Annotated in this window: 45 protein-coding genes, 2 tRNA genes and 2 pseudogenes; 14 read left to right on the top strand and 35 right to left on the bottom strand. The window is 71.4% G+C overall.

Features of this window, described 5'->3' with window-relative positions:
• Positions 1-224 precede the first annotated feature (224 nt).
• The gene (locus tag ACH4S8_RS32250) at positions 225-1508 is read right to left on the bottom strand and encodes an adenylosuccinate synthase (RefSeq protein WP_385408908.1); all 1284 of its coding nucleotides are present in this window, start codon (positions 1506-1508) and stop codon (positions 225-227) included.
• A gap of 200 nt (positions 1509-1708) precedes the next feature.
• On the opposite strand from ACH4S8_RS32250, the gene ACH4S8_RS32245 reads away from it, so the two are divergent.
• Positions 1709-2569, top strand: coding sequence for a diacylglycerol kinase family protein (locus ACH4S8_RS32245; RefSeq protein WP_398400367.1), 861 nt, complete (start codon positions 1709-1711; stop codon positions 2567-2569).
• Positions 2570-2830: 261 nt separating this feature from the next.
• Here ACH4S8_RS32245 and ACH4S8_RS32240 read toward each other — a convergent pair whose 3' ends face one another.
• Positions 2831-3331, bottom strand: a complete 501-nt coding sequence (locus ACH4S8_RS32240) for a GbsR/MarR family transcriptional regulator (protein ID WP_398400365.1) — start codon at positions 3329-3331, stop codon at positions 2831-2833.
• 103 nt (positions 3332-3434) lie between these two features.
• Between ACH4S8_RS32240 and ACH4S8_RS32235 the strand changes: the two genes are divergently transcribed.
• Entirely contained in the window at positions 3435-4487 is a 1053-nt protein-coding gene (locus tag ACH4S8_RS32235) for an ATP-binding cassette domain-containing protein (protein ID WP_398400363.1), read from the top strand.
• On the top strand, positions 4484-6106 hold the full coding sequence (locus ACH4S8_RS32230) for an ABC transporter permease (RefSeq protein ID WP_398400361.1): 1623 nt from the start codon (positions 4484-4486) through the stop codon (positions 6104-6106). The genes ACH4S8_RS32235 and ACH4S8_RS32230 overlap by 4 nt, the downstream gene beginning before the upstream one ends.
• A 129-nt stretch (positions 6107-6235) precedes the next feature.
• Here the strand turns inward: ACH4S8_RS32230 and ACH4S8_RS32225 are convergent, their stop codons facing one another.
• The 11 genes from ACH4S8_RS32225 to ACH4S8_RS32175 all read right to left on the bottom strand — a co-directional run bounded on the left by ACH4S8_RS32225 (position 6236) and on the right by ACH4S8_RS32175 (position 18431).
• Positions 6236-7456: a cytochrome P450 gene (locus tag ACH4S8_RS32225; RefSeq protein ID WP_398400359.1), complete on the bottom strand. Its 1221-nt coding sequence runs from the start codon at positions 7454-7456 to the stop codon at positions 6236-6238.
• Positions 7457-7524: 68 nt separating this feature from the next.
• Entirely contained in the window at positions 7525-8208 is a 684-nt protein-coding gene (locus ACH4S8_RS32220) for a response regulator (protein WP_398400356.1), read from the bottom strand.
• Complete coding sequence (locus tag ACH4S8_RS32215; protein WP_398400354.1) at positions 8205-9566, bottom strand: sensor histidine kinase; 1362 nt, start codon at positions 9564-9566, stop codon at positions 8205-8207. The genes ACH4S8_RS32220 and ACH4S8_RS32215 overlap by 4 nt, the downstream gene beginning before the upstream one ends.
• Positions 9567-9665: 99 nt before the next feature.
• A complete protein-coding gene (locus tag ACH4S8_RS32210; protein ID WP_398400352.1) occupies positions 9666-10346 on the bottom strand; it encodes a response regulator in 681 nt (226 codons plus the stop codon).
• Positions 10343-11944, bottom strand: a complete 1602-nt coding sequence (locus ACH4S8_RS32205) for a sensor histidine kinase (protein ID WP_398400350.1) — start codon at positions 11942-11944, stop codon at positions 10343-10345. The genes ACH4S8_RS32210 and ACH4S8_RS32205 overlap by 4 nt, the downstream gene beginning before the upstream one ends.
• 10 nt (positions 11945-11954) lie before the next feature.
• A complete protein-coding gene (locus tag ACH4S8_RS32200; protein WP_398400707.1) occupies positions 11955-13178 on the bottom strand; it encodes an acyltransferase in 1224 nt (407 codons plus the stop codon).
• Between the two features lie 19 nt (positions 13179-13197).
• Positions 13198-14166: an alpha/beta hydrolase gene (locus ACH4S8_RS32195; RefSeq protein ID WP_398400347.1), complete on the bottom strand. Its 969-nt coding sequence runs from the start codon at positions 14164-14166 to the stop codon at positions 13198-13200.
• 290 nt (positions 14167-14456) lie between these two features.
• Entirely contained in the window at positions 14457-15446 is a 990-nt protein-coding gene (locus ACH4S8_RS32190) for an alpha/beta hydrolase (protein WP_398400344.1), read from the bottom strand.
• A gap of 335 nt (positions 15447-15781) precedes the next feature.
• Positions 15782-16999 carry a kynureninase gene (kynU, locus tag ACH4S8_RS32185; protein ID WP_398400342.1) on the bottom strand — a complete coding sequence of 406 codons (1218 nt, stop codon included), beginning with the start codon at positions 16997-16999 and terminating at the stop codon, positions 15782-15784.
• Entirely contained in the window at positions 16992-17837 is an 846-nt protein-coding gene (locus tag ACH4S8_RS32180) for a tryptophan 2,3-dioxygenase family protein (RefSeq protein WP_398400340.1), read from the bottom strand. Before ACH4S8_RS32180 ends, kynU begins: the two co-directional genes overlap by 8 nt.
• A gap of 180 nt (positions 17838-18017) precedes the next feature.
• Entirely contained in the window at positions 18018-18431 is a 414-nt protein-coding gene (locus ACH4S8_RS32175) for a DUF3151 domain-containing protein (protein ID WP_398400338.1), read from the bottom strand.
• 128 nt (positions 18432-18559) lie between these two features.
• Between ACH4S8_RS32175 and ACH4S8_RS32170 the strand changes: the two genes are divergently transcribed.
• A complete protein-coding gene (locus tag ACH4S8_RS32170) occupies positions 18560-19159 on the top strand; it encodes a hypothetical protein (RefSeq protein WP_398400336.1) in 600 nt (199 codons plus the stop codon).
• On the opposite strand, the gene ACH4S8_RS32165 is transcribed toward ACH4S8_RS32170, so the two are convergent.
• The 7 genes from ACH4S8_RS32165 to ACH4S8_RS32135 all read right to left on the bottom strand — a co-directional run bounded on the left by ACH4S8_RS32165 (position 19128) and on the right by ACH4S8_RS32135 (position 27329).
• The gene (locus ACH4S8_RS32165; RefSeq protein WP_398400334.1) at positions 19128-20795 is read right to left on the bottom strand and encodes an MFS transporter; all 1668 of its coding nucleotides are present in this window, start codon (positions 20793-20795) and stop codon (positions 19128-19130) included. The two genes, ACH4S8_RS32170 and ACH4S8_RS32165, sit on opposite strands and share 32 nt — an antisense overlap.
• 106 nt (positions 20796-20901) lie before the next feature.
• Complete coding sequence (fbaA, locus tag ACH4S8_RS32160) at positions 20902-21924, bottom strand: class II fructose-bisphosphate aldolase (RefSeq protein WP_398400332.1); 1023 nt, start codon at positions 21922-21924, stop codon at positions 20902-20904.
• Positions 21925-22110: 186 nt separating this feature from the next.
• On the bottom strand, positions 22111-22659 hold the full coding sequence (pyrE, locus tag ACH4S8_RS32155; RefSeq protein WP_398400330.1) for an orotate phosphoribosyltransferase: 549 nt from the start codon (positions 22657-22659) through the stop codon (positions 22111-22113).
• Between the two features lie 10 nt (positions 22660-22669).
• Positions 22670-23464, bottom strand: a complete 795-nt coding sequence (locus tag ACH4S8_RS32150; RefSeq protein WP_398400328.1) for an aldose 1-epimerase — start codon at positions 23462-23464, stop codon at positions 22670-22672.
• A gap of 56 nt (positions 23465-23520) precedes the next feature.
• Positions 23521-24822, bottom strand: coding sequence for a hypothetical protein (locus ACH4S8_RS32145; protein ID WP_398400325.1), 1302 nt, complete (start codon positions 24820-24822; stop codon positions 23521-23523).
• A 67-nt stretch (positions 24823-24889) separates the two neighbouring features.
• Positions 24890-26593, bottom strand: a complete 1704-nt coding sequence (locus tag ACH4S8_RS32140; RefSeq protein WP_398400323.1) for a polyamine aminopropyltransferase — start codon at positions 26591-26593, stop codon at positions 24890-24892.
• Positions 26594-26798: 205 nt separating this feature from the next.
• Positions 26799-27329 carry a DUF2617 family protein gene (locus ACH4S8_RS32135; protein WP_398400321.1) on the bottom strand — a complete coding sequence of 177 codons (531 nt, stop codon included), beginning with the start codon at positions 27327-27329 and terminating at the stop codon, positions 26799-26801.
• A 1114-nt stretch (positions 27330-28443) separates the two neighbouring features.
• Between ACH4S8_RS32135 and ACH4S8_RS32130 the strand changes: the two genes are divergently transcribed.
• Both ACH4S8_RS32130 and ACH4S8_RS32125 read left to right on the top strand, forming a co-directional pair.
• Positions 28444-29655 carry a pyridoxal phosphate-dependent aminotransferase gene (locus tag ACH4S8_RS32130; RefSeq protein WP_398400319.1) on the top strand — a complete coding sequence of 404 codons (1212 nt, stop codon included), beginning with the start codon at positions 28444-28446 and terminating at the stop codon, positions 29653-29655.
• 568 nt (positions 29656-30223) lie between these two features.
• Complete coding sequence (locus ACH4S8_RS32125) at positions 30224-31423, top strand: hypothetical protein (RefSeq protein WP_398400317.1); 1200 nt, start codon at positions 30224-30226, stop codon at positions 31421-31423.
• A gap of 51 nt (positions 31424-31474) precedes the next feature.
• On the opposite strand, the gene ACH4S8_RS32120 is transcribed toward ACH4S8_RS32125, so the two are convergent.
• Positions 31475-32011 carry a YbjN domain-containing protein gene (locus ACH4S8_RS32120; RefSeq protein ID WP_398400315.1) on the bottom strand — a complete coding sequence of 179 codons (537 nt, stop codon included), beginning with the start codon at positions 32009-32011 and terminating at the stop codon, positions 31475-31477.
• 346 nt (positions 32012-32357) lie between these two features.
• On the bottom strand, positions 32358-34970 hold the full coding sequence (gene clpB, locus ACH4S8_RS32115; protein ID WP_398400312.1) for an ATP-dependent chaperone ClpB: 2613 nt from the start codon (positions 34968-34970) through the stop codon (positions 32358-32360).
• Between the two features lie 130 nt (positions 34971-35100).
• On the opposite strand from clpB, the gene ACH4S8_RS32110 reads away from it, so the two are divergent.
• On the top strand, positions 35101-35514 hold the full coding sequence (locus tag ACH4S8_RS32110) for a pyridoxamine 5'-phosphate oxidase family protein (protein WP_398400310.1): 414 nt from the start codon (positions 35101-35103) through the stop codon (positions 35512-35514).
• A gap of 161 nt (positions 35515-35675) precedes the next feature.
• On the opposite strand, the gene ACH4S8_RS32105 is transcribed toward ACH4S8_RS32110, so the two are convergent.
• Positions 35676-36011: a hypothetical protein gene (locus ACH4S8_RS32105; RefSeq protein ID WP_398400308.1), complete on the bottom strand. Its 336-nt coding sequence runs from the start codon at positions 36009-36011 to the stop codon at positions 35676-35678.
• Between the two features lie 375 nt (positions 36012-36386).
• Here ACH4S8_RS32105 and ACH4S8_RS32100 point away from each other — a divergent pair, with 375 nt between their 5' ends.
• Entirely contained in the window at positions 36387-37340 is a 954-nt protein-coding gene (locus ACH4S8_RS32100) for a helix-turn-helix transcriptional regulator (protein ID WP_398400305.1), read from the top strand.
• A gap of 92 nt (positions 37341-37432) precedes the next feature.
• On the opposite strand, the gene ACH4S8_RS32095 is transcribed toward ACH4S8_RS32100, so the two are convergent.
• From ACH4S8_RS32095 to ACH4S8_RS32065, 7 genes are all read right to left on the bottom strand, one after another.
• Positions 37433-38521, bottom strand: coding sequence for a LuxR C-terminal-related transcriptional regulator (locus ACH4S8_RS32095; protein WP_398400303.1), 1089 nt, complete (start codon positions 38519-38521; stop codon positions 37433-37435).
• 932 nt (positions 38522-39453) lie between these two features.
• The gene (locus tag ACH4S8_RS32090) at positions 39454-40575 is read right to left on the bottom strand and encodes a sugar ABC transporter substrate-binding protein (protein ID WP_398400301.1); all 1122 of its coding nucleotides are present in this window, start codon (positions 40573-40575) and stop codon (positions 39454-39456) included.
• Positions 40576-41455: 880 nt separating this feature from the next.
• On the bottom strand, positions 41456-41908 hold the full coding sequence (locus tag ACH4S8_RS32085) for a heat shock protein transcriptional repressor HspR (RefSeq protein WP_398400299.1): 453 nt from the start codon (positions 41906-41908) through the stop codon (positions 41456-41458).
• A 7-nt stretch (positions 41909-41915) separates the two neighbouring features.
• Positions 41916-43100, bottom strand: coding sequence for a molecular chaperone DnaJ (dnaJ, locus tag ACH4S8_RS32080; protein WP_398400297.1), 1185 nt, complete (start codon positions 43098-43100; stop codon positions 41916-41918).
• Positions 43101-43133: 33 nt separating this feature from the next.
• Positions 43134-43793 (bottom strand): nucleotide exchange factor GrpE, encoded by a 660-nt coding sequence (gene grpE, locus ACH4S8_RS32075; RefSeq protein WP_398400295.1) that lies wholly within the window; start codon positions 43791-43793, stop codon positions 43134-43136.
• Positions 43790-45634: a molecular chaperone DnaK gene (dnaK, locus tag ACH4S8_RS32070; protein WP_355762794.1), complete on the bottom strand. Its 1845-nt coding sequence runs from the start codon at positions 45632-45634 to the stop codon at positions 43790-43792. The genes grpE and dnaK overlap by 4 nt, the downstream gene beginning before the upstream one ends.
• 147 nt (positions 45635-45781) lie before the next feature.
• Positions 45782-46909, bottom strand: coding sequence for an MraY family glycosyltransferase (locus ACH4S8_RS32065; RefSeq protein WP_398400292.1), 1128 nt, complete (start codon positions 46907-46909; stop codon positions 45782-45784).
• 265 nt (positions 46910-47174) lie between these two features.
• On the opposite strand from ACH4S8_RS32065, the gene ACH4S8_RS32060 reads away from it, so the two are divergent.
• From ACH4S8_RS32060 to ACH4S8_RS32050, 3 genes are all read left to right on the top strand, one after another.
• Positions 47175-49451 (top strand): (Fe-S)-binding protein, encoded by a 2277-nt coding sequence (locus ACH4S8_RS32060; protein WP_398400290.1) that lies wholly within the window; start codon positions 47175-47177, stop codon positions 49449-49451.
• A 337-nt stretch (positions 49452-49788) separates the two neighbouring features.
• Complete coding sequence (locus ACH4S8_RS32055; RefSeq protein WP_398400288.1) at positions 49789-51282, top strand: FG-GAP and VCBS repeat-containing protein; 1494 nt, start codon at positions 49789-49791, stop codon at positions 51280-51282.
• A 131-nt stretch (positions 51283-51413) separates the two neighbouring features.
• A complete protein-coding gene (locus ACH4S8_RS32050) occupies positions 51414-52466 on the top strand; it encodes a Yip1 family protein (protein ID WP_398400286.1) in 1053 nt (350 codons plus the stop codon).
• A 213-nt stretch (positions 52467-52679) separates the two neighbouring features.
• On the opposite strand, the gene ACH4S8_RS32045 is transcribed toward ACH4S8_RS32050, so the two are convergent.
• Complete coding sequence (locus ACH4S8_RS32045; protein WP_398400705.1) at positions 52680-53189, bottom strand: phosphoribosyltransferase; 510 nt, start codon at positions 53187-53189, stop codon at positions 52680-52682.
• 10 nt (positions 53190-53199) lie between these two features.
• A complete protein-coding gene (gene dcd / locus ACH4S8_RS32040) occupies positions 53200-53775 on the bottom strand; it encodes a dCTP deaminase (protein WP_398400283.1) in 576 nt (191 codons plus the stop codon).
• 693 nt (positions 53776-54468) lie between these two features.
• On the opposite strand from dcd, the gene ACH4S8_RS32035 reads away from it, so the two are divergent.
• Positions 54469-54542, top strand: a tRNA-Gly gene (locus tag ACH4S8_RS32035).
• Positions 54543-54591: 49 nt separating this feature from the next.
• On the opposite strand, the pseudogene ACH4S8_RS32030 reads toward ACH4S8_RS32035, so the two are convergent.
• A pseudogene (locus ACH4S8_RS32030) lies at positions 54592-55229 on the bottom strand (tyrosine-type recombinase/integrase); the annotation flags it as partial.
• A 369-nt stretch (positions 55230-55598) separates the two neighbouring features.
• Here ACH4S8_RS32030 and ACH4S8_RS32025 point away from each other — a divergent pair.
• Positions 55599-55928 carry a hypothetical protein gene (locus ACH4S8_RS32025; protein WP_398400280.1) on the top strand — a complete coding sequence of 110 codons (330 nt, stop codon included), beginning with the start codon at positions 55599-55601 and terminating at the stop codon, positions 55926-55928.
• Between the two features lie 499 nt (positions 55929-56427).
• Here the strand turns inward: ACH4S8_RS32025 and ACH4S8_RS32020 are convergent.
• A tRNA-Ser gene (locus ACH4S8_RS32020) sits at positions 56428-56512 on the bottom strand.
• Positions 56513-56554: 42 nt separating this feature from the next.
• On the opposite strand from ACH4S8_RS32020, the pseudogene ACH4S8_RS32015 reads away from it, so the two are divergent.
• Positions 56555-56802: pseudogene (locus ACH4S8_RS32015) on the top strand (IS630 family transposase); the annotation flags it as partial.
• Positions 56803-56845: 43 nt separating this feature from the next.
• Here ACH4S8_RS32015 and ACH4S8_RS32010 read toward each other — a convergent pair.
• Positions 56846-57487, bottom strand: coding sequence for a hypothetical protein (locus tag ACH4S8_RS32010; RefSeq protein ID WP_398400278.1), 642 nt, complete (start codon positions 57485-57487; stop codon positions 56846-56848).
• Positions 57488-57671 lie beyond the last annotated feature (184 nt).

Here is a 57671-nt window from a genome sequence, read left to right as displayed (position 1 = left end):
GGACACCGGGGACCGGGGTTTCGAACCGTGTTCACCTCGATTCACCTCGATTCACCTCGATTCACCCCGTCGTCCCACGTCGTTGCGCCGCCACGCCCGCCACCGGTCGCGCGGCACCCAACTCCCCTGAAGCACACCCGGCTTCCCCGGGCCGGCGCTCCCCGCACACGCGTGTGCCCCCGGCCGTCGGCCGGGGGCACACGCGCGGAACTGCCGGACAGGCCCTAGATGAACGAGTTGATCTCGATCGTCTCGGTGCGGCCCGGGCCGACGCCGATCGCGGAGATCGGGGCGCCCGACATCTCCTCCAGCGCCTTCACGTAGGCCTGCGCGTTCTTCGGCAGGTCACCGAAGGTCTTCGCCTTGGTGATGTCCTCCGACCAGCCGGGGAGGGTCTCGTAGATCGGCTTCGCGTGGTGGAAGTCGGTCTGGGAGTACGGGAGTTCCTCGACGCGCTTGCCGTCGATCTCGTACGCCACGCAGACCGGGATCTCCTCCCAGCCGGTCAGGACGTCCAGCTTGGTGAGGAAGAAGTCGGTCAGGCCGTTCACGCGGGTCGCGTAGCGGGCGATGACCGCGTCGAACCAGCCGCAGCGCCGGTCACGGCCGGTCGTCACACCGCGCTCGTGGCCGATGCGCCGCAGCGCCTCGCCGTCCGCGTCGAACAGCTCGGTCGGGAACGGACCCGAGCCGACCCGGGTCGTGTACGCCTTGAGGATGCCGATGACCCGGCTGATCTTGGTCGGACCGACGCCGGCGCCCGTGCAGGCGCCGCCCGCGGTCGGGTTCGACGACGTCACGAACGGATACGTGCCGTGGTCGATGTCCAGCAGCGTGCCCTGGCCGCCCTCGAAGAGCACGACCTTGTCCTGCTCCAGCGCCTGGTTGAGGATCAGGACGGTGTCAGCGACGTACGGCTTCAGCCGGTCGGCGTAGCTCAGCAGCTCCTCGACGACCTGGCCCGCCTCGATGGCGCGGCGGTTGTAGAGCTTGGTGAGCAGCTGGTTCTTGACCTCCAGGGCCGCCTCGACCTTCTGGGTGAGGATCGACTCGTCGTAGAGGTCCTGGATGCGGATGCCCACGCGGTTGATCTTGTCCGCGTATGTCGGACCGATCCCGCGCCCGGTGGTGCCGATCTTCCGCTTTCCGAGGAAGCGTTCCGTCACCTTGTCGACAGTGACGTTGTAAGGCGTGATGATGTGAGCGTTTCCGCTGATCAGCAGCTTGGAGGTGTCGACGCCGCGCTCGTTGAGCCCGTTCAGCTCGGAGAACAGGACGGACGGGTCGACGACGACTCCGTTGCCGATCACCGGAGTGCACTCCGGCGTGAGGATTCCGGAAGGGAGGAGGTGGAGGGCGTATTTCTGGTCGCCCACGACTACCGTATGACCGGCGTTGTTGCCGCCCTGGTAGCGCACCACGTAGTCCACGGATCCACCGAGCAGATCGGTGGCCTTTCCCTTGCCTTCGTCACCCCACTGAGCACCGAGCAGCACAAGTGCGGGCACAGGCGTACACCCCTTCCGGGTGGGGCATGTCCAAGGTCGGGGACGTACGCGGCCGCTTGTTGCCACGGCTGCGCACACCGGCGACCATCATTGGCCGCGACCGTCGAACCGGATGCCCCGGAATAGACGAAGCCCCTGGCGCAAAGGCGCAAGGGGCTCTTGCAGAAAGATGCTACCCGAGGAAGCGAGGCAGGACCGAGGTGGCGGCTTCCGACCAGCTTCTGGTGGTCATCGACCCGGTCGCCCGGCGGACGGACGGCGAGTCCGTACGGATCGCGAAAGACGTGCTCAGCGCGGGTGCGGTGACCAAGGTGTGCCTTCCGGAGGGGCCCGAGGAATTTGCCCGGGCGCTGATCCGCCGGGGTGCGCGCCGACCCGTCGTCATCGGGGACGACGGCGCCCTGCTGCGGGCGGTGTCCCTGCTGCACCGGCGGCGGGAGCTCGCCGCGTGCGCGTTGTCCTTCGTGCCCGTGGGCGGTGTGTCGTCGCTGTCCGGTTCGCTCGGCGTGCCGGTGGGTGCCGTCGCGGCGGCCAGGGCGGTCCTCGACGGGGCCGAACGCCGGCTCGACCTGCTGGTGGACGACAGCGACGGCGTGGTGCTCGGCGCGCTGCGCATCCCCTCGCTGCCCTCCCGGCCGTCGTCCGCTCCGGTGCCCGCGGGAGCGCCCGGGGAGGAGGACGGCGGGCGTCCGTGGCTGCGCACCTGCCAGTCGCTGGTCCGGACCCTCGCCTCACGGCCGTCCCGGCTCGCCGCCGCGCCCGCGACGGGGCCCTCCCGGCTGCGGATCGAGGTCGACGGAGTGTGTGTGGTGGATCTGGACCAGCCCGTGGAGGCCGTGTCCGTGACCCCGGGCGCGTCGGGAACCGGCGCCGAGATCGAGGTCCGCGCGGTCTCCGCGACGGCCGGGTCCTCGCCCCTGCGGCTGCTGGGCCACAAGGTCACCGTCTCCGGCCCCGACTTCCGCTACCGCGCGGACTCCGTGGTGAGCGGCCCGGTCCGGACCCGAACCTGGACGGTACGGGAGGCGGCCTGGAGCCTGACCCTGCCCGCGACGCCCTGACGCCACCGGGGCCGGTGACGGCCCCGGGCACGGCCGGCAACGCGGTCCCGCCGCGGCGGGACGGGAACGGGGTGCTCCGGCGGAGCCGGGCACGGCACGCCGGCCGGACGGGCCCGGGCGCTCCGGCGGAGCGGGGCAGGTGCGGACCCGTGGCGGGACAGGTGCGGGACCCGTGGCAGGACAGGCGCGGACCCGTGGCGGGCGCGAGCACGGGACCCGTGGCGGGACAGGCGCGGACCCGTGGCGGGCGCGAGCGTGGCGTCAGGCGTTGTCGCCGAACAACGTCTCGCGGTGGGCGCGCCAGCGTTCCATCATCGCGGCGACCTCGCCGTCGATGAACTCGAAGAACGCGAGGGTCTCGGAGAGCCGCCGGCCCGCCGGGGTCGTGGAACCGAGGGAGTCGACACCGGCGCGCAGGGACAGTTCCCAGCGCTTGAGCACGGCGTCACGGTTGGTCAGCGCCTCGTACCACTGGTTGCTGTGCACGCGGTACCGCTCGCGCCGTGAGCCGGGTTCCCGCTCGCGCGCGACCATGTGCTGCTGCGCGAGGTAGCGCACGGCGCCGGAGACGGCGGCGGGGCTGACCTGGAGCTGCTCGCCGAGTTCGGCGGAGGTCATGGCACCGGAGTCGGAGGCCAGCAGGGCGGCGAAGACACGGGCGGGCATCCGCTGCATCCCGGCCTCGACGAGCTGGGCGGCGAAGCCCTCGACGAACTGCGAGACCGCCTCCGGGTCCCGCTCCTGCGCACTCGCTTCCGCCATCTGCCGATCATCTCCCCTGCTCACGCATCGTCGTCGAGTGTATCCAGGGTTTATACGTTTCCTTAACTTCACAAATTTCTGAAAGAAGCGTACGTTCAGGGCCATGACGAAGGCAATCAGCGTCGCCGGGCTGCACAAGTCGTTCGGCAGGACGCACGCGCTGGACGGCCTGGACCTGGAGGTCGAGGCCGGTGAGGTGCACGGCTTCCTCGGCCCCAACGGCTCCGGGAAGTCCACCACCATCCGGGTCCTGCTGGGCCTGCTGCGCGCCGACTCGGGGACGGCCCGGATGCTGGACATGGACCCCTGGGCGGACGCGGTCGAACTGCACCGCCGGGTCGCCTACGTCCCCGGCGACGTCACCCTGTGGCGCAACCTCTCCGGCGGCGAGGTCATCGATCTCTACGGGCGGCTGCACGACGGAGGCCGCGCCCGGCGCGGCGGACAGGGCGGCGGACGGACCGGCGGCCTCGACCCGGCGCGGCGCGCCGACCTGATCGAGCGCTTCGAGCTGGACCCCACCAAGAAGGGGCGCACCTACTCGAAGGGCAACCGCCAGAAGGTCGCCCTCGTCGCCGCCTTCGCCTCGGACGTCGACGTGCTCATCCTCGACGAGCCGACCTCGGGCCTCGACCCGCTGATGGAAGAGGTCTTCCAGAAGTGTGTCCGCGAGGAGCGCGACCGGGGCCGCACGATCCTGCTGTCCTCGCACATCCTGAGCGAGGTCGAGGAACTCTGCGACCGCGTCAGCATCATCCGCGCGGGCCGGACCGTCGAGAGCGGCACCCTCGCCGACCTGCGCCACCTCACCCGCACCAGCGTCACCGCCGAACTCGCCGGCCCGCCGAACGGGCTGGCGTCCCTGCCGGGGGTCCACGAACTCGACGTCCAGGACGCCGGGGTCCGGCACGACGGGGTCCGCTGCAAGGTCCGGTTCCAGGCCGACAGCGACCAGCTGAACGCCGTCCTGCGGTCACTGACCGACTCCGGCGTACGGTCGCTGACCTCGACCCCGCCGACCCTGGAGGAGCTGTTCCTGCGCCACTACCAGGAGGACGACCGGCCGGGTCCCCGGGCGGACGGCCGGACGGACGACCCGGCCGACGACCCGGCCGACGACCGGGCGGACGGATCCGAAGAGACGGTGGCCCGATGACCGCCACGACCACCCCGGCCGCCGGCACGTTCACCGCACGCGTCGGCGGCTCCCGCCCGCTGGCCGGCACCGGAACCCTGCTGCGCTTCGCGCTGCGCCGCGACCGCGTGATGATGCCGCTGTGGATCGGCGTCATCGCGCTGATGACGCTCTCCCTGCCGGCCTCGCTGAAGACCGTCTACAGCACCCCGGCCGAACGCGCCGCCCTGGCACAGCAGATGCTCGCCAACAACTCCCTGCGCGCCACCTACGGACCCGTGTTCAGCGACTCGCTCGGCGGACTCACCGCCTGGCGCATCGGCGCCTACGCCGGAGTCCTCGCCGCCGTCATGAGCCTGATCGTCGTCGTCCGGCACACCCGGGACGAGGAGGAGAGCGGGCGCCAGGAACTCGTCAGTGCCGCGATGGTCGGACGGCGGGCCCCGCTGACCGCCGCCCTGCTCGCGGCGCTCGTCGCCAACGGCGTCCTCGCCCTGCTCGTCACGGTCGGTCTCGCCGGACAGGGCGGTGCGGGGGCCCTGGCGCTGGGGCTCGCGATCGGCGCGACCGGGATGGTCTTCGCGACCATGGCCGCGATCGTCGCCCAGCTCACGGAGAGCGCGCGGCTCGCCAAGGGACTGACGGGCGCCCTGGTCGGCGCCGCCTTCGTCCTCAGGGCGGCGGGCGACTCCGCGACCGACGACGGCTCGTCGGTGCTGACCTGGATCTCACCGGTGGGCTGGCTGGAGAACGTCCGCGCCTTCGCGGACGAACGCTGGTGGGTCCTGCCGCTGTTCGCCGCGGCCGTCGCCGCGCAGGGCACCGCCGCCTACGTGCTGGCCGGGCGGCGCGACGTGGGCATGAGCTTCCTGCCCACCCGGCCGGGACCCGCGACCGGCCGCCTCGGCACGGCCGGGGCGCTGGCCTGGCGGCTGCAGCGCGGCGCGGTCCTCGGCTGGAGCCTCGGGTTCCTCGCGGCCGGCGCCGCGTTCGGCGGCATCACGAAGGGGGCCGCGGACCTGGTCGGCAGCAACGCCAAGACCCGGGAGATCATCGAGCGGATGGGCGGCCAGGCCGGGATCACCGACGCGTTCCTGGCCGCCATGGTGAGCATGCTGGGCATGGTCGCCGCCCTCTACATCGTCTCGTCCGTCCTGCGGCTGCACGGCGAGGAGACCTCGCAGCGCGCCGAGCCCCTGCTCGCCGCCGCCGTCGGCCGGCTGCGCTGGGCGGGCGGGCATCTCGTCCTCGCCTTCGGCGGCGCGGTGCTCATCATGCTGCTCGGCGGCCTCGGCCTCGCGCTCGGCTACGGCTCCGAACTCGGCGCCGTCCTCGGCGCGTGCCTGGTCCAGGTCCCGGCGGTCTGGACGCTGGGCGGGCTCGCCGTCCTGCTGTACGGCCTCTCGCCCCGCCTCGCCCCCGGCGCCTGGGCCGCGGCGGGCCTCGCCCTCCTCCTCGGCTGGATCGGCCCCGCCCTGAAGATCCCGCAGGCGGTCATGGACCTCTCCCCCTTCGGCCACCTCCCGAAGCTGCCGGGCGGCACGATGACCTGGACACCGGTCCTCGTCCTCACCGCGATCGCGGTGGCCCTGACGGCAGCGGGACTGGCCTGCCTGCGCCGCCGCGACCTGGCGACGTGAGCGTCGGCACTCCCCGGCGGGGCGAGCGGTCGCGCCGCCGGGTGCGGTGCCGGGCCCTGCGCCGAGCGCACCACCGGGCCTGGTACCCGGGCCCGGGGTGAGGTGGGGGCCCGGGCTCGCCGAGAGCGCTCAGACCTCCACCGACAGCCCCTCCAGTCCGCGGATCACGAAGTTCGGCTTGCGGACCGGTTCCCCGGCGAGCCGGAGGCCGGGCGCCTTGGTCAGCAGCGCGCTCATGGACGCGGCCAGTTCGATCCGGGCCAGCGGAGCGCCGATGCAGTAGTGGATGCCCGCGCTGAAGGAGATGTGCGGGTTCTCCGACCGGGACAGGTCCAGCGTGTCCGGGTCCGCGAACACCTCGGCGTCACGGTTCGCGGACCCGAAGAGCAGCGCGATCTCCGCACCCCGCGGAACCGTCGTCCCGTCGATCTCGATGTCGTCCAGCACCCAGCGCTCGAACAGCTGGAGCGGGGTGTCGTAGCGCATCAGCTCCTCCACCGCCGTGGGGATGAGCGCGTGATCCGCCCGCAGCCGCTCCAGCTGCGCCGGATTCCGGAACAGGGTCCACCAGCCCGTCACCGTGGCGTTGACCGTCGCCTCGTGCCCCGCGTTCAGCAGCAGCACGCAGGTGGAGACCATCTCCTGCTCGGTGAGCCGGTCGCCCTCGTCGTGCGCCGCAATGAGCCCCGAGATCAGATCGTCCCCCGGCTCCTTGCGGCGGGACTCGATCAGCCCGCGCAGATACTCGGTGAACTCGACCGACGCCCGCACCGCCCTACGGGCCACCTCCTCGGACGGGTTCAGCTCGTACATTCCGCAGATGTCCGCCGACCAGGGCCGCAGCGGCGCCCGCTCGGACTCCGGGACACCCAGCATCTCCGCGATCACCGACACCGGCAGCGGCTCCGCCACATCGGTCAGCAGATCCCCGCCGCCCGCCTCCACCAGCCGGTCGACCAGCTCCCCCGCCAGCCCCTCCACGTACGGCCTCAGCCGCTCCACCGTGCGGGGTGTGAACGCCTTCGACACCAGCCGCCGGATCCGTGTGTGGTCCGGAGGCTCCAGATCGAGCATCCCGTGATCGTTGAGCACGTGGAACGGCTCGTGCTCCGGCGGTGGCGCGGTCCGCCCGAAGTCCTCGTGCGTGAACCGGTGCTGGTACGTCCGGCCCAGCCGGCGATCCCGCAGCAGGGCCGACACATCCGCGTGGTGCGGCACCAGCCACTGGTTCGTCGGCTCGTAGTGGTGCACCCGGCCCCGCGCACGCAGTTCCTCGTACGCCGGGTACGGGTCCGCCACGAAGGCCGGATCCCACGGGTCGAACGCCCGAGCACTCTCCATAGCTGCCATGAACGGACGCTAGCCCGGTCCACCCCCCACTGACCAGGGCCGCCCCGCACCGCGAGCGCCGGGTGCCGTCATCTGGGGGTGACCAGCCGCGCCTCGTACGCGAACACCGCGGCCTGGGTCCGGTCCCGGAGTCCCAGCTTCACCAGGATGCGGCTCACATGGGTCTTGATCGTCGACTCGGCGACGACGAGCCGCCCGGCGATCTCCGCGTTCGACAGACCCTGCGCGATCAGCACCAGCACCTCCGTCTCCCGCTCGGTCAGCTCCCCGTACGCCGCGTGCGCCGTCGCCGACACCCGGGGCTCCTCCGCGAGCTTGGAGAACTCCGTGATCAGCCGTCTGGTGACCGAGGGGGCGAGCAGCGCCTCCCCGGCCGACACCACCCTCACCCCGTCGGCGAGCTGGCGGGCCGAGGCGTCCTTGAGCAGGAAGCCGGAGGCCCCCGCACGCAGCGCCTGGTACACGTACTCGTCGAGATCGAACGTCGTCAGCACCAGCACCTTCGCGGCACCGTCCGCGGCGACGATCTCCCGGGTCGCGTCGATGCCGTTCATCTCCGGCATGCGGATGTCCATCAGGACGACGTCCGGCTGCAGCTCCCGGACCCGGTCGACCGCCTCCCGGCCGTTGACCGCCTCGCCGACCACCTCGATGTCCGGCATCGCGCCGAGCAGCACGGAGAAGCCCTCGCGGACCATCATCTGGTCGTCGGCGATCAGTACGCGGATCGCGCGACCCGTCCCGCCCGTCATCCGGTCCCCTCCCCCGACGGCACCGGCAGGAACACCGTCACCTCGTACCCTCCGTCGTCCATGGCGCCCGTCGTCATCTCACCGTCCAGCATCGTGACCCGCTCGCGCATGCCCGTGATGCCGTGCCCCGCACCGTGCGTGGACTTCTCCAGGGTCGTCACCGGCGCGGGGCCGTTGACTATGCGCAGGCCGAGCCCGCCGAGGACATAGCCGATCTCGACGCGGGCCGACGCGCCGGGAGCGTGCCGCAGGGTGTTGCTGAGAGCCTCCTGGACTATCCGGTACGCCGAAAGTTCGACGCCCTGCGGCAGCTCGCGCACCGCGCCGGTGACCGTCTTCTCCACGGTCAGACCCGCGTCCCGGACGTTGGCGAGGAGCCCGTCCAGCTCGGCGAGGGTGGGCTGGGGCGCGTCCGGCGCTTCGTAGTCCTCGGCCCTGACCACGCCCAGCACCCGGCGCAGCTCGGTCAGCGCCGCCACCGCGTTCTCCCGGATCGTGACGAAGGCCTGTTCCAGCTCCGGCGGCGGATTCTCCACCCGGTACGGCGCCGCCTCCGCCTGGATGGCGACCACCGACATGTGGTGCGCGACCACGTCGTGCAGTTCGCGGGCGATCGTCGTGCGCTCTTCGAGGAGCGTGCGCCGGGACCGCTCGTGTGCCGTCTCCGTCTGGTGGGCCGTCACCTCCTGCTCGGCCTCCCTGCGGATGTTCAGGACCGTGACGATCAGGAGGCAGAGTGCGGAGACGAACAGGAGCGGGAACGAGTCGGCGCTGTAGTACCCCCCGCCGAAGAAGGTCTCGGCCATCAGGCTGTACCCCGCGGTCAGCAGCCACATCCAGGCCGCGACGCGGGGGCGCGAGCGCAGGGCGACGACCGTCAGCACGGTGACGTGCGCCAGGAAGCTGCCGGGCGCCCACGGCCAGTCGCCCCAGGAGCCGTCGAACACAGCGACGACCGGGACCGCCGCGATCGAGAACCAGAAGGCGCCGATCGGGCGGACGAGGGTCGCCAGGACCGGGAGCAGGGCGAGGAGCCCGCACAGCAGGGACGCGACCGAGCCTCCGCCCGGACCGCCGGCGGCGGTGTACCCCGCGGCCATGGCCATCAGGCCGGCCGCGGCCACCACCGCGTGCGGGGTCCAGGCGGCGTACCTGCGCAGGCTTCCGGACAGGCGGCGGGTGATGGGGCCGTCCGTGCGCATGGGGGGCAGCGGGCGGTAGGCGAAGGCGTCATGGAACATGTCCTGCCGCAGGCCGCGCACGGCGTCCGCCGCGAGGCGGTACTCCGGGCTGCGGGGCTTGCCCCCGGCGCCGCCGGGGGGCGGGGACATCGTCTGCGTCTGGGTCGTCTCGGTCACGTTCGAAACGGTAGGGCCGGACGGGGTGCGCGGTCGTCACCTGCGAGGAGGGTCCTCGCAGGTCCGTCTCAGGTACTACGGGTAGGGCCCGGGGCCGGGTCAGTAGCCCGTGGGGCGGACCAGGCCCGATTCGTAGGCGAAGACCGCCGCCTGGGTGCGGTCGCGCAGGCCCAGTTTCACGAGGATGCGGCCGACGTGGGTCTTCACGGTCTGCTCGGCCACCACCAGGCGCTGGGCGATCTCGGCGTTGGAGAGGCCCTGGGCGATGTGGGCCAGCACCTCGGTCTCGCGTTCGGTGAGGTCGCCGACGCGCTGCTTGAGCGGTGCCCGCGGGGTGGAGTCGAGGCGGGAGAACTCGGCGATGAGGCGGCGGGTGATGCCGGGGGCGAGAAGGGCGTCGCCGGCCGCGACCACCCGGACCGCCTCCGCGAGCTGATCGGCCGAGGCGTCCTTGAGGAGGAAGCCGGAGGCACCGGCGCGCAGGGCTTCGTAGACGTACTCGTCGAGGTCGAAGGTGGTCAGCACCAGGACCTTGATGTGCGGGGTGTCCGTGGTGATGCGACGGGTCGCCTCGATGCCGCCGAGTTCGGGCATGCGGATGTCCATCAGGACCACGTCCGGGGCGAGTTCGGCGACCTTGCGGACGGCGTCGAGCCCGTCGACCGCCTGGCCGATCACCTCGATGCCCGGGTGGGTGTTGAGCAGCACGGTGAATCCCTGACGGACCATCTGCTGGTCGTCGGCGATCAGTACGCGGATGGTGCCGCTCACGGTCGTCATGGTGTCTCTTCTCCTCGCGGGCCTGGGAAGGTGTGGTCGGTCCGGGCGTCGTCGTCGGGGGGCGCGGTGCCGTTGCCCGGCAGGAAGGCCGCCACCGCGAACCCTCCGCACGACGTCCTCGAGGTCACGAGGGTGCCACCCAGCATCGCCACACGTTCCCGCATGCCGAGCAGTCCGTGCCCCGCGCCCGGGGAAGGCGGTGCGGGGCGCTGGGGCCGCGAGTTGACGACCCTCACCTGGAGGCCCCGCGGGAAGTGCCAGAGTTCGACCTTGACCGCGGAACCCGGCGCGTGGCGAAGGGCGTTGCTCAGCGCCTCCTGGATGATCCGGTACGCCGACAGCTCCACGCCGGGGGCCAGCGGAAGCTGTTCCCCCTCGATCTCCGTGGTCACGTCCAGGCCCGCGGCGCGCGTGTTCTCGACCAGGGCGTCGAGCCGGTCCAGCGTGGGCTGCGGGGCGTCCGGCGCCGAGCCCGCCCCGGCGCCGAGCCCGTACGGGTCCTCCGGATTCTCCGAACGCAGCACTCCGAGCACCCGGCGCAGCTCGGTCAGCGCCTCCAGGGCGTTCTGCCGGATGCCCTCCAGGTTCTCCTTCAGCTCGTCGGTCGGACGGTCGACCAGGTGCGGGGCGACCTGTGCCTGGATGGAGATCACCGACATGTGGTGGGCGACCACGTCGTGGAGTTCGCGGGCGATACGGCTGCGCTCCTCCAGGACCGTGCGGCGCGCCCGCTCCTCCTCGGTCAGCGAGGCCTGCTCGACCAGTTGGGAGCGGGCCTCGCGGCGACCGCGCAGCGCCGTGCCGAGAAGGACGACGGCGGCGAAGGCGACGACCGCCGACATCCCCGTCGGGTGATAGTGCGGTCCGCCGAGCGGGGCCACCGGAGGGTGGGGCCCGCCCGCCGTGGGCCCAACCGCCGTGGGCCCAACCGTCAGACCCTGCAGGGCGTAGGTGGCCAGGGCGGTCAGCGACAGCGCGCCGACGGCGACGCGCGTGGGGGACCGCAGGGCGAGCAGGAAGAGCACGACGGCCTGCGCCGTGAGCGCGGACGTGCTCCAGGGCCAGTCCGGTCCCACTCCCAGTCCCGCTCCCGGTCCCGTTCTCGGTCCGGCGATGTCCGCGACCAGGCCGGCGTGGGCGGCGGCGGCCGCGACCACGGTGGCACCCAGCGACAGCCACCAGGCAGGTACGGGGCGCCACAGCGCGAACGCGACGGCCGCGCCCAGCGCGAAGCCGCTGAGCGTGCCCAGCGGGAAACCCAGCCGGTAACCGTTGCTCAGCTCGTCCATGGCCGCCAGCCCGAGCCCGAGGGCGATCAGACACACGACGACGTGCGGCAGCCGGTTCAGCCGACGTGGCCGGGACAGCGGCGGCAGCGGCGCGGCCGCGGGCACCGCGAGCTCGGCCAGGACCCCGCGCAGGAACGGAAGAAGCAGGAACGGGGCCCGGGTCAGTGCCCGGGCAAACGCCCGGCCGCGTCCACCGCTGCCGGGGCCGGGGCCGATGGATGCGGTGGCAGGAGACTCGGACGGGGGTGAGAGGGCGTCAGGGAGCCGTGGCTGCTCGCTGATCGGGGGCCTGTGCTCCTCGCTGGTCACGTAGCCAACCCTAGGCACGGGGCGCCGCCCCGGGTGCGGCCCGGCCGGGACCGCGGTGGACGCGATGGACGCGGACGACGCGGGACGGGCGGCCGGTGGGGCGCCGGGGTCCCCGCTCCTGCACACCGAAAGCGGACCGGCACAGGATCAGGGCGCAGCCGAAGACGGGCAGCCAGGCGACGCGCGCGGCCACCCAGACGACGGAGTCGGGGGTCGTGTGCAGCCCGGGAAGCCTGCCCGCGAGCAGACCGAGGGCGGTCACCGCCATCAGGGACGTCTGGTGCCAGAGGAATATCGTCATCGCGGAGAGGTTGGCGAAGGCGGTGCAGGCCCAGACCGCCGGGCGCCGCATCACCCGGCGCAGCGGTTCGCGCAGCAACAGGGCGAGTCCGCACTGGGCCAGGCCGAAGGTGACCACGGCCAGCGTCGGCGGGTCCAGATTGGAGACGGCGGCACCCGGTATGCCGACCATGGACGCCGGATAGCCGGCCCATGTCACCAGCAGGGCCGTCGCCACCGCGCCGCCGCCGAACAGCACCCAGCCCGCACGCGGCCGCTCCAGCTCGCCGCGTGTCCAGGCCGCGCCCAGGGTGTACGGCACGAGCCAGCCCGCCGCGACGTTCACCCAGCCGAGCCACGCCGGGCCGCCGAGGCCGAACCGCACGACGTCCACGTGGAGGACGACGGCCAGCGGCCACAGCGGGTTCAGCCGGGCCAGGAGCGGTGTCGCCGCGGTCAGTCCGGCGAAGACCACCAGGAACCAGAGGGGGGACAGCGCCAGCTTCACCAGGGTGTGCACCGTGCCGAAGTCCGCGCCGGACAGCAGCAGACAGCCGGTCGCCACCGCCCAGAGCGTCAGCACCGCCGCCACGGGCCGCAGCAGACGGGCCGTGCGGGCGCGCAGCCACTGCCCGTACGTCGCGCCGCGGGCCCGCGCCGACGCGTGGCTCTTCGTCGCCACATGACCGCCCACCAGGAAGAACACGGCGAGCGTCTGGAAGATCCAGGAGACCGGGGTCAGCCAGGGCATGTACCGCAGCGGGCTCGCCGTGCGCAGCGCGCCGCCGTCCGCGACGAGCGCCGTCACCAGCCAGTGGCCGAGGACCACGCCCAGGATCGCGAGGGCACGCAGGGCGTCCACGGCGCGGTCCCGCTCCACCGGGGTGGCCCGGTCGATGCGGTGGATCGCGGTCCGTAATCCGGTCAGGGCGGTCGTGCCGGTCGCGCCTTTCAGGGCGGTCGTGCCTTTGGGGTCACGCACGGGTCACCTCCGAGGTGTCGCCGAGGACGATGCGGGTGAGGTTGGCCAGGGACTCGGAGCCCGGCGCGAAGTAGCCGCTGTGGCCCGCGGCGCCCGCCCGGAAGACCCGGGCGCCGAAGGACGGGGACACCGGGTCGGAACCGAAGCCGACGGTCGTACCGAAGAGGCCGGCGCTCGCGTGCGGCACGTACGCGATCCAGTCCGCGGAACCGCGGGCGGCCCAGACGCGGGCGGAGGTGCGCAGCGCGGCGGCCGAGGACGCGCCGGTGCCCGGGCTGCCGACGACGACGATGTCGCTCACGTCCAGGCCCGGGGCGGCACGGCCGCAGACCACCGTGCCGTACGAGTGGCAGAGCAGGGAGATGTGCGCCGACCGGCCGACGACTCCGCGCAGCCCGCGCACGAACGCCCTCAGACGGGGGGCCGCTTCCTCGGCGCGGTCCGGCGTCAGGACCGTCGTGCTCACGGTGCCCGGCGTCTCGTACCCGAGCCAGGCGAGGACGGCGCCGCGCGGGCCGAGCCGGTCCCGCAGGGCGAGGGCGCCGGCGCGGAAGCGGCCGTACGTCTCCAGCGTGGTGTCCGAGCCCGGGACCAGGACGGCCACGCGGTCGGCGTGGGCGAGATCGCCGAAGACCTCGACGGCACGACCGGTGCCGCGGCCGTCGAAGGAGAGGAAACGACGGGAGGGCGCGGCCATGGCGCGGTCGGCGGCGGCCCGGGTGCGGTCACCGTGGGCCGCGGCCATCCGGGCCGCCTCCGCGGCGTCCGCCCGGTTCGCCTCGTAGATCCCGCCCAGGTTCGACGCGGTCGGCGGTGCGAGGACCGCGGGGGCCGGTGCGGGGATCCGGGGGCGGGCGGCGGCGGACACGGGAACGACGACCGCGGCCATGACCGTCGCGGCGAGCAGCGCCCGGCGCAGCCGCCGGGCTCGCACCGCCCGCCGCAGGCTCCCTTCCCGCATCTCCCGGCGCGGCCGCCGGGCTCGCACCGTCCGCCACAAGCTCCGGTCCCGCACCGTCCGACGCAGGCTCCGATCGCCCGACGTCCGACGCAGACGTCGATCCATGGTGTCCGTCCCTCCCCGTCCGCCCGGTCGTCGGGCGTCGCTGGAAGGGAAATTACGGATCGTCTCCTGTCGTCCGCGTCCCGCTGGGGACCCCATCCGAGAAGTAGCTCTCAGGTACTACGGGTATGACCGGGGTCCCAGGGAGGGCTGATCAACTCCCCCTGTCGGCAGCCCACTTGAAGCGCCTACCAAGCCAGCTGGGCGATCTCCTCCGCCACCACGGCACAGGCGTCGGCGGCCGGGTCGATCAGGGGGAAGTGGCCGACGTCCTCCAGCAGCGTCAGCCCCACCACCTCGCCGGCCTTGGCCGCCGCGTCCGCGTACGACTCGGCGACCGCCTGCGGGACGACGACGTCGCTGCGGCCCTGCACGAGCGTGGTGGCGATGCCGGTGGGCAGCAGCCGCACCGGGTCGGCGTAGGGCAGGCGCTCCTCGAACAGGGCTTCCCCGCCCAGGAGTTGGCTGGACGCCCCGCCGCACACGGCGAGTTTCTCCGCGACCTCGAAGTCGGCGATCGGAGCGAGGGCGACGACGCCGCGCAGGGGTGCGGGGCCGTCGGTGCGCCAGGGCGCGTCGGCGGGCAGGAGGTGCCGGGCCGCGGCCCACAGCGCCAGGTGGCCGCCCGCCGAGTGGCCGGTGATCACCATCCGTCCGGGGTCGGCCCCCGGGAGCGCCCGGCGTACGAGTGCGGGCAGCGCGTCGAGTGCGGCCGCCACGTCGTCGAAGGTGTCGGGCCAGCGGCCGGCGACCGGGGCTCCGGCGGCGGTGTCGCCGGACCCGGAAGAGGCCGCGCCGTCCCGGCCGGGATCCGCGGGACCGCTCTGCGCGGGGATCACGGGCCCGCCCGGAGCGGGTGCCGGTGCCTCTCCGCGGCGGTACTCGACGTTCGCCACGGCGAAACCGCGCCGGGTCAGGAAGTCGGCGAACGGGGTGATGTGACGGCGGTCGTACGGGGCACGCCAGGCGCCGCCGTGCAGAACGGCCACGACGGGGGCGGGGACCGCCGGGTCGGGATCGCGCGGGGCGTAGAAGTCGATCACCTGGTCCGGGTGGTCGCCGTACGGCATGGTGACGTCGGGGTCCACGGCCGGGTGCGAGAAGGCGGACGCCTCCTCGGCGGCGTCGCGCGCGATGGCGGCGGCGTCGTCGTCCCGCGATGCGGCGTCGTCCTGCATGCTCCAACCTCTCAGCGGTGAAACGGATTCGGCGGGCGAGGGAACAATTCGGCCGTTCGCGGGGACGGTATCAGGCCTGTGCCGTGCGTCGGCATCGGACTGTCGCCCCCGGTCGGGGCCGAACGGTTCTGCTGTTTCCGTGGTCCCCCGGGCGGGCGGGTACCCCGCGTACGGGGTAGGGGCGGAGGGGATTTCGCCCCCTCCGCCCCTACCCTCCCCCAAGGTCTCGGCTTCGCTCGACCAGGGGGGACCCCCATCGCACCCGGGGCTCCGCCCCAGACCCCGCTCCTCAAACGCCGGAGGGGCTGACACTGGCCGTCAGGCCTGAAAAATCCTCAGCCCAGGACCTCCGCCAGGACCCTCGCCGCCCGCTCCGCGTCCGCGAAGCCGACGTACAGGGGGGTGAAGCCGAAGCGGAGGATGTCCGGGTGGCGGAAGTCGCCCACGACGCCCCTGTCGATCAGGCTCTTCATCACGGCGCCCGCGTCCGCGCAGCGCAGGGCCACCTGGCTGCCCCGCTCCGCGTGGGCGGACGGGGTCACGGACTCGACCCGGCCTTCCGGGACGTACGCCGCGACGCACTCCAGGAAGAAGTCGGTCAGGGCGAGCGACTTGGCACGGACGCTGTCGATGGAGACGCCGTCCCACACCTCCAGCGCCGCTTCCAGGGCCAGCATCGAGAGGATGTCCGGCGTGCCGACCCGTCCGCGCAGCGCGCCCGGCGCGGGCTCGTAGGACGAGCTCATGGCGAAGGGCTCGGCGTGCGAGTTCCAGCCGGGCAGCGGGGAGTCGAAGCGGTCCTGGAGGTCCGCGCGGACGTAGAGGTACGCCGGCGAACCCGGGCCGCCGTTCAGGTACTTGTAGGTGCAGCCGACCGCGAGGTCCACCCCGTGCTCGTCGAGACCGACCGGCAGGGCGCCCGCGGTGTGGCACAGGTCCCAGACGGCGAGTGCGCCCGCCGCGTGGATCGCGGCGGTGAGGGAGGGCAGGTCGTAGCACCGGCCGGTGCGGTAGTCGACGTGGTTGAGCAGCACCGCGGCCGTACGGGGGCCGAGCGCCGAGGACAGCTCGTCCGGGTCGACCGGGCGCAGTTCACAGCCCGTCATCCGGGCCGCCGACGCGGCGATGTACCCGTCCGTCGGGAACGTCGTGGCGTCGACGACGATCTCGTCGCGCCCCTCGCCCGCCAGCCGTACCGCGCCCACGAGGGCCTTGAAGACGTTCACGCTCGTCGAGTCGCCGACCACGATCTGTCCGGGCGCCGCGCCGACCAGCGGGGCGATCCTGTCGCCGATCCGCTCGGGCGCGGTCCACCAGCCGCTCTCGTCCCAGGAACGGATGCGCATCTCGCCCCACTGCCTGCGCACGACGTCCTCGACCCGGCCGGGGACCTCGACGGGCAGCGCGCCGAGCGAGTTCCCGTCCAGGTACACCACGTCGTCGAGCACGAACCGCTTGCGCAGTGCGGCGAGTTCGTCGGCCGCGTCCAGTTCCGCCGCCCGCGCGGCGAGCGCGGACGTCCGGTCTCGCTCGGGCAGGGTTCGCTCAGACATAGGACCTCGCTGTCCACAGTTCGGGGAACACGTTCTTCTGCGCGCGCTTCTCCAGCCAGGCCACTCCGGCGGAGCCGCCCGTGCCGGTCTTCGAGCCCATCGCCCGCCGGGTCGCGACGAGATGGTCGTTGCGCCAGCGCCACACCAGCTCGGCGACGTCGGTCAACGCCTCGCCCAGACGGGCGAGTTCGTCATTGTCGTCACCGGAGTACAGGGCCGTCCAGACGGCCTGCACCTCGGGCACGGGCTCGTAGCGCAGCGACACGTCGCGGTCCAGCACGGCGGCCGGTATCGCGTGCCCGCGCCGCGCGAGCAGCCGCAGCACCTCGTCGTAGAGGCTCGGCTCGTGCAGCGCCTTCTCCAGTTCGGCGTACACGCGCGGCGCGCCCCGGTGCGGGACGAGCATCGACGCGGACTTCTCGCCGAGCAGGAACTCCATGCGCCGGTACATCGCCGACTGGAAGCCGGAGCCCTCGCCGAGGGCCGAGCGGTAGGAGTTGAACTGCGCGGGGGTGAGCTGTCCGAGCGGGCGCCAGGACGCGTTGAGCGCCTCCAGCTCCCGTACGGACCGCTTCAGCGCGGCCACCGCGACGGGGATGTCGTCCGCGCGCAGCGCCTTGGCCGCGGTCTCCCACTCGTGGACGATGACCGTGAACCACAGCTCCATGACCTGGGTCGTCACCAGGAAGACCATCTCTCCGGGGTCGTCGGAGAGGGTGTGCTGGAGGTGGGTGAGCACGTCCGCCTGTACGTAGTCCTCGTACGGCGTCGTGCCCTGGAAGTCGAGATGCGGGGTCTCGGGCTCCTGGGCCTGCGTGGGCCGAGCCTGGTGGGACATCGCTGTCTCCTGAGATGTGCTCCGGGTAGCGGTCCGCCCCTGCCGTTACCGACACGGGGGCCCCGGTCCCCACCGGGCATCCTCCACAATCGTCCCCCGAAACCGCAAGGTCCGCCTGGTCACACCAGGCGGACCCGCTTCCGGAGCCCTCGCGGAGGGGCCCCGCGCCGAGGATCCGGCCTAGCCCAGGGTCTGGGCCGCCGTCGGCGAGGAGTCCTTCAGGAACTGCGAGCAGCGCTCGTACTCCTCCTGCTCGCCGATCGCCTGCGCGGCGCGGGCGAGGCCGTGCAGGGCGCGCAGGAAGCCACGGTTCGGCTCGTGCTCCCAGGGCACCGGACCGTGCCCCTTCCAGCCGTTGCGGCGCAGAGCGTCCAGACCGCGGTGGTAGCCGGTACGGGCGTAGGCGTACGACTCGACGACGCCGCCCCGCTCGAACGCGTCGTCGGCGAGCTGCGCCCAGGCGAGCGAGGAGGTCGGGTACTTCGCGGCGACGTCGGCGGGGGCCGTGCCGTTCGCGAGGAGCTCGCGCGGCTCGGGGTCGTCGGGGAGACGGGTCGGGGGCGGTCCCCCGAGGAGGTTCTCGTGAATCGTCATGGGTTCCAGTCTGCTGCATTGTGCGTGATCGGTAACGGTTGCCCACGGCACCCGGGGAACGATCGGTTCCGCGATCAGACTGCGAGCGGCATCTGCCGAACGTGTTCACGTCACATGGGGGAGTCACCGTGCGTACACCGACCGCTGCCCTGATCCGCAGGAGGGGCGCCCTCGGCGCCCTCTCCGCCGCCCTGCTGCTCACCGCGACCGCCTGCGGACCGGAGGACGACACCGGCGCGGGCGCCACCGGGACCTCCTCCCCGCCGGCCTCCGCCCCGACCGCGGCGTCCCCGTCCCCGGCCCCGTCCTCCACCGCGGGCGGCGGACCGACGGCCTCCGCGTCGAAGGGTTCCGCGGCCTCGCCCACGGCCTCCGCCGACGGCCCCGTCTGCAAGGGCTGGTCCGGCATCGACCTCACCCTGCTGCCCGGCGCGCACATCACGAAGGGCCGCGCCTACCTCGAGGTCCAGGAGGGCACCTGGACCTGCCCGCGGCCGGACGCCCCCGTGTGGCACGCGATCGGCCCGCGGCACGAGATCCGCCTCTCGGAGACGGCGGAGGTCCTGGTGAACGAGCCGTTCTACAGCACCGACGTGAACAAGCGGATCGACGTCCGGACGTTCGTCGACAAGGCCGACACCGCGGCCACCGCGACCCGGATGTACTTCGCCTACCGGATCGACGGCTCGGGCACGATCACGAAGCTGGACCAGCGCTGGAAGGCCTAGCACCCGGGGAGCCCGGGGAGCCGCCGTCCCCGAGGACGCCCCGGGACCGCTCCGGCTCCAGCGGGGGCGCCGTCAGCGAGCCGTGCCTGCGGCACTCGGGGCGCAGACAGCCCGGAGGCGGGCGGCGTACGGTCGTGAAGGCCAGCACCGCGCCGACCACCAGGACGCCGGCGCACAGCGGCATCGCCCGGCGGAAGGCGGCGTCGAAGGCCTCCGCCGAGCGGTACGCCTCCGGCCCCATCCCGGTGAGCAGCGGCAGCGCGGCCACGGCGACGAGCCCGGCCGCGCGGGCCGCCGCGTTGTTGATCCCGCTGGCGAGCCCCGCCCGCCCGGTGTCCACGGAGGCCAGGACGGTCGCGGTCAGCGGCGCGACCAGGGTCACCATGCCGAGGCCCATCACCAGCAGCGCGGGCAGCACGTCGGCCGTGTACGACGCGTCCTGGCCGACCCTCAGCATCAGCAGCATGCCCGCCGCGCACAGCAGCGGCCCGACGGTCAGCGGGATGCGCGGCCCGATGCGCCGGGACAGTTCGCCCGAGCGGGCGGAGAACAGCAGCATCAGCGCGGTGGTCGGCAGCAGTGCCGCACCGGCCTGGAGCGCCGAGTAGCCCGCGACGACCTGGAGCTGGAGCGCGGTCAGGAAGAAGAAGCCGCCGAAGGCCGCGTAGACGCACAGGGTCACCAGGTTGACGGCCGTGAACTGGCGCGAGGCGAAGATGTCCAGCGGCATCATCGGGTCGGGCCGCCGCCGCTCGACGTACACGAAGGCCACGCCGGCCGCCACGCCCGCGACCACCGCGACCGGCACCAGCACGGAACCGCTCGGGGCCTCGATCAGGGCGTACGTCACCAGGGCGAGCGAGAGCGCGCCGAGGACGGCGCCGAGGACGTCGAAGCGGCGGTGGACGGGCTCTCCGCCACTCCCGGCCACGCTCGGGCGGGCGGTGGCACCGGTGGACTCGGGCACGTGGCGCAGGGCGATCGGGGCGCACACCAGCGCGACGGGGATGTTCAGCAGGAACACCCAGCGCCAGCCCGGCCCGTCCACCAGCCAGCCGCCCAGGAACGGCCCGACGGCGGCCCCGACTCCCCCGAAGCCCGACCACAGGCCGATGGCGCGGGACCGGTCGTCCGGGTGGAAGGAGGCCTGGATGATCGCCAGCGAACCGGGGGTGAGCAGGGCCCCGCCGACGCCCTGGAGGACGCGGGCCGCGACGAGCACGCCCACGTTCGGCGCGATCCCGCACAGCAGTGAGGCGGCGGCGAACCACACCACGCCCATGACGAAGATCTTCCGGCGCCCGTAACGGTCCCCGAGCGAGCCGCCCAGCAGGATCAGCCCGGCCAGCGACAGCATGTAGCCGTTCACGGTCCACTGGAGGGCGGCGAGGCTCGCGTCCAGGTCACGGCCGATGGTGGGCAGGGCGACATTGACGACGGTCGAGTCCAGCAGGGCCATGCTGGAGCCGAGGACGGTGGTCAGCAGGATCCACTTCCCGGCCGGGGAGGCGATCCGTACCGCAGGTCCGCCGTCCGAAGGCCTGCGGTCCGAAAGCCTGCGGTCCGAAGACCCGCCGTTCGAAGATCCGCCGTCCGAAGGTTCGCCGTCCGATGCGTCCCGCGCGGGCACAGCCATACCTCGGAGCATACGGAAGGGCCCGGCACCTTGGCGGGTGCCGGGCCCTTCCGTACGACGTGCGGCCACCGGACAGTCGTACGACTACCGGGCGGTCACCAGGCGGCTACTTGAGGCGGGTGCCCGTGGAGCGCAGGGCGGCGCAGGCCTCGGTCACGCGCTGGGCCATGCCGGCCTCGGCGAGCTTGCCCCAGGTGCGCGGGTCGTACTTCGACTTCGTGCCGACCTCGCCGTCGACCTTCAGGACACCGTCGTAGTTGCGGAACATGTGGTCCACGACCGGCCGGGTGAAGGCGTACTGGGTGTCGGTGTCGAGGTTCATCTTCACGACGCCGTTCTCCAGCGCGGTGGCGATCTCCTCGGCGGTGGAGCCGGAGCCGCCGTGGAAGACGAAGTCGAACGGGCTCGCCTTGCCGTACTTGGCGGCGACGCCCTCCTGCAGGTCCTTGAGCAGCTCGGGGCGCAGGACGACGTTGCCCGGCTTGTACACGCCGTGCACGTTGCCGAACGACGCGGCGAGCAGGTAGCGGCCCTTGTCGCCCAGGCCCAGGGCCTCGGCGGTGCGCAGCGCGTCCTCGACGGTCGTGTACAGCTCGTCGTTGATCTCGTGGCTGACGCCGTCCTCCTCGCCGCCGGTCGGGGTGATCTCGACCTCGAGGATGATCTTCGCGGCGACGGCCTTGGCGAGCAGCTCCTGGCCGATGGCCAGGTTGTCGGCGAGGGTCTCGGCGGAGCCGTCCCACATGTGGGACTGGAACAGCGGGTTCTCGCCCTTGGCGACGCGCGCGGCGGAGACGTCGAGCAGCGGACGCACGTAGCCGTCCAGCTTGTCCTTGGGGCAGTGGTCCGTGTGCAGCGCGACCGTGATGTCGTACTTCGCGGCGACGATGTGCGCGAACTCGGCGAGGGCGACGGCGCCCGTCACCATGTCCTTGTTGTGCTGACCGCCCAGGAACTCCGCACCACCGGTGGAGATCTGGATGATGCCGTCGCTCTCGGCCTCCGCGAAGCCGCGCAGCGCAGCGTGCAGGGTCTGGGACGAGGTCACGTTGATGGCCGGGTAGGCGAACTTGCCTGCCTTCGCCCGGTCGAGCATCTCGTTGTAGACCTCGGGGGTTGCGATGGGCATCTGTCCGCTCCTTGTATGTGCGGGTCTGCGTACTGCTGCTGCGGTACGACGGGACTGGTGCTTATGGCCCTGACCTAGGGGGGCGACGTCATCGTCGGCCCCATCTTTCCAGACGTCGCCGGATACGGCGGACACCCCGTCCGACATGCGGGACCGGGCGTTCGGCCCGGTCCCGCGGGAGCGTCGTCAGTCGAGCCCCAACTCGCCCTTGGAGTAGGCGAAGAGGTACGGAACACCGGCTCCGGCCTCGATCTTCTCGGCGGCACCGGTGGCGCGGTCGACGATCGTGGCGACCCCGACGACCTCGGCCCCGGCCTCCCGGACGGCCTGGACGGCCTCCAGCGGGGAGCCGCCCGTGGTCGAGGTGTCCTCGACCACGAGGACACGCCGGCCCTTGATCTCGGGACCCTCGACCCGGCGCTGCAGGCCGTGCGCCTTGGCGGCCTTGCGGACGACGAACGCGTCCAGCCTGCGCCCCTTCGCCGCGGCGGCGTGCAGCATCGCCCCGGCGACCGGGTCGGCGCCCATGGTCAGCCCGCCGACCGCGTCGAAGTCCAGGTCGGCGGTGAGGTCGAGGAGGACCTGCCCGACGAGCGGGGCGGCCTCGCCGTCCAGCGTGATCCGGCGCAGGTCCACGTAGTAGTCGGCCTCAAGACCCGAGGAGAGGGTCACCTTGCCGTGCACCACGGCCTTGTCCTTGATCTGCTGCAGCAGCTCGCCGCGTACGTCACTCATGGACGCCAGCTTAGAGGCGCCGCCAGCTCCAGGTCGTGGTGGCTTCGAGGGGCTCGATGGGTGTGACCAGCCGGGGGTGGGTGTTGAGCCCGTTCGGCGGACCGGTCTGCGGCTCCACGCACACGGCCGCCTCCTGCTCGTCGTAGACGACGACCCACTGCTCACGGCTCGCGACCTTCAGCTCCAGCCGCCCGGGCCAGGTGAGGGTGACGTCGACCCCCTCCGGCATGCCGAAGCAGTCGTCCCAGGGGCCGGGCACGGGGTCGATCCGTCGGCCGGTGGGCAGGTGGTCGTCACCCCGCTCCTCCTGCCAGGCGGGCCGGAAGTCGACCCGGACGTCCTCGCCGCCGTCCCCCAGGTTCCGGTTGAACCAGGGATGCCAGCCGATCTGCGCCGGGAACGACTCCCCGTACGTCTCCACCGACATGGTGACCGTCAGGCCGTCCCCGGTGAGGGCGAAGGCCTGGGTGACGCGGGCGGGGTGCGGCCAGGGCTCGACCAGGTCGTACGTGATCACGGCCTCGTCCGCGCCGACGCGGGCCCTCTTCCAGGCACCGTCGCGGGCGGTGCCGTGGATGGCGTGCGGCGGGGAGTTGAGCGGCATCTGCCGGACGGCGGCGCCGTCGAGGAACCTGCCGTCGCGGATCCGCCCGCACCACGGGACCATCGGGAAGCACCCGAACCTGTCGCCCTGCCGCAGCAGTTCGACGCCACCCACCCGCAGACTGCCGATCCGTCCGCCGTTCCCCGGCGACACGGTCGCCTCCGCGTCACGCGCGGTCAGCGTGATGTCTTCGTTACTCACGGAGTCGACCCTACTGGGGTGGGGGCGCCGTACGGTTTCCCGCCCTCGTCACCGCCTCAACGGCGCTTGCGCAGCGCCCGGGTCAGGGCGATGGCCGAGGCCAGCGCCAGGGCCGCCGCGGGGGCCGCCCAGCGGAGGGTGGCGCGGGCGGCGGTGGCCTCCGGGGGCGGGACGGGGGCGTAGCGACCGCGCGGAGGGGCGTGGTCGACCTCCTCCGCGCTGCGCCCGATCATCGTCCGCCGCGCGTGCGCCGCCTCGGCCATCGCGTCCGCCCGCCCCGGCTCCGCGGCCCGTGCCACGAAGTCCTCCCCGTCGAACTCGTCGTCACCGCCCAGCGGATCGGGGGAGGGGGGCACCACGTCGGACTCGAATCCGGGGGGTGCGTCGGGGTCGGGGGCGGGTTCCGCGTCGGCAGCGGGTTCGACGTCGGCTTCGACACCGGCGTCGGCGTCGGCGTCGGCTTCGACACCGGCTTCGGCGTCGGCGTCGGCTTCAGGGGCGAGGTCGGGTTCGGAATCGGGTTCGGGTTCGAGCCCGGCTGCCGGTTCCCGTCCCGGTACGGCCTGGTCCCGGGCCTGGGGATCGGCCTCGGCCTCGGCCTCGGTCTCGGTCTCGGGGCCGGCGTCGGCGTGGGAGGCGGACCCGGGTTCGCCGCCGGACTCCGGTTCGGGCGTCGTGGGCGCGGCGCCCGGCCCGAAGCCGGCCTCGGGCTCGGTGACCGGCCCAGGCGCGGAGCCGGAACCGCCCGGGGACGCGACCGCGGAACCGGTCCCGTTCGAGGGCGCGGCCGTGGGGCCCGTCGCGGACCCGGAGCCGGCCCGCGACGCGAGGTCCGTGGTCAGGGTTTCACCGAAACGGGTCAGCAGGCGCTGCCCCGCGGAGGACACCGCGTCGTGCGGGAGTTCCGCCACGCGGCCGTCGCCTGAGGCCGTGCCGCCGAAGGAGAGGGTCGTACCGCCGTCGGCGGGCAGGAGCCGCAGGGTCAGCGCGAGTTTCACGGCGCCCCCGCCGCGCACCTCCGTGGCGTCACCCTCGACGGCGTACGAACCGTCGCCCTGTGCGGTGACACGGAACGCGCCGCGATAGGTGATCGTGTGACCGGCGACGCGGACCTTGAGCCGCCCGGCGACCCGCGCGGCCCCGGCACCCGGACCGAGCCCGGCGCCGGAGGACCCGCCCACGGTGTCCCGCCCGGTCCCGGAGACGGGCGGCGAGCCCCCGGCCGTCTCCGCCGCGCCGCCGGCGACGGCCGACGCGTCCTGCTGGAGACCCGGGATCGCGCGGGCGACCCGGACGGGATCGGCCAGCGCCTCTCTCAGCCGCCCGGCCGGAAACGGAACGAACACCTCGTGCTCCATGTCAGCCGAGCCTACCCAGCACGACCCGGACCGCACCCGCGTATCACGGGATTCCCGGCCTCGTCCCTCAGCCGGTGTACCGCGGATGCACCAGCGTGGAGGGCGGGAGCGGACGGTGGAAGCGGCTGCGGAGGGCGGCGCGCGCGTCCGCCGTCAGGGCCGCCTGGGTGAGGGTGCGCGGCCGCGGGCCGGACGGGTTCAGCCGCAGGGGTACGGGTGTGCGGGAGGCGAGGATGAAACCCCAGCCGCCCGCGGGCCCCGCGCCTCCGGTGGCACCCGCTCCTCCGGCGGACCTCGCCGCGCCCGCAGACCCCGGGGCGGCCCCGGCGCGACGACCGGGCCGGACCGCGCCGCCGACGTCCCGGCCGCCGACGCGGTAGGGCCGGGTGAACAGGCCCGCCGCGCGGATCGTCGCGTCGGCCGTCCAGAAGTCCTGGCGCCGGTCGGGCGACGGGCCCACGTGGACCACGAGACGCCCGCCGGGGGCGAGCACGCGGCGGGCGAGGCCGTAGAACTCCTGCGAGTACAGCTTCGTGGCGGCGGTGACGCACGGGTCGGGCAGGTCCGAGATGACGACGTCGTACGTCGACCGGACCTCGCGCAGCCGGCCGAAGGCGTCCGCCGTCACCTCGTGGACCCGGGGATCGTCGTACACGTGCTGGTTGAGGGCGGACAGCGCGGCGTCGCGCCGGGCCAGCAGCACCACGTCCGCGTCGGGTTCGACGATGTCGACGCGGCGCACGCCGGGGTGACGCAGCACCTCGCGGGCGGCGAGTCCGTCACCGCCGCCGAGGACGAGCACGCGGGCGTGCGGACCGTTCATCGCGGGGTGGACGAGCGCCTCGTGATAGCGGCGCTCGTCACGACCGCTGAACCGCAGGCGGCCGTCGAGGAAGAGGCGGAGCGGACGGCCGTGGGTGCCGCCGCTGAGGACGGCCTCCTGGACGCCGGTGCGGAGTGCGACGCGCGCGCCCGCCCCGTACAGGGCGTGCCGTGCGGCCCGTTCGAAGTCGTCGACCAGCAGCGCGGCCGAGGCGAGGAGGCCGAGCACGAGGACGTTGACGACGAGCAGGGTCCAGCGCGCGCGGCGGGTCAGGTCGCCCCGGAACAGGCCGAGGACGAGGGCGCCGCCCGCGATCACGTTCACCGTCCCGGTCAGCAGCGCGCCCGTGAGCTGGCCGAGCTGGGGCAGCAGCAGGAACGGGAAGGCGAGGCCGCCGAAGAGCGCTCCCACGTAGTCCGCCGCGAACAGGTCCGCGACCGCGCCGCCGGGGTCCTGGCGGCGGATGCGCTGTATCAGCTCCATGAGCAGCGGGACTTCGGCGCCGATGAGCAGGCCGATGGTGAGCGAGAAGACCACCAGGAGGCAGCGTGGCCCGTACGCCCACGGGCCGCCCCATCCGCCCGTCCAGGCGAACGCCGCGTACAGCGCCATCGCGCTGCATCCGCCGGCCAGGGCGAGCGCCGCCTCGACGGCGCCGAATCCGGCCGCGGCGCGCGGGCGCAGCCGCTTCGCCGCGAGCGAGCCGATGCCCATGGCGAAGACCATGACGGAGAGCACGACGGATGCCTGGGTGACCGAGTCTCCGATCAAGTACGAGGCGAGGGCGACGAGTTCGAGCTCGTACACGAGTCCGCAGGCCGCGCAGACGAACACTCCCGCGAGGACGAGGAACCTGCCGACGCCCGGCCGGACGGGCAGCCGCGCCTGGCCCTGGACGCCCCAGGGCGGCGGCGCGCCGGGTGGGGCTGGCGCGTGCGGTTCGATCACGTCGTGAACGCTACGTCACGCCACCACTACGTCTCGTCACCCACACGTGTGGAAAGCGTTGCTCTTCCCGGCGTACGGAGTTGACCTGGGCATTTTCCCGGCCCACAGCACGCGAACCCCGCGCCCGCGGCCGGTCCGCCCCACCCCCGCGCCCGCGCCCGGCGCCGTACGTCCGGCGTGTCCGCCCGGCCCGCGGGCTCCGCCGTCAGACGCCGGACGCGCTGAGGGCCTTTGTCCGTACGCCGACTCGCGTGCGCGTCGCGACCAACTGACCGTCCTGCGGGTACGCGTGCCACGTACGCCAGTGGACCTGGCCCTCATGACGCTGGGCGAGCATCGCCGTGAACGCGTGCGGACTGCCGGGGAAGACACCGGCGAGACCCTGGGGGTGGTCGGAGACGAGAGCCAGCAACTCCTGGGCGCGGCCCGCGAAGGAGCCGGGGGACAGGATCTCGACGCGGGCCGCGAACTCGTACTCCCAGTCGTCGAACCTCTTCGCGACGCCGAGCGGCAGCGGAGTGCTGCTGCCGGCGATGCACGCGACGGTCTCCGAACAACTGCCCCGCTCCTCCTCCAGGAGGACTTGGTGGGACGCGCCGAGCAGTCTCAACTGGAGTTTCGCCCCGGCGAGTTCGAGATCGAGGGTGGCAAGGGCCGGCAGCGGTTCGCGGCCCAGGGCCCAGGCGAGATCGGCCGCGCGCGTGTCGGTGTACGAGGTGTTCAGGGTCGTGAGCATGGGTCGGCTCCGCTAGCACGCAAAGGTGAGGTGGGGTTCCTGCGCACCCGGTCAACACCGGGGGAACGGCCAGGCCAGCCCGGCTGGAAGGACATCCGTCGGACGCGTCCGACAGGACCGTCCGACGGCCTTCCGAGGCCTGTCGGCCCAGGGCTGCTTGGTGATGTACCAGGGCCGCTTTGGTGGTTTAGAGGGAATCATGAACTGTGCTGACGCCACAGCGTTTTTACCCAACTTCGTGGGGTTTCCATCCCCCCGAGGGCTTCACAGCTCAACTGTTCAACCACGACGTGCGTCCGGCGCACGGACGTGCCCGTCGGCCGTGACTGCCGACGGGCACGTCCGTGCGCAGAACGCGTTTCGCGGGCAACCGCGTCCGTACGTCCGGATGCGCGACCCGCGGGTGACGGCCCCTGCGCCGGACGGGCCCGCCGCGGGAAGTTCGGCCGTCCCGCGCGAGCCCGGCCGCCCCGCCTCAACTGCCTCCGCCGCACCCGCCTCCGCCGCACGAGGACCCGCCCCCGCACGAGGAGCCTCCGCACGAGGAGTGCCCCCCGCACGACGAGTGCCCCCCGCAGGAGTGACCCCCGTGACCTCCGTGACCTCCGTGGTGCCCGCCGGACGAGGCGCCGCCCGCACCGCCGGCCCACCAGCTGCTGTCGCTCCCGGCACCGCTGCCGCCGGTGCGCCGCCGCCGCTTCCCGGACCTGCCGACGGCCTTCAGCACCACAACCAGCACAACGACCCCCAGGATGATGCCGAAAATCATGGCGTCACCCTCCTTCCGTTCCCCCGGAAGCGGCCCCCCGTGGGCCGTGCTTCTCGATTCCGGTCCTGCGTGACAGGGGGATGCCCGGCCCCTCCACGACGCAAAGCAGAGTTGAGGAACTCCTGAGCATGTAAATGCGCCGTCCCGGCGCTGCCCGATCCCGTTCAGTCGGCGGATCACGGCACCGTACGCCTGCTGTCCCCGGCCCGGCTCATCCACCGCTTCGGCACCGGCCGTCCGACGGCCGACAACGGCACCGCCCCTGTTCGGAGGCGGCGCACACCGCACTTGCGCGGGTGTCCGTCGGCGAAGGCGAGTTGAAGAGCTCCGGAGCTTGGGCGCAGGATGGCCGGCATGACCTCCAGCGTGCGCCCCTTTCTGAACCGTCGGCTCGCCGAGTTCGGGACGACGATCTTCGCCGAGATGTCCGCCCTCGCGATGAGTACTGGCTCGATCAACCTCGGCCAGGGCTTCCCGGACACGGACGGCCCCGAGGAGATCCGGGAGGCGGCCGTCCGCGCGCTGCGGGACGGCCGCGGCAACCAGTACCCGCCGGGTCCGGGCGTCCCCGAACTGCGCACCGCGATCGCCGAACATCAAAAGCGCCGATACGGCCTGTCGTACGACCCCGACACCGAGGTCCTGGTCACGGCGGGCGCGACCGAGGCCATCGCCGCCGCGCTGCTCGCGCTCCTGGAGCCCGGCGACGAGGTGATCGCCCTGGAGCCGTACTACGACTCGTACGCGGCCTCGATCGCCATGGCGGGCGGGACGCGCGTCCCCGTGACGCTGCGCCCCGACGAGACCGACGACGGGGACGGCCACCGGCGCTTCCGGCTCGACCTCGACGAGCTGCGCGACGCGGTCACCGAGCGGACCCGGCTGCTGCTGGTCAACACCCCGCACAATCCGACCGGCACCGTCCTCACGCGCGCGGAGCTGACGGAGATCGCGCGGATCGCCGTCGAGCGGGATCTGCTCGTGGTGACGGACGAGGTCTACGAACACCTCGTCTTCGACGACGCCGAGCACGTACCGCTGGCGACCCTGCCGGGGATGCGCGAGCGGACGGTCACGATCGGCAGCGCGGGCAAGACGTTCTCGTTCACCGGCTGGAAGGTGGGCTGGGTGACGTCCACGCCGGAACTGGTCACGGCAGTGCGGTCGGCGAAGCAGTTCCTGACGTACGTGGCGTCGGGGCCCTTCCAGTACGCCGTCGCCGAGGCGCTCGCGCTGCCGGACGCGTACTTCGAGGACTTCCGCGCGGACATGCTGCGCAAGCGGGACGTGCTGGCGGCGGGCCTCGCCGAGGCGGGCTTCGCGGTCTTCCGGCCGCGGGGCACGTACTTCATCACCACCGACATCCGTCCGCTCGGCGAGAGCGACGGCTTCGCCTTCTGCCGCGCCCTGCCCGAACGCGCCGGCGTGGTGGCCATCCCCAACGCGGTCTTCTACGACCACCGCGAGGAGGGCGCGCCTTTCGTCAGGTTCGCGTTCTGCAAGAGGGACGAGGTGCTGCACGAGGCCGCCGGGCGGCTGCGCCGGCTGTCCTCCTGAACTTTTGCCGGCCCGGGGGGCCTGGGCCGGCAAAAGACGCCCCGCGCCTCGGCGGAAGGCCCCGGCCAAGTCCACGACGGCGGTGAGGGCGAGCAGGACGGGGCCGAGCGGGAAGCCCCGGTCGCGGCGGGAGACGGCTCCGGTGGGCCGAAGTTCCGGGCGGTCGCGGAGCGCGGCGGGTCCGGGGAGCGGATGCCGTACGCCCGTGGTGCCCTCCACCAGGTCGCGCCGGTATCGGCGCCGGAGTCTCTGACACGCGAGGATCATGCGGTACCGGCCACCCCCGGGAACGGCAACGTCCCGGCCCCGGAAGTGCCCGAAGGCAACAGCTCAGGAAGGGGCCGCGGAAGACATCGGCGGCATTCCGGAGGCTCCGGAGGAACACCTCCGACGGTTCGTTCGGAACGGCTCCGGAGGAAGTGTCCGGGGGCTGCCGGGGAGCGGGTCGGACCGACCGTTAGCACCGCCCGCACCCCGCACCCGGGCGGCGCGCCGGAGGCCCCGCAACGGAACCCGCGCGGACGAGCAAAGCTCGCGAATGCCCCGTGGGGAACGCACAGTTCGGGGTGTGACCCACCCGAGTACCCTCACTCGCCCCGCTCTCCCGGAGCCCGGTTCCCGTGCCGCACGCCCCTCCCGTGCCGCACGCAGCCTGCCGGGCGCCGCGATCACGGCGCTCGGGCTGTTCGCCGCCGTGCGCCTGGCCGGCCTCCTCGTGCTCGCCGGGACCGCGTGGGCCACCGGCAGACATCCGGTCGCCCTGCTCGCGCGGTCCTGGGACTCGTCCTGGTATCTGGGGATCGCCGCACACGGCTACGGCAGGACGCTCCACTTCCACCCCACGGTCGTCCACAGCGACCTCGCGTTCTTCCCGCTCTACCCGGCCCTCGTCCGGGCCGTCACCACGCTGACACCGCTGACCGGGGGCTCGGCGGGCCTGCTGGTCTCCTGGGCCGCCGCGGCCGTCGCGGCGTGCGGGGTGTACGCGATCGGGGCCCGGCTGCACGGCCGGGCGGTCGGTACGGCGCTGGTGGTGCTGTGGGGCCTGCTGCCGCACTCGATCGTGCTGTCGATGGCGTACACCGAGCCCGTGCTGACCGCGTTCGCCGCCTGGTCGCTGTACGCGGTGCTCGACGGGCGCTGGCTGTGGGCCGGCTCGCTGGCCGCGCTCGCCGGGCTGTCCAGGCCGAACGGCTTCGCGGTGGCCGCGGCGGTCCTCGTGGCGGCGGCGCACGAGATCTGGCGCAGCCGCGGAAAAGTTACCCACAGGGTGTGGACGGGCGCGGCGCTCGCGCCGGCCGGCTGGGCCGGCTATGTGCTGTGGGTGGGACACCGCGAGGGCCACCTGCTCGGCGGCTACTTCCAGGTGCAGCGGCTGTGGGGCTCGCGCTTCGACCTCGGCGAGGGGGCGCTCCGTTTCGTCAAGCACCTGCTGCTGCGCGGGGACCGGTTCGTGTTCCCCATGACGATGGTGATCGTCGCCGCGGCCGTGCTGCTGTACGCGCTGCTGATCGCGGACCGGGCGCCCCTGCCGCTGCTGGTCCACAGCGGCGTCCTGCTGCTGATCGCGCTGGGCGGCTCCGGGTTCTTCGAGTCCAAGCCGCGCTTCCTGCTCCCGGCGTTCCCGCTGCTGCTGCCGCTGGCCCGCGCGCTGGTGCGAACGGCGAGAGCCCGGCCCTGGCACGCGACCCTGGTGGTCGGCGCCCTGGCCGGGCTCTCGTTCGCCTACGGCGCGTATCTGGTCGTGATCGCGCACACCCCGCTCTAGGACCTGTCCCGGGAGCCGGTGCGCGCGGAAGGCGCCGCCGCGACGACGGGCCTACTCTTCCTCGTCGTCGTCCTCGGGCTTGTCCGTCTCGTTGATCTCCTGCTCCAGACCGAGCTGCTCGACGAGCCACTTGTCGAACTCGATGGCGGCGCGCACCCAGCTGACCGTGGAGGACACGAAGTGCTCCAGGCTGACGCCGGTGCCGATCAGCATCTGCGCCTCGCCGATCAGGCGGACGGTGCCGTCGTCGTGGGTGTGGCTGTAGACCTTGGGCCACAGCGTGCGGCGGTTCCAGTCGTCGATCGACTCGAGGAGCGCGGGCTTCTCCTCGAGCTGGTGCGGCCGGTCGTAGAACGTCCGCACCGAGAAGACCTGCTGGTCAGCCTCGCCACGGAACATGAAGTACGTACGGAACTCCTCCCACGGCGCCGCGAGGTCACCCTCGTCGTCGACGACGTACTTCAGCTCCATCTGCTCCAGGAGCTGCTTCACGAGGTCCTGATCCGGGACCACGGGGCCGGCGGGGCCGCCGGACTGCGGCTCGGGCTGGCCCCCGAAATTCGGAATCGAGGACGGGTCGATGCTCACCGTGTATTTCCCTTCGTACGGATACCGCCATCCTCTCTCATGCGGGGCGGGGAGTGGCAACCTCTGGCGGGCCCTGTCCGCCGGGGGCTGACAAGATCCGGTCACGTACGGGCATCGGACCGGCAAAGGGGAGGGCCCGCGGCGGGTGCGCCGCGGGCCCTCCCCTGCGGGTTCCGGCACCGGACCCCACCTGCGGTTTCCGGTGCCGGACTCCCCTGCCGGACCTCCTCTGCGGGTTCCGGCGCCGGACTTCCGCCAGGCTTCCGGTGCCGGGCCTCCGCCGGCTCGCCGGCGCCTGGTCACTGCCGGTCTCCGGTGCCGGGCCTCCGCCGGTCCCCCGTGCCGGTTACAGCTTCTTGTCCGTGGCCGGTCCCACGATCAGGCCGTCGCCGAAGACGTCCACGCGGACCGTGTCGCCGTCCTTGACCTCGCCCGCCAGGATCTCCTTGGCCAGCCGGTCGCCGATGGCCGTCTGGACGAGGCGCCGCAGCGGGCGCGCTCCGTACGCCGGATCGTTGCCCTCCTCGGCGAGCCAGGCCAGTGCCGCGTCGGTGACCTCCAGGGTGAGCCGGCGCTGGGCGAGCCGGCGGGCCAGGGAGTCGATCTGGAGCCTCGCGATGCGCTCCAGCTCCTGCTGGTCGAGCGCGGAGAAGACCACGAGGTCGTCCAGCCGGTTCAGGAACTCCGGCTTGAAGGAGGCGCGGACCACCTCCAGGACCTGCCGCCTGCGCTCCTCGTCGGAGGCCGACGGATCGGCGAGGCTCTGCCCGCTCAGGAACTGGCTGCCCAGGTTCGAGGTGAGGATCAGGATGGTGTTGCGGAAGTCGACCGTCCGCCCCTGACCGTCCGTCAGCCGCCCGTCGTCCAGCACCTGGAGCAGGATGTCGAAGACCTCGGGGTGCGCCTTCTCCACCTCGTCCAGCAGGATCACGCTGTACGGGCGACGGCGCACGGCCTCGGTGAGCTGGCCGCCCTCCTCGTAGCCGATGTACCCGGGGGGCGCGCCGACCAGCCGGGCCACGCTGTGCTTCTCGCCGTACTCCGACATGTCGATGCGGACCATCGCCCGCTCGTCGTCGAAGAGGAAGTCGGCCAGGGCCTTGGCGAGTTCGGTCTTGCCGACGCCCGTCGGGCCGAGGAAGAGGAACGAGCCGGTGGGCCGGTCCGGGTCGGCGATCCCGGCACGGGTGCGGCGCACGGCGTCGGACACCGCCCCCACGGCCTCGCTCTGGCCGATCAGGCGGCGGCCCAACTCGGCCTCCATGCGCAGCAGTTTCTGGGTCTCGCCCTCCAGGAGGCGGCCGGCCGGGATGCCGGTCCAGGAGCCGACGACGTCCGCGATGTCGTCCGGTCCTACCTCCTCCTTGACCATGGTGTCCTTGCCGGCCTCCTCCTCGGCCTCCGAGGCTTCCTCCAAGTCCCGCTCCAGGGTGGGGATCTCGCCGTAGAGCAGCTTGGAGGCGGTGTCGAAGTCGCCGTCGCGCTGGGCGCGTTCGGCCTGGCCGCGCAGTTCGTCGAGCTTCTCCTTCAGCTCGCCGACGCGGTTGAGGGACTGCTTCTCCTTCTCCCAGCGGGCGGTGAGACCGCGCAGCTCCTCCTCCTTGTCGGCGAGGTCGCGGCGCAGCTTGTCCAGGCGCTCCCTGCTGGCGGCGTCCGTCTCCTTGCCGATCGCCAGCTCCTCCATCTTCAGCCGGTCGACGACCCGCTGGAGCTCGTCGATCTCGACCGGGGAGGAGTCGATCTCCATCCGCAGCCGTGAGGCCGCCTCGTCGACGAGGTCGATGGCCTTGTCGGGGAGGAAGCGGGAGGTGATGTAGCGGTCGGACAGGGTCGCTGCGGCCACCAGCGCCGAGTCGGCGATCTGGACCTTGTGGTGGGCCTCGTAGCGGCCCTTGAGACCGCGCAGGATGGCGATGGTGTCCTCGACGGTCGGCTCGGCGACCAGCACCTGCTGGAAGCGCCGCTCCAGCGCCGGGTCCTTCTCGATCCGCTCGCGGTACTCGTCGAGGGTGGTGGCGCCGACCATGCGCAGCTCGCCGCGGGCGAGCATGGGCTTGAGCATGTTGCCCGCGTCCATGGCGGAGTCGCCGCCCGCTCCGGCGCCCACGACGGTGTGCAGCTCGTCGATGAAGGTGATGATCTGCCCGTCGGAGTCCTTGATCTCCGCGAGCACGGTCTTCAGCCGCTCCTCGAACTCGCCCCGGTACTTCGCGCCGGCGACCATCGCGCCCAGGTCGAGCGAGACGAGCCGCTTGTTCCTGAGGGACTCGGGTACGTCGCCCTTCACGATCCGCTGGGCGAGTCCCTCGACGACGGCGGTCTTGCCGACGCCGGGCTCGCCGATGAGGACGGGGTTGTTCTTCGTGCGGCGGGACAGGACCTGCACGACCCGGCGGATCTCGTGGTCCCGGCCGATGACGGGGTCGAGCCTGCCCTCACGCGCCGCGGCGGTGAAGTCCGTGCCGAACTTTTCGAGCGCCTTGTACTGGCCCTCGGGATCCGCGGTCGTCACCCGGCGCCCTCCCCTGGTCTTCTGGAACGCGTCCAGCAGCTTCTTCGCACTGGCGCCCTGCCGGGAGAGTACGTCGGCGATCGCCCCGCCCTTCGCGGCGACCCCGATGAGGAGGTGCTCGGTGGAGATGAACTCGTCGCCGAGTTCCTTGGCGCGCTCGGCGGCGTCGGCGATGACGGCGAGCGCCTCACGGTTGGGCTGCGGGGGCGCGACGGTGGAACCGGTCACGCTGGGCAGGGCGGCGAGCACCCGCTCGGTCTCGGCGCGGACCGAGGCCTGGTCGGCGTCCACGGCCGCCAGCAGATCGATGAGGTTCTCGTTGTCCTGCCCCTCCAGCAGAGCGAGCAGCAGGTGGGCGGGGGTGAGGTCCGGGTGACCCTCCCGCACGGCCCGGTTGCTGGCCGCGTTGATCGCGTCCCGGCTCCTGTTGGTCAGCTCGGCGTCCACGTTCGCGTTCTCCTCCTCCTGGTGTCCTGACCGTTCCCTGACTCATCCAGCGTACACAAAGTTGAGTCTATTCCGCTCAAGGCTGGAAGGACGGGAAAAGGGAGGCCCACCAGGCGTAGATTCAGGCCTCATGGCTTCCCATCCGGTGGACCCGAGGCAGCCCGACGCCGCCTACCTGAGCTTCTGGCGCGAGCGCCACCTGTGCACGCTGACCACCCTCCGGCCCGACGGCAGTCCCCATGTCGTGCCGGTCGGAGTTACATACGACCCCGAGGCCGGTCTCGCTCGGGTGATCACGAACAAGTCCAGCAGGAAGGTGGCCCACGTGCTGGCGGCCGGGCCTGACGGGGCGCGCGTGGCGGTCTGCCAGGTGGACGGCGCGCGCTGGGCGACGCTGGAGGGGCGGGCCCGGGTCCGCACGGAACCGGAGCGCGTCGCGGAGGCGGTACGGCGCTACGCGGAACGCTACGAACGCACGCCCGCGCCGAACCCGTCCCGCGTGGCGATCGAGATCGAGCTCACGGCGGCGATGGGACGCGGATGAGACCGCGAGCGGGCATCCGGCGGCCGGTTCCACCCCGTGCGAGAAGGGGGCGGAACCGGGAGATTTCCCCGGAAACTGCAGCGGCGTCACCGTGTTCAGGTCACGGTGACGCCGCTGCGGGGGGAAGTACCTGCGCGATCTACTACGACGGGGGAATCGCGTCAGGCACTGCGGGGGGTGGCTGTGGCGGTCTCGACGTCCGGGACGTCGGGTCCGGTGAGCTGGTGGTCACGCTGGTCGAGGTTCACGAAGATCATGCCGTACCGGATGGCGCACCGGACGGGCTGCGGCGCCCCCCGAGGCCGCCGCAGACACCGGTAGGCCCGTACGTCCTCGTCGTCGTCGCGGGTGACGACGACGGGCTCCCCGAAGACGGTCACCATCAGCGAGTCACCGCTGTAGGGGATGGCGGTGACCAGGTCGATGAAGTGCCAGCCGGACCGGTAGGCGGTGGCCATTTCTCGGCGGAAGGAACGGTCGTCCGGGGGAATAGTCATGTCAAGCCCAGACACTGTCGTCAGTGCGGTCAGGAGACACCGGCCAGACACTGTCGCCGGCCACCACGGCGGTCGCGGCCGCCGCCGGCCAGACGCTGTCTGCCCGAACGTCGCCCTTCGCATCGGAGAGGCCACTCAGCGCTCCGAAGGCCGTGACGGCGGAGAAGGCGGCGACAAGCACCAAGCGAAGCATTTTCTTACGCATAATCGGCTTCGTCCTCACTTGAAGGTCCCCTCTTCCCCCGTCGGATACGACGATGGCTCATTTGGGGAGGTCATGGCCACACAATCGATGCATCATGTTCCTGCACGTTCAGGACCCTGGGGGGTGGAGATTTGATAACCAAAGGGACTAAAGCGACACATCCCCATGCGGTGACCGAGTTGTGCGGGGAAGGTGGCCGACTTTATGCGAACGCTCTCCGCACGGGACGCATCGCCCGCGCAGACGTGGAGAGTGCTCCCTGTTTGATGGAGTTCGCCCTCCTCCACCCGGATCCTGACGATGCGAACTGGCTGCGCCCCGTGCCCCCGTCGGCCGCCCTGGCCCAGCGGCTCAACGCCATAGAGCGCGAGATCACCGAGCGCAGACGGATGTCGATCCAACTGGCCGATGCTTTCGAGCCGTTCATGACCCTCAGTGCGCAAGCGGCTGCGCCCACTCACTCGATCACCGTGCTCGAGGGCAACGACCGGATCAACGCGGCACTCGACCTGGCCACGGCCCAGTGCCAGACCGAGATGCTCACGGTCCAGCCGAGCGGCCCCCGCCCCGAACGCAACCTCATTCAGGGGCTGGAGCGGGACAGGCCTTTGATCGAACGTGGCGTGCGCATACGGACCCTCTATCAGCACACCGCGCGATACAGCCCCGAGAAACTGGCCTACGTGGACCAGCTCTCCAACGGCAAGGTGGAGCACCGCACCATCGACGAGCTGGTCGAGCGGCTCATCATCTGCGACAAGACCGTCGCCTTCATCCCCACCCGCGACGACCAGAAGGTGGCCCTCGAGCTTCGTCACCCGGGCCTCGTCCGCTACCTGATCAAGGTCTTCGAGTTCATGTGGGGCCGCGCCGTCCCGCTGAACGCCGGCGCACCGTACCAAACCGCCCCCGACGGCATCACGGACATCCAGCACTCCATCGCGAAACTCCTCGTGGAGGGCCACGTGGACGAGGCCATCGCCCGCCGCCTCGGCATGAACGTCCGCACCTGCCGCGCCCACATCGCCAAGCTGGCCTCCGCCCTCGGCAGCGGGAGCCGGGCCCAACTCGGCTTCCTGATAGCGCAGTCGGGGCTCCTGGACCAGTCCGAGGGAGGGGAGTGACCCCGGCCGGCGGCCCGTTACGGGACGCGCCGGGCCGGGCTTCGAAGACCGTTGCGGGCCGGGCGTCAAAGGTCGCGGCAAAAGCATCACCGTCAGCGGCCGGCCGGGGATCCGCGGTCGGGCACGGCGGGGGATCCACGCTCGGGAACGGCGGGGGCGGCCGGCGCGGCCTCCGCGACGGTGACCGCCTCGGGCGCGGGGGAACGCTGCGGCCCGTCCAGACCGGCCTGAGCGATCCGCACGCCGAGCTGCGTCCGGCTCGCCGCGCCCAGCGTCTCCGACAGCCGGGCGATGTGCGCCCGGCACGTACGCACGCTGATGCCCAGGCGTTCCGCGACGACCGCGTCCTGATGGCCCTCGGCCAGCAGCGCCGCGATGGACCGCTCCCGGTGGGTGATGCCCTCGATGCCCGTCGAGGGCATGGGCGAGGCCAGCGGGATCGCCAGACGCCACAGCCGCTCGAAGACCGTCACCAGGTAGTCCACCAGCGCGGGGTGGCGCAGCTCCAGCGCGATCGTGCGGTCCGGGTTGGCGGGGATGAAGGCGACCGTGCGGTCGAAGAGGATGAGCCGCTCCACGACCTCGTCGAGCGTGCGCGCCTCGGCCGCACCGCCCATCAACTCCATGTAGTTCAGGAGGCCTTGGCCGTGACGGGCCACATGGGTGTACAGATCGCGCATACGCACCCCGCGCCGGCGCATCTCCAGCGCCCGGTGCAGGCCCTCGACGAGTTCGTCCTCGCGCCGGATGCCGCCGGGCTGCACGGTGAGGACTTCGCGGGTGCACTCCTCGGTCGCCTTGTCCATGGCGGCGTGGATCCGCGGCAGCCCGTCGAGGACCCGGATCGCCACCCCCTCGGCCGGCGTCCGCACCCGGCCGCCGAGGCCCGCGTACCACTCGAAGGCCGACACCGCGTCGCCCACCCGCGCCTGGCTCGCGCTGACTTCCTCGTACACACCCCGCAGGAGCCGGGTCATGACCTCCTGGGGCGAGGTCGGCACCAGCCAGCCCATGTCGTCCGGATCGGGGTGCAGCAGCGCCAGTTCCAGCAGACAGGGCACCGACTCGGCGTCCTCGCGGGGCACCCGGCCCCGCCGCACGGCCCGGGAGTACACCCGGTCGCCCGCAGCGCACAGCCGGTCAGCGCCGTGCGGATGCCTGTCCGTCCCGTGCCCGGCCATCTCCCACCCCTGGCTCCAGCTCCAACCCCTGGCGTGAGCCCCGCGTCAGGGCGTCCTCCGCAGCGCAACTATGCGCGGACGCGTCCGGCATCGCAACAAGGCTTCGCCGCCGGGAGACGTCCGTTCGCCCCTGCTCGTCCCCATAGATCCTGACCTCCGCCCCGCCCCTTGCAACAAGCTGAAGCACTGCCGCCGGAACGCCGGAACGCTCCGCGAAAGAGCCCCCGCGAGCCCGCCGGCTCCCACCCGGACCCCGCACCCGCGAACACAACTCCGTTCACGCTCAAGGGACTTGCCGGACGCCCGCACGGCCGCGCCGGAGGCTTCGACCGCGCCTCGGCCGCGGAAGCGGAAGCTACGACGGACGGGGCGGAGCGACGGAAAGTTCACAAGCCCCGTGGACGGCACGAGCGGCACCCGTGACGAACGCGCGGTAACGGTCCCCGGAGGACCGGTGCCACCACTCGGTCGGACGGTCGACGAGCCCCACGGCGTCCAACGCGTCGGCCGGAAACCGCCGGTGCGCCCGCGCGGCCCCGGTGATGCCGTCCGCGGCTGTGTATCATGCGCCCCCGCTTTCCTCGGGGCTCGCGTTCAGGCGCGTGCCCCTGTCCGGTTCCCGGCCGGAGGCGTCGACGGGGGTGAGGTCGACGGCGGCGCCCGCGCCGTGCGGGGCGATCATGCCCGAAGGGGGCGTGCGGCCCCGGAGGGCGCCGTGAGGGGTGGGTGCACGCGCCCGGGGGTCCGTGGCGCGGCGGGAGCGGGCAGGCGGGCGTACGCAGCCTCCGGGAGGCGTACCGGGCCCGGGTGCCCTCTCCGACCTGGGGGGTGGCACTGGAACGGCCCCGGTCGCGGGTGGCGCCGTGGGCGCGCACCCGCGAGCGGGGCCGAGTTCGTGTGCTCCCGCCGTCCCGGACGGCGGGGCAAGGGTCCTACTTGATGCCGAGCGAGGAGCAGAGCGACTTGTAGGGCGCCGTGCAGACCTTGGCGACGGGGTAGATGCCGTCCTGGATCACCGTGTTCTCGACGTTGTCCTTGGTGAGGGCGACGACGGGCACGAGCTGGGACGGGACGTCCTTGGTGGTGGGGCTGGTGACCTTGTCGCGGGTGAGCGCGTCGAACTCGATCGAGCGGCCCTGGACCCGGGCGACCGCCATCTCGGCGGCGGCGCTGGCCTCCTGCGGGTACGACTTGTACACGCTCATGTACTGGTCGCCCTTGATGATCCGCTGCACGGCGTCGAGCTCGGAGTCCTGGCCGGTGACCGGCGGCACCTTGCTGACGCCCGCCTCCTTGAACGCGTCGATGACCGCGCCCGCGATGCCGTCGTTGGCGGCGTAGACACCGGCGATGTTGCTCAGTCCGACGGCCTGGATGGACTTCTGCATGTTGGCCTTGGCGTTGACCGGGTCCCAGTCCTTGGTGTCGTACGCGGCGGAGATGATCACCTTGTCCTGGAGCTCGGACAGGGCGCCCTTCTTGAACTGCGCCGCGTTCGGGTCGGTCACCGAGCCGTTCATCATGATGATCTTCTTCGAGGCCGAGCTCGTGCCCAGCGCGCCGACCAGGGCCTTGGCCTGGGTCTCGCCGACGAGCTCGTTGTCGAAGGAGATGTACGCGTCGATCGGACCCTGCGCCAGACGGTCGTAGGCGATGACCGGGATGCCGGCGTCCTTGGCCTTGCGCACGCCCTTGGCGATCGTCACCGAGTCCACCGCGTCCACGAGGATGACGTCGACCTTGTCGTCGATCATCTGCTGCATCTGGCGGAGCTGCTTGGCGGCGTCCTGCTCGGCGTTCAGGTAGACGACGTCACCCTTCTTCTCGGTGAGCTTCAGAACCTGGTCCCGGATGATCGGGTAGTCGAACTTGTCGTAACGGGTGTTCTGCTTCTCCGGGAGGAGCAGGCCGACCTTGATGTCGTCGCCCTTCGTGGGGCTTGCCGAGGTGCCGCTCCCCCCGATGCCCAGGCCGCAGCCGGAAACGGTGATGGCCATGGCGGAGGACGCCACGGCTATGGCGGTACGGCGCAGGCCGGTGTTACGAGTGTTCACATCAGGTGCCTTCCGGGCGAGGTTGCAGCATTGCGACCCAGGTGGCTGAAAGCCAACGCGGCGATCACCTCAGCGTCAAGGAGTAACCACTTAACGAGATGGCAACGGCGTTTCGTGTTCCACAAGTGAACACGACGGGGAAAGACTACGCCCATCCACCGACCGATCCCCTCAGCTTCACCTTCTGTCATTCACAGGTACAACCAACTTCCGTTCACAGGAGTCGCGACCGCCGACGGTTTTTAACTGCCGTTGACGATCAGTCAGGCCCGAAGGAACGCACGCACAGAGCCGTCGGTGCGCAGGACACCCTCGCTCCGGCCCGCACGCCCGTCACCACCGGCGGGCCGCCCGGCACGGCCGGCACGGCGGTCTCCGCAGTGACCAAGCGCACACCGCCCACCCATAAGCGGCAGTTCCACGCGAAATCCACTTTCCCGGGCACGCCGAAGGGCGGACCGCGACTCCGCGGTCGACCGGAACCGGGGCTCGAGCGAACCCTGGACCCTCCCCGTCACCACCCGGGACGAAATGCGGTTCTATCAGGACGACATACGTAAAACGGACCCCCGGAAGAACATCTCGGCCACTCGGTCAAAAACGGTCAGCCTCACCATTCGCGCAGAAAAGGGCACCCTGCGCGTCGATTTCGCCGACGGGACAGACAAGGCAAACATTGCTTTCACCCGCAAACCGGTCACCTCTCCCGGCACCGACAAGATCAAGCCACTTGTTCCCACGGGTTCCACGGCGTCGCACGACACCGCCACCGGCCGGTCCGGGTCTCCTGGTGGGCACCCCGGACCGAGCGCACGCGAAGGGGCCCGGAGGTCGATGACCTCCGGGCCCCTTCGGGTTCGGTACCGCTCGGGTGCCGGTGCTAGTCGGACGTCCGCTTGGGGCGCCACACCACCAGCGCGCTGGTGTGCTGGACCTCCTGGTACGGGACCAGGTCGCGCCGGTAGGAGGCGTGCACGGCGGCCTCGCGCTGCTGCATGGCCACCGCGGCGCCGTCCAGGGCCGACTCCAGCTCCGCGACCCGGGACTGGAGCGCGGCGACCTGGTTCTCCAGCTCGATGATGCGCTTGATGCCGGCCAGGTTGATGCCCTCGTCCTGCGACAGCTGCTGGACGGTGCGCAGCAGCTCGATGTCGCGGGCCGAGTAACGGCGCCCCCGGCCGGCCGTGCGGTCGGGAGAGACCAGACCGAGCCGGTCGTACTGACGCAGGGTCTGCGGGTGCAGTCCGGAGAGCTGGGCCGCCACCGAGATGACGTAGACCGGGGTCTCCTCGGTCAGTTCATAGGGGTTGCGTCGACGACCGGTCGTGTCCATGGCTCCGTCATGCTCCCTTCGCGGCCTGGAACAGCTCCGCCCGCGGATCCTCACCCGCGGTCGCCTCGCGATACGCCTCCAGAGCGTCACGAGCCTTGCCGGACAGGTCCTGGGGGACCGTCACCTCGACGGTGACCAGGAGGTCGCCGCGCGTGCCGTCCTTGCGGACCGCACCCCTGCCCCGGGCGCGCATGGTGCGTCCGTTGGGGGTGCCCGGCGGCAGCTTCAGCGTCACCGGAGGACCGCCCAGCGTCGGCACCTTCACCTCGCCGCCCAGCGCCGCCTCCGCGAAGGTGACGGGCACGGTGACGGTGAGGTTGTCGTCCTTGCGGCCGAAGACCGGGTGGGCGCCCACATGGACGGTGACGTACAGGTCGCCGGCCGGGCCTCCCCGCTCGCCGGGAGCACCCTTGCCGCGCAGCCGGATCCGCTGGTTGTCGCTGACACCGGCGGGAATCCGGACCTGCATCGTCCGGGACGACTTGGCCCGGCCGCTGCCCGCGCACTCCATGCAGGGGTGCTCCGCGATCAGACCGCGGCCCTTGCAGTCCGGGCAGGGGTCCGTGAGCGAGAACCCGCCGCCCGAGCCCCGCGCCACCTGACCGGTGCCGACACAGGTCGGGCACACACGCGGTGTGCCGTTCTTGTCGCCGGTGCCCGAACAGGCCTTGCAGGGCGCCTGCGAGGTCATGCGCAGCGGAACGGTCGCGCCGTCCACCGCCTCCGTGAAGGAGAGCGTGACCTCGGTGTCGATGTCCTGGCCGCGCCGGGGCTGCGTACGCGTGCCCGGGCCGGCGCCGCCGCGGTTGAACAGGCCCCCGAAGACGTCGCCTATGCCGCCGCCGAAGCCGCCGGCCCCTCCCGCTCCCTGGCCCTGGGCGCCGCCTCCGAAGAGGTCACCCAGGTCGAAGTTGAAGTTGCCGCCGGCGCCGGGACCGGGACGGAAGCCACCGTTGCCGAAGAGGGCGCGTGCCTCGTCGTACTCCTTGCGCTTCTTGGGATCGCCGAGCACGTCGTTCGCCTCGGAGATCTCCTTGAAGCGCTCCTCGGCCTTGGCGTTGCCCTTGTTGGCGTCCGGGTGGAACTCGCGGGCGAGCTTCCGGTACGCCTTCTTGATCTCGGCCTCGGTGGCGTCCTTGGGGACGCCGAGGACCTTGTAGAAGTCCTTCTCGATGAAGTCCTTGGTGCTCATCCTCGACGTCCCTCCTCCCACATCGGTTCAAGCTCAGCCCTCGTCCGGGCCACCGCTCTCCTTGTCATCGGCCGCCTCGGCCGAGTCCTCGGCCTTGACCGTCTGCGCCCCGGGCTGCGGCTCGGCGACGGCCACCCGCGCGGGGCGGATGGTCCGTTCGCCGAAGCGATACCCCGGCTGCAGAATCGCCACGCACGTCGTCTCCGTGACGTCCGGCGCGTACGAGTGCATCAGGGCCTCGTGGATCGTCGGGTCGAAGGGCTCGCCCTCCTTGCCGAACTGCTGGAGCCCCATCTTCGCCGCGACGGTCTCCAGGGATTCGGCGACGGACTTGAATCCGCCGACGAGCTCCCCGTGGTCCCGCGCGCGGCCGATGTCGTCGAGCACGGGCAGGAGTTCGGTCAGGAGGCTCGCCACGGCGACCTCCCTGACCGCGATCCGGTCGCGCTCGACGCGGCGGCGGTAGTTCTGGAACTCGGCCTGGAGCCGCTGGAGGTCCGCGGTGCGCTCGGCCACTGCCATGCGCGCCTGGTCCAGCTGGGCCGTCAGGCCGGCCAACTGTGCTGCTGCGTCCCCGTCCGGGGCCGCCGCCCCCTCCGCAGAGGGGGTGGCGGTCTGCGGCTCGGCGTCGTCAGAGGTGGCGCCGGAAGGGACGTCGGGCTGCTCTTCGAAGCCCGGGGTCTCCTCCGTCACGCGGCACCGTCCCGGCGGTCCTCGTCGACGATCTCCGCGTCGACGACGTCGTCGTCGGCCTTCGGGGCCTCGGCGCCGTGGGCGTCGCCGCCCGCGGCCTGGCCGGCCTGGGCGTCGGCGTACATGGCCTGGCCGAGCTTCTGCGAGACCGCGGCGACCTTCTCGGTGGCGGTGCGGATCTCGGCGCTGTCCTCGCCCTTGAGCGCGGCCTTCAGCTCCTCGACGGAGGCCTCGACCTCGGTCTTGATCTCGCCGGGGACCTTGTCCTCGTTGTCCTTGAGGAACTTCTCGGTCTGGTAGACGAGCTGCTCACCCTGGTTGCGGGTCTCGGCGGCCTCGCGGCGGGCGTGGTCCTCCTCCGCGTACTTCTCGGCCTCCTGGCGCATGCGGTCGACCTCGTCCTTCGGCAGCGAGGAGCCGCCGGTGACGGTCATCTTCTGCTCCTTGCCCGTGCCGAGGTCCTTCGCGGTCACGTGCATGATGCCGTTGGCGTCGATGTCGAAGGCGACCTCGATCTGCGGGACACCGCGCGGGGCCGGCGGCAGACCGGTCAGCTCGAACATGCCGAGCTTCTTGTTGTACGCCGCGATCTCGCGCTCGCCCTGGTAGACCTGGATCTGCACGGACGGCTGGTTGTCCTCGGCCGTCGTGAAGATCTCGGACCGCTTGGTCGGGATCGTCGTGTTGCGCTCGATGAGCTTCGTCATGATGCCGCCCTTGGTCTCGATACCGAGGGACAGCGGGGTCACGTCGAGGAGCAGGACGTCCTTGACCTCACCCTTGAGGACACCGGCCTGGAGGGCCGCGCCGATGGCGACGACCTCGTCCGGGTTCACACCCTTGTTGGCCTCGTTTCCACCGGTCAGCTCCTTGACGAGCTCGGCGACGGCGGGCATACGGGTGGAGCCACCGACGAGAACGACGTGGTCGATCTCGGACAGCTGGATGCCGGCGTCCTTGATGACGTTGTGGAACGGCGTCTTGCAGCGCTCCAGGAGGTCGGCCGTCAGCTGCTGGAACTGGGCGCGCGTGAGCTTCTCGTCCAGGTGCAGCGGGCCCTCGGCGGAGGCCGTGATGTAGGGCAGGTTGATCGAGGTCTCGGTGGACGAGGACAGCTCGATCTTGGCCTTCTCGGCGGCCTCGCGCAGACGCTGGAGCGCCATCTTGTCCTTGGCGAGGTCCACGCCGTGGCCGGAGCGGAACTGCTGCACCAGGTAGTCGACGACGCGCTGGTCCCAGTCGTCACCACCGAGGTGGTTGTCACCGTTGGTGGCCTTCACCTCGACGACGCCGTCGCCGATCTCCAGGAGGGACACGTCGAAGGTGCCGCCACCGAGGTCGAAGACGAGGATCGTCTGGTCGTCCTTGTCGAGGCCGTACGCCAGGGCGGCGGCGGTCGGCTCGTTGACGATACGAAGGACGTTGAGACCGGCGATCTCACCGGCTTCCTTCGTCGCCTGACGCTCGGAGTCGTTGAAGTACGCCGGGACGGTGATGACCGCGTCGGCCACCTTCTCGCCCAGGTACGCCTCGGCGTCGCGCTTCAGCTTCTGCAGGATGAAGGCGCTCATCTGCTGCGGGTTGAAGCTCTTGCCGTCGAGCTCGATCTTCCAGTCGGTGCCCATGTGACGCTTCACCGAACGGATGGTCCGGTCCACGTTGGTGACCGCCTGGCGCTTGGCGACCTCGCCGACGAGCACCTCGCCGTTCTTCGCGAAGGCGACGACGGACGGCGTGGTCCTGGCGCCTTCGGCGTTGGTGATGACGGTGGGCTCGCCGCCTTCGAGAACGCTGACGACGGAGTTAGTCGTGCCCAGGTCGATGCCGACCGCACGTGCCATTTCGATTCCTCCAGCAATGACTTGAGTGGAACGGACTCAAGTGTGCACGACGTCCGCCTCCCGGTCAACAGACCTGAGTCGCAGGGGCTCAACTCTTATCCGCTCCTTACACGCATGGGGCCTCTGACCTGTGCTTTTCTCGCTGTGTCAGTGAACCCTCACCGCATCCGGTGCCTCCGGACGGGGACGCCCCGGACGCCCCAGCGGCCTCGGACCGGGTCCCCCGGGGGCCGGGATCGCATGCGGATGGACACGGCGCGGGCGGGACGCGGGACGTGATCCGGGACGCAGGGCCCCCGCGACGGCGACCGCCGCCACGGCGACCACCACCCACCAGGCGGCTCCCGCTCCGAGCCACCCGAGATCGATGCACAGCCCCACGAACGCGGCCGCGAACGCGGCCAGTCCCGTCACGACCATGACCCCCTGCCGGGTGAGCCCCGCCCGCCGCAGCCGGTGCACCAGATGGTCCGGCGCCGGGCGCAGCAGCGGCCGCCCCGCCCGCCGCCGCGACACCAGGACCAGGACGGCGTCCGCGCTGGCCACGGCCGTGAGCGCGAAGGCGGCGCCGAGACCGGGCCCGGCCGGCCGCTCGGCGTGCACCTGCACGACCGCCGAGGCCAGCAGGAACCCGGTGAACAGCGATCCGCACCGCCCCGGCGCGATCCGGGCCGGCGGCCAGCCGTGCATCAGGAAGCCGGTGAGGGCGGCGGCCAGCACGCTGAGCAGCGCCGCGAGCCCGTCCATCAGCTCGGCCGCCGCGCACCCGCCGAGCGCGAACGCGGTGATCACGCCGACCGTCCCCATCACCCCGTCCGCGTGGTCCAGCGAGCGGAAGGCGTACGTGACGAGGACGGTCCAGGCCACCGCCAGCACACCGGCCGGCATGCCGAGTTCGTCGTAGGGGACGGTGAGCGCGGCGGCCACGGCGACGCCCGCCCCGCACACCACCGGGGGCACGGGCAGCAGATCGACGGCCAGGCCGAGCAGGGCGACCACGATCCCGGCGACCAGCAGCCGCCCGACGTCCGGTCCGAGCGGGGCGGCTCCGGTCCAGTCACCGGCCCGGCCGACGAGCGCCGTCGCGCCCGCCACGGCCACCCCGCCGAGGAGCGGGACCGGTCTCGCCCTTGCGGGCGCCCGCGGTCTGGCCCGGCGGGCGGGCAGCCCCGTCCCGTCGGCCGGGCCGAGGCGCAGGGAGAGTGACCGCAGCAGCGCGGTGAGCGTGGCGGTCAGGAGCAGAGCGGCGGTGGCGGCCGTGATTCCGTACAGCACGTCGCCAATTTAGGGGTAATTGTCACAGTATTGGGTGAATAACACGATCAGGTTTACACGTCCTGCCGTCCCGGGTGAACCGGACCCGGCACCCGCCTCCCGGGCGCCCACTCAGGCTTCCCTCAGCGACGCAGATCACCGCACCTCTGACTACAGTGCGGCGGAGGAAGTGGGTAGTCTCAGACGGACTGCATAAGTTACCGCTTAGTAATCAGCTTCGAGCTCGGCCTCGGAGCAACACCTCGCAGGCCCGAGGAGCCCCCGAATGCAACTCGCCGCGATCATTGTGTCGCTGGTCCTGACCGTGATCGGCGTAGCGCTGATCTCGCGGGCCGTCGCGCAGATCTACCGGTTCATCAAGCTCGGCCAGCCCGTACCCGCGGGCAGTCGCACCGACGACTGGAAGGCCCGCAGCGTCACGCTGGCCAGGGAATTCGTCGGCCATACGCGTATGAACCGGTGGGGGATCATCGGCGTCGCGCACTGGTTCGTGGCCGTCGGCTTCCTGACGCTCGGCCTGACGATCGTCACGGCCTACGGCCAGCTGTTCAAGGCCGACTGGACGCTGCCGGTGCTCGGCGGCTTCCTCCCGTACGAGCTCTACACCGAGTTCATCGCGCTGTTCACGACGCTCGGCATCCTCGTGCTGATCGCCGTCCGGCAGCTGAACCGGCCCTCGAAGCCGGGCCGCAAGTCGCGCTTCGCCGGCTCCAAGACCGGCCAGGCCTACTTCGTCGAGGCCGTGATCCTCGTCATCGGCCTCGCGATCATGACCCTGCGCGGCCTGGAGGGCGCGATCCACGGTGTCGACCACTACGAGGCCGCGTACTGGGCCTCGTACCCCCTGGTCGCCGCCTTCAAGGGCCTGAGCCTCGGCACCCTGCAGAACCTGGTCTACCTGACCGCCATGATCAAGCTCGGCGTCACCATGGGCTGGGCGATCACGGTCGGACTCAACACCAACATGGGTGTCGCCTGGCACCGCTTCCTCGCCTTCCCGAACATCTGGTTCAAGCGCGACGCCAAGGGCGCCACCTCGCTGGGCGAGCTGCTCCCGATGACCAGCGGCGGCAAGGCCATCGACTTCACCGACCCCGGTGAGGACGACGTCTTCGGCGTCTCCCAGGTCGAGCAGTTCTCCTGGAAGGGCCTGCTCGACTTCTCCACCTGCACCGAGTGCGGCCGCTGCCAGTCGCAGTGCCCCGCCTGGAACACCGGCAAGCCGCTCTCCCCCAAGCTCCTCATCATGTCGCTGCGCGACCACGCGCACGCCAAGGCCCCGTACCTGCTGGCCGGCGGCGGCAAGACCATGGAGGGCGAGGAGAAGGCGTCCGAGGAGCAGCTCAAGGACGTTCCCGCGGCAGCCCTCGCCGAGGCCGAGCGCCCCCTCATCGGCACCGCCGAGGAGAACGGCGTCATCGACCCCGACGTCCTGTGGTCCTGCACCACCTGCGGCGCCTGCGTCGAGCAGTGCCCGGTCGACATCGAGCACATCGACCACATCGTCGACATGCGCCGCTACCAGGTGATGATCGAGAGCGCGTTCCCGTCCGAGGCGGGCACGATGCTCAAGAACCTGGAGAAGAAGGGCAACCCCTGGGGCCTGGCCAAGAAGCAGCGCCTCGAGTGGACCAAGGAGGTCGACTTCGAGATCCCCGTCGTCGGCCGCGACATCGAGGACCTCAGCGAGGTCGAGTACCTGTACTGGGTCGGCTGCGCCGGCGCCCTGGAGGACCGGGCCAAGAAGACCACGAAGGCCTTCGCGGAGCTGCTGCACATGGCGGGCGTCACGTTCGCGATCATGGGCGGCGACGAGAAGTGCACCGGTGACTCCGCCCGCCGCCTCGGCAACGAGCCCCTGTTCCAGGAGCTCGGCATGGAGAACGTCGCCGCGCTGAACATGGCCTTCGGCGAGGACGACGAGGACGAGTCGACGAAGAAGCCGAAGTCGGCGAAGAAGATCGTCGCCACCTGCCCGCACTGCCTCAACACGATCGGCAACGAGTACCCGCAGCTCGGCGGCGACTACGAGGTCATCCACCACACCCAGCTGCTCCAGCACCTCATCGACGAGGGCAAGCTGCTCCCGGTGACCCCGGTCGAGGGTCTGATCACGTACCACGACCCGTGCTACCTGGGCCGCCACAACAAGGTCTACACGCCCCCGCGCGAGATCATGTCCGCCGTCCCGGGCCTGCGCCAGCAGGAGATGCACCGCCACAAGGAGCGCGGCTTCTGCTGCGGCGCCGGCGGCGCGCGCATGTGGATGGAGGAGCGGATCGGCAAGCGCATCAACAACGAGCGTGTCGACGAGGCCCTGTCGCTGAACCCCGACATCGTCTCCACCGCCTGCCCGTTCTGCCTCGTCATGCTGACCGACTCGGTCAACGGCAAGAAGAACGACGGCAAGGCCAAGGAGTCCATCCAGGTCGTCGACGTCGCCCAGCTCCTCCTCGAGTCGGTCAAGACCCCGGTCGAGGAAGAGCCCCCGGCGGGCGCGGCCGAGTCGGAGAGCGAGCCCGAGCCGGAGCCGGTGAAGTAGCCGTCCCGTCCGGACGACCGTCCGACACGAATGTCTGACCCGGCCGCCTGACCCGGCCGTCAGGCACAGCCGACCGGCCCGGTCCGGATCGGTGGAACCGGTACCCCCGTGCTCCGCGGAGCACGGGGGTACCGCCGTGTCCGGCACCGCCGTGCGCGGTGGGCGATACGCCCGACGTGACCGCCGTACCCGTACAACCCTTGCCCGCCGTCGCGGGTCTCCTGTTCGCCGGCCGATCAGTGAACTGCCGCACAACGCACGGCGAACGAGGGCGGTCGGCACCCCATCGACAGGGGATGCGTGCCCCGCATCCCCGCATGCCGCAGGAGAATCCCGCATGCCCAAGCGTCACCCGCACCACGTGCGCCTCGCTCTCGCGACGGCAACGGCCGCCGCGCTGACCGGCGGTCTGCTCACGTTCTCGGCTGCGACCGCGACCGCCGCGGACTCCACGAGGGTCTCGCAGGCCGACTTCAACGGCGACGGCATCGGCGACGTGGCCCTCTCGGCCCACGGCGCCTACGTCAGCGGCCACGCGGGCGCCGGCCAGATCGTCGCCCTCTACGGCACGGCCACCGGCGTGTCGTCCGCCAAGCGCTCCACGATCAGCCAGAACACCGCCGGCGTCCCCGGCACCGCCGAGGCCGGCGACGCCTTCGGCGCCGAGTCGGCGTACGCGGACTTCAACGGTGACGGGTACGACGACCTCGCCGTCGCCTCCCCGTCCGAGAAGGTCGGCACCGACACGAACGGCGGCGCCCTCGCCATCCTCTGGGGCTCCGCGAACGGCCTCACCGGCAAGAGCATCGACGTCCCGGACCCGTCCCCCTCCTCGCACGACTACTGGGGCAAGGACCTGGCCGCCGGCGACTTCGACGGCGACGGCAAGGCCGACCTCGCGGTCGGCAGCTCGGCGAGCACGCTCTACGTCTACAAGGGCGGCTTCAGCACGTCCGGCACCCCCGGCGGCCGTACGACGGTCAAGCCTCCGATCCAGTCGGGCACCAACGACAACCCGTACGGCCCGCTCAGCCTGACCGCGGGCGACGTGAACGGCGACGGCAGGACCGACCTGATCGTCGACGGCTTCGAGACCCAGACCGACGACGGCTGGAACACGAACTACTTCGTGCCCGGTACGGCGAGCGGCCTGAGCGTGGCGTCCGCCAAGGCCCTCAAGCCCGGCATCGTCACCGGCATCGGCGACATCAACGGCGACGGCTTCGGCGACATCGTCAGCGGCGCGGGCTGGGACGGCGCCCTGGACGACGGCACCCCGATCCCGGACTCCGCCGACGGCGGCAAGGTGAACATCACCTACGGCTCGGCGTCCGGCCCGGCCGGCACGACCGGGGTCACCCAGAACAGCGGCAGCGTCCCGGGCACCTCGGAGAAGGGCGACGGCTTCGGCTGGGACCTGGACATGGGCGACGTCAACGGCGACGGCTACCAGGACCTGGTCGTCTCGGCCCCGAACGAGGACATCGACGGGGTCACCAACACCGGCATGGTCACCGTCCTGTACGGCTCCGCGGCCGGCGTCGACGTCTCCTCCGGCGCCCAGGCCTTCGCGCAGAGCACGGCGGGCGTCCCCGGCAACGACGAGAAGGGCGACCTGTTCGGCGCGGACGTCAAGCTCGACGACGTCAACGGCGACCACCGGGCCGACCTGATCGTCGGCTCGTACGAGAACTCCGCCGACGGCGCGGTCACCTACCTGCCCTCCAACGGCAGCAAGATCACCACGACCGGCTCCCGCGTCGTCTCGCCGAGCGCCTCGGGCGTCTCGACGACCGGCACCCCGCAGTTCGGCGCCGTCTTCGCCGACTGACCGGCGACCCGCCCGGCCCACCGGCCGACTGCTCCCGAGAGGGGGCCGCCCGTCCCCGGGCGGCCCCGCTCCCCGGGGCATTCCGTCGAACACCCGCTCCCGTAGGGGCCGCCCGCGGCGGCCCCTAGGGGATGTCACAGCTCGGCCCCAATGCCGGGCCCGTCGCCCCGGCACCGACACGTCACTCTTCGGGACCAGGTACGTTCGATGACGTGGCTGGATTCAGGATCGGACGCGGGGGCCGGGACAACCGTGCCCCGCAAGGGCGACCGCAACAACAACCGTCGTACGGACAGTCCTCCCAGGGACGTGGGCAGCAGTCCCCCCGGGGAGGCGGGCAGCAGCCGTACGGCTACCCGCCCGCGCCGCAGCAGCCGCAGTACGGGGGACAGCAGCCGTACGGCGGCCAGCAGGGCCCTCAGCCCTACCGCGGCGGGCAGCAGCAGGGCGGCTGGCCCCAGGGCGGCGGACCCGGCGGCGGGTACGACGAACCGGAGTACTTCGGCGACGGTCACCCGCAGCAGGGCCCGGACCCGTACGCCGCGAACAGCCCCGGCCACACGCAGGCCTTCTCGATCGGCGAGGACCCCTACAACCAGGGGGACACCTACCGGGCGGGCCAGGCGGCCGCGCCGCCGGTCGGTCCCCGGCTGCACTGGAAGGACCTGCTCAAGGGCATAGTGATGGCCCCGGGCCGGACCTTCCTCCAGATGCGCGACTACACGATGTGGGCCCCGGCCCTGATCGTGACGTTCCTCTACGGCCTGCTGGCGGTCTTCGGCTTCGACGGCGCCCGCGAGGACGCGATCAACGCGACCCTCTCCAACGCCGTCCCGATCGTCCTGACGACCGCCGTGGCCCTCGTGCTCAGCACGTTCGTCCTGGGCGTGGTCACCCACACCCTGGCCCGTCAGCTCGGCGGCGACGGTGCCTGGCAGCCCACGGTCGGCCTCTCCATGCTGATCATGTCCATCACGGACACCCCGCGGCTGCTGTTCGCCATGTTCCTCGGCGGCGACGCGTCCTTCGTCAAGCTCCTCGGCTGGATCACCTGGGTCGCCGCGGGCGCGCTGCTGACCCTGATGGTCGGCAGGTCCCACGACCTCCCGTGGCCGAAGGCCCTCGCCGCGTCATCCATTCAGCTGATCGCCATCCTGTCGATCATCAAGCTGGGCACGTTCTGACACCGACGACGGCACACGCGCCCGTCCAGGGCAGGTGAGAGGGGCTCCCGGCACACCACCGGGAGCCCCTCTCGCGTCACCACGGCCGACTTCCACGGGATGGGTGCCCCCAGGGGCCGCCGCCCGCGTGGCGAGCGGGTGCGCGAAAGCCCCCGGCGACCCGCCGGGGGCTTTCTGACGTGCCGGGTCGCGGCGACCCGCGCCACCCGTGGGTCAGAGGGCTTCCTTGTTCTCCTTGGACGCCTCTCCCGACTTGTGCACCGGGGGCAGGACGCTCCAGGGGAAGTTGATCCAGTCGTCGGTCCGCTTCCAGACGTACTCGCACTTCACGAGCGACTGGGTCTTCTCGTAGATCACGGCGCTGCGGACCTCGGCGACCTCGCCGACGCAGAAGTCGTGCACCAGCTTGAGCGTCTTGCCCGTGTCGGCGACGTCGTCGGTGATCAGGACCTTCTTGTCGGAGAAGTCGATCGCGTTGGGGACGGGGGCCAGCATGACCGGCATCTCCAGCGTCGTCCCCACCCCCGTGTAGAACTCGACGTTCACGAGGTGGATGTTCTTGCAGTCGAGGGCGTAGGCGAGCCCGCCCGCGACGAAGACACCGCCCCGGGCGATCGAGAGCACGATGTCGGGCTCGTACCCGTCGTCGGCGATGGTCTGGGCGAGTTCGCGTACGGCGACGCCGAAGCCTTCGTAGGTGAGGTTCTCGCGCGCGGGAGCCATGGTCATCGCCTCAGACCTGGGTGCGGTGGAAGTTCAGGAAGGACCGCGAGGCGGTCGGCCCGCGCTGACCCTGGTAGCGGGAGCCGTACCGGTCGCTGCCGTACGGGAACTCGGCCGGCGAGCTGAGCTTGAACATGCACAGCTGCCCGATCTTCATCCCCGGCCACAGCTTGATCGGCAGGGTCGCGAGGTTGGACAGCTCGAGGGTGACGTGCCCGGAGAAACCGGGGTCGATGAACCCGGCGGTGGAGTGGGTGACCAGTCCCAGCCGTCCCAGGGAGCTCTTGCCCTCCAGCCGCGAGGCGAGGTCGTCGGGCAGCGAGATGACCTCGTACGTACTGGCGAGGACGAACTCTCCGGGGTGGAGGATGAACGGCTCGTCACCCTCGGGCTCGACGAGCCGCGTGAGGTCCGCCTGTTCGACCGAGGGGTCGATGTGGGGGTAGCGGTGGTTCTCGAACACCCGGAAGTAGCGGTCGAGCCGCACGTCGATGCTCGACGGCTGCACCATGGATTCGTCGTAGGGATCGATCCGGACCCGCCCGGCGTCGATCTCGGCCCGGATGTCCTTGTCTGAGAGAAGCACGTCCTGAGGATACGCAAGGCGCGCGGAGCCACCACAATCGTGACGACCCCACGCGCCCGCACCACTCGTTCACTTCACGCGCTTCATGCGCTTCACGCACGACGGCGGTGTACTGCATGCACTGCGACGACGGCGTCGCCCGGTCCACCGCACCGCGAGGACATCGCCGGCGCCATCGCCGTCACGCCAGTGCCCCGGTGCCGACGCACCTCTGCCGCGCCCGCCCCTGTCACACTGCCGCTGTCACTGCGTCCTACTGCTCCGACACTGCCTTCTCCAAGGCCACCGGCACCACACTGCGGAGCCGGGCACACCGTGGACACCGGAGCAGCCGGCCGGGGCCGAGCCGCTCGGCCTGCTGCATCGGGAACGAAGCGGTGCTGAACACGTGCCCCTCGGCACAACGGACGACGGTGCGCTCCATCAAGTCCCAGAGTCCCTTCCCCAAGAGCCGCGTCAGGCTGATGCCCTGACAACGAAAGCCACATTACGGGATGAAAGGGATGGCTCTCCAGGCGGCACTCCGCCCCCGCCCGGACCCGCTCCAGCGCCCCCACCGTACGCCCCAACTCCGGCACCCCGCAGCCGCATCCGCCCTCCGAAACGCGAACGGGCCCCACGGCTTCGACGCCGGGGGCCGGGCATGAGGTACAGTGAGCGAGCATTCGGACACCGGCCCAACCGGCGTCTTACGCGGGTGTAGTTTAGTGGTAGAACATCAGCTTCCCAAGCTGAGAGTGCGAGTTCGATTCTCGTCACCCGCTCCATGACAGAGGCCCAGGTCATCGACCCGGGCCTTTTTGCTGTCCGCTGTGATCACTCGCCGCGTGCCAGATCCGTGCCAGAACATTGTTCGTCTGGATCATCGGTGTTCTCAACTGGCACGGCAGCAGCTTCCTGTACTTCCTGGCGTGCCTGGCGGACGGTCACGTCGAGTCCCGCAGCAACTTCCTGCTGTCGATCGTCGTCGGAGTGCTGATAGATCAGCGCCGCCCTCTCCGAGGACTGGTCGGCCCGCACCATCATGTCCTTGAGCGTCGCACCGGAGCGCGTGGACAGGGTGTGCCCGGTGTGCCGGAGGTCGTAGAACCGAAAGCCCTCCGGCATGCCGACCAAGGCCCGTGCCTTTCTCCACTTCGTGCCGAAGGTGCTGCGCCGGAAGGGAGCTCCTTTCTCCCCGACGAAGATCAGACCGTTGGCCCCTCCTCGGCGTACGACTCCAGATGCCAGCGCAGCTCTCGACGGAGGAACGCGGGAAGGACGACCGTTCGAGTGCTCGCCTCGGACTTGGTTTCTCCCTGCACGCGACGCCCGTTCATCCGCTCCGGCTCGGCGAGGCGAACGCAAATACGCAGGGTGTCGAGGTCGACGTCTCGGCGGCGGAGGCCGGCCAGCTCTTCCGGCCGCATCGGACCGTAGGCGCCGAGGTAGACCATGAGGCGCCACCGCATGCCCGCGAGCGCGGGCTGGCCCTTGGGCTTGGCCCAGGGCCGCAGCGAGTGCGGGCCCGAGTCGAGAACGGTAACCACGCTGTGGGCCGGTTGGCTCCGAGACTTTAGGCAGCCACCATGGGGCGAGCCTCGAAGATCATGGCCCCAACGTCGTGCTTTACGGGCAGGTCCACAGACTGCCCGACTCGCCGGAAGCTCAAGGGGCCATGATCACTCGCCCCATGGCAGCTCCCGCCCAAAGTCTCGGAGCCGACCTCTCAGCGTCGTCGACCGCAGACCGTGGTGCGCCGGTGGTCCGACCAGGAACTGCTCGACCGATCAAGGATCGGATTCGCGCTGTCTCCCGGCCCACGCGGCTGCGATTGTGGATGCATGAGCGATCTCAAGGCGCCGAAGCCCGCGCCCAACAGCGAGGAAGTGGCTGCTCAGTGGCAGGCGCTTGTCGCGGGCGACGTGACCCGTGAGGCGGTCCATTCATGGGCAGCCTCATGGGTCGAAGACGAGGCAGCGATCCGCATCCCGCCGTTGGTCTTCGGGGCCCTGCAGCATCTGCACGGCTTAGACCTGTGCCGGGATCCACATCGTCCGGGAGTCGTCTGGCACGGCACCACGGGTGAGGGTGAGTGGATCCACTCGCCTGACGACATCGCCGGCGGATTCGCCCGCTGGCAGGAGAGGCGCAGTCGTAACGGCGTGGGCTGACATCAGCGACTGACACCAACGAACGCGAACAACGGCGACCGACGCCAGATCTCGGCGGACGCTCGACTGAAGCGCCAGGACGGTTTGTCACTGTCGGCAAGTCCCTGTCTTCGACCTGATAAGGACGAGGCAGCAAGGCCAAAGCTGCTCGCCGGACGTGACTCTCAGTCGGTAAGCCCCTGCTTGTGCAGGGCGGCACGGGCCCGAAAGCGGATACGGCCGCAACAATCACGATCTTCATCCGAGGTCTCTGGACCGCAGCAACAATGCTCTGCCAGCCGACGGAGGTCATCGGGAGCGAGCCAGAGGGCGACCCGCCCCATCTCGTGCTCTCGCTGCGGGTCAGTGGGAACAACAGCAGTCATGGCAACAGAGGCTATCCGTGCCCTTATCGTGCCCGTTCGCTCGAGGAGCCAAGGGGAACACCGGGCGCCAGCGGTGCCAGGACATGGCAACGGCCCCTGACCGAGTTACCTGGTCAGGAGCCGTTCACCTGCGGTGGGTGTGGGATTTGAACCCACGGTGACTCGCGCCACGACGGTTTTCAAGACCGTCGCGATCTCGGGTGCCTTACCTCTTTGGCCTGCAAGGAAACCCCGAGGGCGCCTCTGCAAGCCGCCCTCGGGCTGTGCTTCACGCCGACAGACGCGTCCTGGGCCAACCCGATCGAGGCGCACTTCGGGCCGATGCGGCAGTTCACCATCGCCAACTCCAACCACCGCAACCACACCGTGCAGACCCGGGCCTTGCACGCCTATCTGCGCTGGCGCAACGCGAATGCCCGTCACCCCGACGTGCTCCCAGCTCAGCCCAGCGCCGCGAGCGCGCTCGCATCCGCAGCGAGAAGGGCATCCGTTGGGGCGGACGTCCCCTCGCCGAGCCGCTTGACCAGCCCGGCGACTTTGCCCGGTCGGGTCCTAGCAGTAGCCGTCCACCCGGGCGTCGGCTGGAGTGAGGTTGGGCCAGGGATGTCCTGCTCTGTCGGAGGCAGCGGACCGTAGGAGGTCAAGAATCGTGCACCCCGGGTAGCCCCGAAAACTCGCATAGACACCCCGGTAGTAGCAGCTCCAGTAGCTCACGACCCGCCGTTGAGTGCGAGCGAAGAAAGCAGGGTTGTCCAACAGGAACCGCCCGTAAGCGAGGTGGCCGCAGGTGCCGGGCGCGGCGAGATCACGGAGCTCATCGCAGATGACGACCAGGATCTCCAAGACGTACTCGCCCACCAGCTGCACGACGAAGGGGACGACCCATGGGTCCGTGGAACCAACGACCTTCTCCAGGTGGCGCTGCCTGACCCTGCCGTCGCAGTGCCTTGAGTACAGGCAGTGCAGAAGCTGTTGTTGGCGCGACGAAAGCGACGCCACCCTGTCAGTTGGCGGCTCGTCGTTGTAGAGGCGCCCGGGGATCAAAACCTGCTGGCCCTCGACAGCGACCGAGAACGAGGCATGCGGCTGGAACCGAGAATCGGGCATCACCGCCAGGACTGCCTCGGCATCGCTTGCAAGCTCGGCTGGAAACGCCGTGATCAACGGATTGCTGCGGTCGGAAAGCGGCTGCACGAGCCGAGCATAGGCGGACGCCTCGGCCCGGTAGCTGGCATTAATGGCCCCACACCCGCCCAACCCGGCGAAGGTATGTGGTCAGAGCACTAGTGTGATGCGCCAGAAATCCTGATGCTTAGTTACTACCCTGTTGGCATGTCGCATCCCGGGCCTTCTGCTGTGGAGATCACACTGTCCAAGG

The sequence above is a fragment of the Streptomyces sp. NPDC021080 genome (assembly GCF_044333225.1).
Taxonomy (GTDB): domain Bacteria; phylum Actinomycetota; class Actinomycetes; order Streptomycetales; family Streptomycetaceae; genus Streptomyces.
The sequence above is the reverse complement of the archived record's forward strand: the minus strand, read 5'-3'. Positions and strand labels throughout refer to the sequence as shown.

Bases quoted from the DNA above. Each gene is read 5' to 3' on its own strand.
- ACH4S8_RS32085 (WP_398400299.1), bottom strand. From the start codon at position 41,908: ATGGACACGACCGGTCGTCGACGCAACCCCTATGAACTGACCGAGGAG.
- kynU (WP_398400342.1), bottom strand. From the start codon at position 16,999: ATGTCTGAGCGAACCCTGCCCGAGCGAGACCGGACGTCCGCGCTCGCC.
- ACH4S8_RS32095 (WP_398400303.1), bottom strand. From the start codon at position 38,521: ATGGCCGGGCACGGGACGGACAGGCATCCGCACGGCGCTGACCGGCTG.
- ACH4S8_RS32110 (WP_398400310.1), top strand. From the start codon at position 35,101: ATGGCTTCCCATCCGGTGGACCCGAGGCAGCCCGACGCCGCCTACCTG.
- ACH4S8_RS32235 (WP_398400363.1), top strand. From the start codon at position 3,435: ATGACGAAGGCAATCAGCGTCGCCGGGCTGCACAAGTCGTTCGGCAGG.
- fbaA (WP_398400332.1), bottom strand. From the start codon at position 21,924: ATGCCCATCGCAACCCCCGAGGTCTACAACGAGATGCTCGACCGGGCG.
- ACH4S8_RS32105 (WP_398400308.1), bottom strand. From the start codon at position 36,011: ATGACTATTCCCCCGGACGACCGTTCCTTCCGCCGAGAAATGGCCACC.
- ACH4S8_RS32145 (WP_398400325.1), bottom strand. From the start codon at position 24,822: ATGGAGCACGAGGTGTTCGTTCCGTTTCCGGCCGGGCGGCTGAGAGAG.
- ACH4S8_RS32135 (WP_398400321.1), bottom strand. From the start codon at position 27,329: ATGCTCACGACCCTGAACACCTCGTACACCGACACGCGCGCGGCCGAT.
- ACH4S8_RS32230 (WP_398400361.1), top strand. From the start codon at position 4,484: ATGACCGCCACGACCACCCCGGCCGCCGGCACGTTCACCGCACGCGTC.
- ACH4S8_RS32175 (WP_398400338.1), bottom strand. From the start codon at position 18,431: ATGACGATTCACGAGAACCTCCTCGGGGGACCGCCCCCGACCCGTCTC.
- ACH4S8_RS32180 (WP_398400340.1), bottom strand. From the start codon at position 17,837: ATGTCCCACCAGGCTCGGCCCACGCAGGCCCAGGAGCCCGAGACCCCG.
- ACH4S8_RS32210 (WP_398400352.1), bottom strand. From the start codon at position 10,346: ATGACGACCGTGAGCGGCACCATCCGCGTACTGATCGCCGACGACCAG.
- ACH4S8_RS32190 (WP_398400344.1), bottom strand. From the start codon at position 15,446: ATGCAGGACGACGCCGCATCGCGGGACGACGACGCCGCCGCCATCGCG.
- ACH4S8_RS32050 (WP_398400286.1), top strand. From the start codon at position 51,414: ATGTCACAGCTCGGCCCCAATGCCGGGCCCGTCGCCCCGGCACCGACA.
- pyrE (WP_398400330.1), bottom strand. From the start codon at position 22,659: ATGAGTGACGTACGCGGCGAGCTGCTGCAGCAGATCAAGGACAAGGCC.
- ACH4S8_RS32130 (WP_398400319.1), top strand. From the start codon at position 28,444: ATGGCCGGCATGACCTCCAGCGTGCGCCCCTTTCTGAACCGTCGGCTC.
- ACH4S8_RS32240 (WP_398400365.1), bottom strand. From the start codon at position 3,331: ATGGCGGAAGCGAGTGCGCAGGAGCGGGACCCGGAGGCGGTCTCGCAG.
- ACH4S8_RS32195 (WP_398400347.1), bottom strand. From the start codon at position 14,166: ATGCGGGAAGGGAGCCTGCGGCGGGCGGTGCGAGCCCGGCGGCTGCGC.
- ACH4S8_RS32025 (WP_398400280.1), top strand. From the start codon at position 55,599: ATGAGCGATCTCAAGGCGCCGAAGCCCGCGCCCAACAGCGAGGAAGTG.
- dnaJ (WP_398400297.1), bottom strand. From the start codon at position 43,100: ATGAGCACCAAGGACTTCATCGAGAAGGACTTCTACAAGGTCCTCGGC.
- ACH4S8_RS32055 (WP_398400288.1), top strand. From the start codon at position 49,789: ATGCCCAAGCGTCACCCGCACCACGTGCGCCTCGCTCTCGCGACGGCA.
- ACH4S8_RS32045 (WP_398400705.1), bottom strand. From the start codon at position 53,189: ATGGCTCCCGCGCGCGAGAACCTCACCTACGAAGGCTTCGGCGTCGCC.
- dnaK (WP_355762794.1), bottom strand. From the start codon at position 45,634: ATGGCACGTGCGGTCGGCATCGACCTGGGCACGACTAACTCCGTCGTC.
- ACH4S8_RS32165 (WP_398400334.1), bottom strand. From the start codon at position 20,795: ATGGCTGTGCCCGCGCGGGACGCATCGGACGGCGAACCTTCGGACGGC.
- ACH4S8_RS32225 (WP_398400359.1), bottom strand. From the start codon at position 7,456: ATGGCAGCTATGGAGAGTGCTCGGGCGTTCGACCCGTGGGATCCGGCC.
- ACH4S8_RS32060 (WP_398400290.1), top strand. From the start codon at position 47,175: ATGCAACTCGCCGCGATCATTGTGTCGCTGGTCCTGACCGTGATCGGC.
- ACH4S8_RS32220 (WP_398400356.1), bottom strand. From the start codon at position 8,208: ATGACGGGCGGGACGGGTCGCGCGATCCGCGTACTGATCGCCGACGAC.